The sequence below is a fragment of the Mesorhizobium sp. P2_C5_2 genome (genome assembly GCF_056404535.1).
In genome coordinates this window covers 111451-165939 of the sequence record NZ_JBFUDV010000010.1, presented here as the reverse complement: position 1 = coordinate 165939, position 54489 = coordinate 111451, and the positions used below count along the sequence as shown (strand labels likewise).

At 63.7% G+C, this 54489-nt stretch carries 56 protein-coding genes and 1 tRNA gene (2 of these 57 cut by a window edge); 29 read left to right on the top strand and 28 right to left on the bottom strand.

From position 1 onward, the window contains the following. The 6 genes in view from AC1D1B_RS29350 to AC1D1B_RS29325 are tightly spaced (at most 22 nt apart) and all read right to left on the bottom strand, a layout consistent with a single transcriptional unit that may run on beyond the window. Positions 1-181: the 5' portion of a hypothetical protein gene (locus AC1D1B_RS29350; protein ID WP_477336744.1), read on the bottom strand. 131 nt of this gene lie to the left of the window's left edge; the window shows 181 of its 312 coding nt (coding positions 1-181); its start codon is at positions 179-181; its stop codon lies off the left edge, out of view. Further along, entirely contained in the window at positions 181-546 is a 366-nt protein-coding gene (locus AC1D1B_RS29345; protein WP_477336742.1) for a hypothetical protein, read from the bottom strand. The genes AC1D1B_RS29350 and AC1D1B_RS29345 overlap by 1 nt, the downstream gene beginning before the upstream one ends. A gap of 14 nt (positions 547-560) precedes the next feature. Then, positions 561-986, bottom strand: a complete 426-nt coding sequence (locus tag AC1D1B_RS29340) for a DUF1178 family protein (RefSeq protein ID WP_477336740.1) — start codon at positions 984-986, stop codon at positions 561-563. Then, a complete protein-coding gene (locus AC1D1B_RS29335; protein WP_477336790.1) occupies positions 983-1849 on the bottom strand; it encodes a carbon-nitrogen hydrolase family protein in 867 nt (288 codons plus the stop codon). Before AC1D1B_RS29335 ends, AC1D1B_RS29340 begins: the two co-directional genes overlap by 4 nt. A gap of 2 nt (positions 1850-1851) precedes the next feature. Then, positions 1852-2130 (bottom strand): glutaredoxin 3, encoded by a 279-nt coding sequence (gene grxC, locus AC1D1B_RS29330; RefSeq protein WP_477336738.1) that lies wholly within the window; start codon positions 2128-2130, stop codon positions 1852-1854. Between the two features lie 22 nt (positions 2131-2152). Continuing rightward, entirely contained in the window at positions 2153-2938 is a 786-nt protein-coding gene (locus AC1D1B_RS29325; protein ID WP_477336788.1) for a ComF family protein, read from the bottom strand. A gap of 69 nt (positions 2939-3007) precedes the next feature. On the opposite strand from AC1D1B_RS29325, the gene AC1D1B_RS29320 reads away from it, so the two are divergent. Next, the gene (locus AC1D1B_RS29320; RefSeq protein WP_477336736.1) at positions 3008-3880 is read left to right on the top strand and encodes a class I SAM-dependent methyltransferase; all 873 of its coding nucleotides are present in this window, start codon (positions 3008-3010) and stop codon (positions 3878-3880) included. Positions 3881-3892: 12 nt separating this feature from the next. On the opposite strand, the gene AC1D1B_RS29315 is transcribed toward AC1D1B_RS29320, so the two are convergent. The 5 genes from AC1D1B_RS29315 to argJ all read right to left on the bottom strand — a co-directional run bounded on the left by AC1D1B_RS29315 (position 3893) and on the right by argJ (position 7051). Beyond that, complete coding sequence (locus tag AC1D1B_RS29315) at positions 3893-4075, bottom strand: Flp family type IVb pilin (protein WP_477336734.1); 183 nt, start codon at positions 4073-4075, stop codon at positions 3893-3895. A gap of 127 nt (positions 4076-4202) precedes the next feature. Further along, a complete protein-coding gene (locus AC1D1B_RS29310; protein WP_477336732.1) occupies positions 4203-4517 on the bottom strand; it encodes a hypothetical protein in 315 nt (104 codons plus the stop codon). A 97-nt stretch (positions 4518-4614) separates the two neighbouring features. Then, positions 4615-5034: an 8-oxo-dGTP diphosphatase MutT gene (mutT, locus tag AC1D1B_RS29305; RefSeq protein WP_477336730.1), complete on the bottom strand. Its 420-nt coding sequence runs from the start codon at positions 5032-5034 to the stop codon at positions 4615-4617. Continuing rightward, a complete protein-coding gene (locus AC1D1B_RS29300) occupies positions 5031-5780 on the bottom strand; it encodes a GNAT family N-acetyltransferase (protein ID WP_477336786.1) in 750 nt (249 codons plus the stop codon). The genes mutT and AC1D1B_RS29300 overlap by 4 nt, the downstream gene beginning before the upstream one ends. A gap of 29 nt (positions 5781-5809) precedes the next feature. Continuing rightward, positions 5810-7051 carry a bifunctional glutamate N-acetyltransferase/amino-acid acetyltransferase ArgJ gene (argJ, locus tag AC1D1B_RS29295; RefSeq protein ID WP_477336728.1) on the bottom strand — a complete coding sequence of 414 codons (1242 nt, stop codon included), beginning with the start codon at positions 7049-7051 and terminating at the stop codon, positions 5810-5812. Positions 7052-7218: 167 nt separating this feature from the next. Here argJ and AC1D1B_RS29290 point away from each other — a divergent pair, with 167 nt between their 5' ends. Both AC1D1B_RS29290 and AC1D1B_RS29285 read left to right on the top strand, forming a co-directional pair. Further along, positions 7219-8445: a caspase family protein gene (locus AC1D1B_RS29290; protein WP_477336726.1), complete on the top strand. Its 1227-nt coding sequence runs from the start codon at positions 7219-7221 to the stop codon at positions 8443-8445. 126 nt (positions 8446-8571) lie between these two features. Then, a complete protein-coding gene (locus tag AC1D1B_RS29285) occupies positions 8572-9159 on the top strand; it encodes a TetR/AcrR family transcriptional regulator (RefSeq protein WP_477336724.1) in 588 nt (195 codons plus the stop codon). A gap of 47 nt (positions 9160-9206) precedes the next feature. Here AC1D1B_RS29285 and AC1D1B_RS29280 read toward each other — a convergent pair whose 3' ends face one another. Next, on the bottom strand, positions 9207-10124 hold the full coding sequence (locus tag AC1D1B_RS29280) for a peptidylprolyl isomerase (protein ID WP_477336722.1): 918 nt from the start codon (positions 10122-10124) through the stop codon (positions 9207-9209). Positions 10125-10367: 243 nt separating this feature from the next. On the opposite strand from AC1D1B_RS29280, the gene secA reads away from it, so the two are divergent. Further along, positions 10368-13100, top strand: coding sequence for a preprotein translocase subunit SecA (gene secA, locus AC1D1B_RS29275; protein WP_477336720.1), 2733 nt, complete (start codon positions 10368-10370; stop codon positions 13098-13100). A gap of 227 nt (positions 13101-13327) precedes the next feature. On the opposite strand, the gene AC1D1B_RS29270 is transcribed toward secA, so the two are convergent. After that, positions 13328-15916 (bottom strand): ATP-binding protein, encoded by a 2589-nt coding sequence (locus tag AC1D1B_RS29270; RefSeq protein WP_477336718.1) that lies wholly within the window; start codon positions 15914-15916, stop codon positions 13328-13330. 243 nt (positions 15917-16159) lie between these two features. Between AC1D1B_RS29270 and AC1D1B_RS29265 the strand changes: the two genes are divergently transcribed. The 6 genes from AC1D1B_RS29265 to AC1D1B_RS29240 all read left to right on the top strand — a co-directional run bounded on the left by AC1D1B_RS29265 (position 16160) and on the right by AC1D1B_RS29240 (position 21728). Then, on the top strand, positions 16160-16432 hold the full coding sequence (locus AC1D1B_RS29265) for a DUF4242 domain-containing protein (protein WP_477336716.1): 273 nt from the start codon (positions 16160-16162) through the stop codon (positions 16430-16432). Then, a complete protein-coding gene (locus tag AC1D1B_RS29260; RefSeq protein ID WP_477336714.1) occupies positions 16410-16715 on the top strand; it encodes a hypothetical protein in 306 nt (101 codons plus the stop codon). The genes AC1D1B_RS29265 and AC1D1B_RS29260 overlap by 23 nt, the downstream gene beginning before the upstream one ends. A 167-nt stretch (positions 16716-16882) precedes the next feature. Further along, a complete protein-coding gene (locus AC1D1B_RS29255; RefSeq protein WP_477267917.1) occupies positions 16883-17386 on the top strand; it encodes a hypothetical protein in 504 nt (167 codons plus the stop codon). Between the two features lie 393 nt (positions 17387-17779). Next, positions 17780-19183, top strand: a complete 1404-nt coding sequence (locus AC1D1B_RS29250; protein ID WP_477336712.1) for a lipopolysaccharide biosynthesis protein — start codon at positions 17780-17782, stop codon at positions 19181-19183. Then, positions 19183-20463, top strand: coding sequence for a GNAT family N-acetyltransferase (locus tag AC1D1B_RS29245; RefSeq protein WP_477336710.1), 1281 nt, complete (start codon positions 19183-19185; stop codon positions 20461-20463). Before AC1D1B_RS29250 ends, AC1D1B_RS29245 begins: the two co-directional genes overlap by 1 nt. 107 nt (positions 20464-20570) lie before the next feature. After that, entirely contained in the window at positions 20571-21728 is a 1158-nt protein-coding gene (locus tag AC1D1B_RS29240) for a YncE family protein (RefSeq protein ID WP_477336708.1), read from the top strand. 70 nt (positions 21729-21798) lie between these two features. On the opposite strand, the gene AC1D1B_RS29235 is transcribed toward AC1D1B_RS29240, so the two are convergent. Both AC1D1B_RS29235 and AC1D1B_RS29230 read right to left on the bottom strand, forming a co-directional pair. Beyond that, complete coding sequence (locus AC1D1B_RS29235) at positions 21799-22635, bottom strand: hypothetical protein (RefSeq protein ID WP_477336706.1); 837 nt, start codon at positions 22633-22635, stop codon at positions 21799-21801. Positions 22636-22936: 301 nt separating this feature from the next. Continuing rightward, a tRNA-Leu gene (locus AC1D1B_RS29230) sits at positions 22937-23021 on the bottom strand. Positions 23022-23226: 205 nt separating this feature from the next. Here AC1D1B_RS29230 and AC1D1B_RS29225 point away from each other — a divergent pair. Both AC1D1B_RS29225 and AC1D1B_RS29220 read left to right on the top strand, forming a co-directional pair. Further along, positions 23227-23811, top strand: coding sequence for a YqaA family protein (locus AC1D1B_RS29225; protein WP_477336704.1), 585 nt, complete (start codon positions 23227-23229; stop codon positions 23809-23811). A gap of 31 nt (positions 23812-23842) precedes the next feature. Further along, a complete protein-coding gene (locus tag AC1D1B_RS29220) occupies positions 23843-24361 on the top strand; it encodes a disulfide bond formation protein B (protein ID WP_477336703.1) in 519 nt (172 codons plus the stop codon). 158 nt (positions 24362-24519) lie between these two features. Here AC1D1B_RS29220 and AC1D1B_RS29215 read toward each other — a convergent pair whose 3' ends face one another. Both AC1D1B_RS29215 and AC1D1B_RS29210 read right to left on the bottom strand, forming a co-directional pair. Beyond that, positions 24520-25077, bottom strand: a complete 558-nt coding sequence (locus AC1D1B_RS29215; RefSeq protein ID WP_008874122.1) for an HNH endonuclease — start codon at positions 25075-25077, stop codon at positions 24520-24522. Between the two features lie 128 nt (positions 25078-25205). Then, a complete protein-coding gene (locus AC1D1B_RS29210; RefSeq protein ID WP_477336702.1) occupies positions 25206-25847 on the bottom strand; it encodes a DNA-3-methyladenine glycosylase family protein in 642 nt (213 codons plus the stop codon). Between the two features lie 74 nt (positions 25848-25921). Here AC1D1B_RS29210 and gluQRS point away from each other — a divergent pair, with 74 nt between their 5' ends. Beyond that, positions 25922-26800: a tRNA glutamyl-Q(34) synthetase GluQRS gene (gene gluQRS / locus AC1D1B_RS29205; RefSeq protein WP_477336700.1), complete on the top strand. Its 879-nt coding sequence runs from the start codon at positions 25922-25924 to the stop codon at positions 26798-26800. A gap of 148 nt (positions 26801-26948) precedes the next feature. Here gluQRS and AC1D1B_RS29200 read toward each other — a convergent pair whose 3' ends face one another. After that, positions 26949-27236 carry a hypothetical protein gene (locus AC1D1B_RS29200; RefSeq protein ID WP_477336698.1) on the bottom strand — a complete coding sequence of 96 codons (288 nt, stop codon included), beginning with the start codon at positions 27234-27236 and terminating at the stop codon, positions 26949-26951. Between the two features lie 216 nt (positions 27237-27452). Between AC1D1B_RS29200 and AC1D1B_RS29195 the strand changes: the two genes are divergently transcribed. Next, positions 27453-28358 (top strand): DMT family transporter, encoded by a 906-nt coding sequence (locus AC1D1B_RS29195; protein ID WP_477336696.1) that lies wholly within the window; start codon positions 27453-27455, stop codon positions 28356-28358. A gap of 180 nt (positions 28359-28538) precedes the next feature. Here the strand turns inward: AC1D1B_RS29195 and AC1D1B_RS29190 are convergent, their stop codons facing one another. Beyond that, entirely contained in the window at positions 28539-29387 is an 849-nt protein-coding gene (locus tag AC1D1B_RS29190; protein ID WP_192258267.1) for a YihY/virulence factor BrkB family protein, read from the bottom strand. 60 nt (positions 29388-29447) lie between these two features. On the opposite strand from AC1D1B_RS29190, the gene AC1D1B_RS29185 reads away from it, so the two are divergent. The 7 genes from AC1D1B_RS29185 to AC1D1B_RS29155 all read left to right on the top strand — a co-directional run bounded on the left by AC1D1B_RS29185 (position 29448) and on the right by AC1D1B_RS29155 (position 34877). Continuing rightward, positions 29448-30314, top strand: a complete 867-nt coding sequence (locus AC1D1B_RS29185; RefSeq protein WP_477336694.1) for an SDR family oxidoreductase — start codon at positions 29448-29450, stop codon at positions 30312-30314. A gap of 23 nt (positions 30315-30337) precedes the next feature. Then, positions 30338-30529 carry a twin transmembrane helix small protein gene (locus AC1D1B_RS29180; protein WP_112562259.1) on the top strand — a complete coding sequence of 64 codons (192 nt, stop codon included), beginning with the start codon at positions 30338-30340 and terminating at the stop codon, positions 30527-30529. A 19-nt stretch (positions 30530-30548) separates the two neighbouring features. After that, the gene (locus AC1D1B_RS29175; RefSeq protein ID WP_477336692.1) at positions 30549-31130 is read left to right on the top strand and encodes a cob(I)yrinic acid a,c-diamide adenosyltransferase; all 582 of its coding nucleotides are present in this window, start codon (positions 30549-30551) and stop codon (positions 31128-31130) included. 31 nt (positions 31131-31161) lie between these two features. After that, on the top strand, positions 31162-31962 hold the full coding sequence (locus AC1D1B_RS29170) for a rhomboid family intramembrane serine protease (protein WP_477336690.1): 801 nt from the start codon (positions 31162-31164) through the stop codon (positions 31960-31962). Positions 31963-32178: 216 nt separating this feature from the next. Next, positions 32179-32928, top strand: coding sequence for an electron transfer flavoprotein subunit beta/FixA family protein (locus AC1D1B_RS29165; protein WP_023671670.1), 750 nt, complete (start codon positions 32179-32181; stop codon positions 32926-32928). Positions 32929-32948: 20 nt separating this feature from the next. Next, positions 32949-33878 (top strand): electron transfer flavoprotein subunit alpha/FixB family protein, encoded by a 930-nt coding sequence (locus tag AC1D1B_RS29160; RefSeq protein ID WP_477336688.1) that lies wholly within the window; start codon positions 32949-32951, stop codon positions 33876-33878. A 120-nt stretch (positions 33879-33998) separates the two neighbouring features. After that, on the top strand, positions 33999-34877 hold the full coding sequence (locus AC1D1B_RS29155) for a 3-hydroxybutyryl-CoA dehydrogenase (RefSeq protein WP_181061792.1): 879 nt from the start codon (positions 33999-34001) through the stop codon (positions 34875-34877). A 28-nt stretch (positions 34878-34905) separates the two neighbouring features. Here AC1D1B_RS29155 and AC1D1B_RS29150 read toward each other — a convergent pair whose 3' ends face one another. The 3 genes from AC1D1B_RS29150 to AC1D1B_RS29140 all read right to left on the bottom strand — a co-directional run bounded on the left by AC1D1B_RS29150 (position 34906) and on the right by AC1D1B_RS29140 (position 38217). Continuing rightward, positions 34906-36840: a PAS domain S-box protein gene (locus AC1D1B_RS29150; RefSeq protein ID WP_477336685.1), complete on the bottom strand. Its 1935-nt coding sequence runs from the start codon at positions 36838-36840 to the stop codon at positions 34906-34908. A gap of 200 nt (positions 36841-37040) precedes the next feature. Further along, the gene (locus AC1D1B_RS29145) at positions 37041-37679 is read right to left on the bottom strand and encodes an NrsF family protein (RefSeq protein ID WP_477336683.1); all 639 of its coding nucleotides are present in this window, start codon (positions 37677-37679) and stop codon (positions 37041-37043) included. A 1-nt stretch (position 37680) separates the two neighbouring features. Continuing rightward, positions 37681-38217, bottom strand: a complete 537-nt coding sequence (locus AC1D1B_RS29140) for a sigma-70 family RNA polymerase sigma factor (RefSeq protein WP_112562252.1) — start codon at positions 38215-38217, stop codon at positions 37681-37683. A gap of 201 nt (positions 38218-38418) precedes the next feature. Between AC1D1B_RS29140 and AC1D1B_RS29135 the strand changes: the two genes are divergently transcribed. The 3 genes from AC1D1B_RS29135 (at position 38419) to AC1D1B_RS29125 (ending at position 42234) form a co-directional block, all read left to right on the top strand. Then, on the top strand, positions 38419-39426 hold the full coding sequence (locus AC1D1B_RS29135; RefSeq protein ID WP_477336681.1) for an iron ABC transporter substrate-binding protein: 1008 nt from the start codon (positions 38419-38421) through the stop codon (positions 39424-39426). A 154-nt stretch (positions 39427-39580) separates the two neighbouring features. Next, a complete protein-coding gene (locus AC1D1B_RS29130; RefSeq protein WP_477336679.1) occupies positions 39581-41155 on the top strand; it encodes an ABC transporter permease in 1575 nt (524 codons plus the stop codon). Then, a complete protein-coding gene (locus tag AC1D1B_RS29125) occupies positions 41152-42234 on the top strand; it encodes an ABC transporter ATP-binding protein (RefSeq protein WP_477336677.1) in 1083 nt (360 codons plus the stop codon). Before AC1D1B_RS29130 ends, AC1D1B_RS29125 begins: the two co-directional genes overlap by 4 nt. A 10-nt stretch (positions 42235-42244) precedes the next feature. On the opposite strand, the gene AC1D1B_RS29120 is transcribed toward AC1D1B_RS29125, so the two are convergent. From AC1D1B_RS29120 to AC1D1B_RS29100, 5 genes are all read right to left on the bottom strand, one after another. Beyond that, positions 42245-43048, bottom strand: coding sequence for a phosphodiesterase (locus AC1D1B_RS29120; RefSeq protein WP_477336675.1), 804 nt, complete (start codon positions 43046-43048; stop codon positions 42245-42247). Positions 43049-43124: 76 nt separating this feature from the next. Beyond that, a complete protein-coding gene (gene ugpC, locus AC1D1B_RS29115) occupies positions 43125-44225 on the bottom strand; it encodes a sn-glycerol-3-phosphate ABC transporter ATP-binding protein UgpC (RefSeq protein WP_477336673.1) in 1101 nt (366 codons plus the stop codon). Positions 44226-44239: 14 nt separating this feature from the next. After that, positions 44240-45154, bottom strand: coding sequence for an ABC transporter permease subunit (locus AC1D1B_RS29110; protein ID WP_477336671.1), 915 nt, complete (start codon positions 45152-45154; stop codon positions 44240-44242). Between the two features lie 7 nt (positions 45155-45161). Beyond that, the gene (locus AC1D1B_RS29105; RefSeq protein WP_477336669.1) at positions 45162-46046 is read right to left on the bottom strand and encodes a carbohydrate ABC transporter permease; all 885 of its coding nucleotides are present in this window, start codon (positions 46044-46046) and stop codon (positions 45162-45164) included. Positions 46047-46169: 123 nt separating this feature from the next. Beyond that, complete coding sequence (locus AC1D1B_RS29100; RefSeq protein ID WP_477263191.1) at positions 46170-47522, bottom strand: extracellular solute-binding protein; 1353 nt, start codon at positions 47520-47522, stop codon at positions 46170-46172. Between the two features lie 259 nt (positions 47523-47781). Here AC1D1B_RS29100 and AC1D1B_RS29095 point away from each other — a divergent pair, with 259 nt between their 5' ends. Both AC1D1B_RS29095 and AC1D1B_RS29090 read left to right on the top strand, forming a co-directional pair. Next, positions 47782-48828 (top strand): endonuclease/exonuclease/phosphatase family protein, encoded by a 1047-nt coding sequence (locus AC1D1B_RS29095; protein ID WP_477336667.1) that lies wholly within the window; start codon positions 47782-47784, stop codon positions 48826-48828. 127 nt (positions 48829-48955) lie between these two features. Beyond that, a complete protein-coding gene (locus AC1D1B_RS29090) occupies positions 48956-51403 on the top strand; it encodes a bifunctional diguanylate cyclase/phosphodiesterase (RefSeq protein WP_477336665.1) in 2448 nt (815 codons plus the stop codon). Here the strand turns inward: AC1D1B_RS29090 and tlpA are convergent. Then, complete coding sequence (gene tlpA, locus AC1D1B_RS29085) at positions 51400-52095, bottom strand: thiol:disulfide interchange protein TlpA (protein WP_477336663.1); 696 nt, start codon at positions 52093-52095, stop codon at positions 51400-51402. The two genes, AC1D1B_RS29090 and tlpA, sit on opposite strands and share 4 nt — an antisense overlap. A 35-nt stretch (positions 52096-52130) precedes the next feature. Here tlpA and argH point away from each other — a divergent pair, with 35 nt between their 5' ends. The 3 genes from argH to lysA all read left to right on the top strand — a co-directional run. Continuing rightward, positions 52131-53531, top strand: coding sequence for an argininosuccinate lyase (argH, locus tag AC1D1B_RS29080; RefSeq protein ID WP_477336661.1), 1401 nt, complete (start codon positions 52131-52133; stop codon positions 53529-53531). 70 nt (positions 53532-53601) lie between these two features. Then, on the top strand, positions 53602-53808 hold the full coding sequence (locus AC1D1B_RS29075; RefSeq protein ID WP_477336659.1) for a hypothetical protein: 207 nt from the start codon (positions 53602-53604) through the stop codon (positions 53806-53808). A 64-nt stretch (positions 53809-53872) separates the two neighbouring features. Continuing rightward, positions 53873-54489 carry the 5' end (the start) of a diaminopimelate decarboxylase gene (gene lysA, locus AC1D1B_RS29070; RefSeq protein WP_477336657.1) on the top strand. 652 nt of this gene lie beyond the right edge of the window, so only the first 617 of its 1269 coding nucleotides appear in the window; its start codon is at positions 53873-53875; its stop codon lies beyond the right edge, outside the window.

The following is a 54489-nucleotide window of genomic DNA, read 5'->3' as shown; positions in this document are numbered from 1 at the left end:
TCATTGCCTTGTCTGAGAGATCAAGCATGGCGGCAAGTGTCGCCTCAACTTGTCCAAGCCGATCTGTTCCGGGCCGATCTGTTGCGAGCGACAATTTGGCCGCAAAGGCCATCTCCCGACGCAGGCAAACCCGCTCCACCCGATCTCGCAGCGTTTCTTCATAGCCGATGCTGCGTCGCATCAGCCGCGCATGCGTGGCTTCATGGACGAGCGACGATGCAACGTGTTCGGCTGTCGTCCCCTCATGGATAAGGTAGCGTTCGTCCAGTTCGCAGGCGTGTGAAGAAACTGCCCATTGGCGACCGAAGCTGGAAGGGTTGCGACGAGAACCTGCCTGACATCGCGGAGCAAGCGCTTGTAGCGGATGGGATCGAAATCCCGAATGAGGTGGAGCGCCTCGACGATTTTGTCGGCGCCCTTGTCGCCGATGATCAGTAATCCGTCGATTGTTCGGCTGCCGCTGAACTTGACAACGCCCCGGCGGGCCAACCGGTTGACAACGCCCTTGATTCCGCGTTGCGGCTCATCCGCTTCCAGGTCGCGCAAAGCTCCCTTGGAACTCAGTTGCGGTCCTCCGGAAAGCTCGGGATCGGCATGAACTCCACGCCGTCCTCGGCCAGGCTCTTGGCCTCGTCCAGCGTTGCTTCGCCATAGATGCCGCGCGCGTCGCTTTCACCGAAATGGATCTTGCGCGCTTCCTCGGCGAATTTGTCGCCGACATAATCGGCATTCTCGCGCACCTTCTCGGCCATCGCCTTCAGCTGCGCCAACGCCTGCTTCTGGGCTTCGCCCATGGCCAGCGCGATTGTTTCCTGCTTGCGCGCGGTGGAGACGGCCGGCGCCATCAGCGCCTTTTGCACCTTGTGCGAACCGCAGGTCGGGCAATCGACGAAGCCGCGCTTCTTCTGTGTGTCGAAATCGTCATTGCTGCGAAACCAGCCCTCGAACTCGTGCTCATGCTCGCAGATCAGGGCAAAGCGGATCACGAAGCCGCGCCCCTGAGCCGGGGCGCCTCGGCCGTGCCCGCATTGACGGCAAAATCGCGCGCGTTCTTGAGATTGGGGATTTTTTTGCGCGCGGCCGAAGACTGCGCCGTGTCGATCTCGGCGACGATTACGCCAGGCTCGGCATGCGCCGCCTCGGCGATGATGCGACCCCACGGATCGACGATCAGCGAATGGCCGTAAGTCTCGCGGCCGTCCTCATGCAGGCCGCCCTGGGCCGCGGCAACCACATAGGCGCCGTTCTCGATAGCGCGGGCCCGCAGCAGCACATGCCAGTGCGCCTCGCCGGTCTGGCGGGTGAAGGCGGCAGGCACCGACAAAAGGTCGGCGCCGGCCAACGCCTCGGCACGGAACAGCTGCGGAAAGCGCAGATCGTAGCAGACTGCAAAGCCCAGCCTGGTGCCATCGATCTCGGTGACGACGGCCTCGGTGCCTGGCTCATAGGCTGCGGATTCGCGCCAGCTCTCGCCATTGTCGAGATCGACATCGAACATGTGGATCTTGTCATAGGTCGCAAGCGTGGCGCCGTCGGGGCCAAACAGCAGCGCCCGGTTGGCGAGCTTGCCGTCGGCGCGCAGGATGGCGGTCGAGCCGATATGCAGGAACACGCCGAGTTCGCTGGCGAGCTTGCGCGCGGTCGCCACGACAATGTCCTTGTCTTCCGATGTGAAGGAGGCTGCCCTGGCTTCCTTGTCGCGGATCAGCGCGCCGGTCATTTCCGGGGTCTGGATATAGCTAGCACCCAGGCCTACCGCTTCGCGCACCAACCGTTCCAGATCGACCGCGTTGCGGTCGGGGCTCTCGCCTGAACGCATCTGGATCGCCGCCGCCTTGAAAACACCCATCGTCATGCCCTCTGTGTCGTCGAGCCGTCGGCAAGCAGCCTGTCCAGCTGCCCCCGCGCCTCCAGTTCGTGGAGTTCATCGGAACCGCCGACATGCGTTTCGCCGATGAAAATCTGCGGAAAGGTGGTTCGCCCGTGCGCCCGTGAAACCATCTCCTGGCGCAGTTCCGGCGAAAAGGAAGCGTCATGCTCGGTGTAGGCGACGCCCTTGCGGTCGAGCAGCCGCTTGGCCGCCGCGCAATAGCCGCACATCATACGGGTATAGATCGTCACATCGAGCATCTGTCAGTGCCTTTCCCTGACCTTATATAGTCGCGGACTCATCGGCCCGAAAGTCCCCCGGCAAGACACGCGCGAAGGTCAGCACGTCGACCGCTCCGGCGCCGCCCCTCTTCAGCGCCTTGGCGACCGAGCGCACGGTGGCGCCAGTGGTGTAGACATCGTCGACCAGAAGCACGCGGCGGCCGGCGATCTCGATTTCCGCTTCCGTGGGCACACGGAAGGCGGCGCGCACATTGTCCTCGCGCTCCTGCCGCTCCAGCCCGACCTGCTGGCGCGTGAGCTTGACGCGCCGGATCGCCGATGGCGAGAAAGGCAGCCCGCTGAGCTGCGCGACCGCCCTTGCCAGTTCCGCCGACTGGTTGAACTGCCGCCGAAAGAAGCGCCGCCAGTGCAGCGGCACCGGCACGACGACATCGGCATCCGCGATCAGCTCGGCGCCGGCGCGCAGCATCCAGCGCGCCATCCATGGCGCGAGATCGGTGCGATCCTGGTATTTCAGCCCTTGCACCATCTGGCGGGCGACGCCCGAATAGGCAACGGCCGCCCGCGCCCGCTCGAAAGGCGGCGGATCGGCGATCGCTTCGGCCGACAGGAACCCCTCGCCCATATCGTGGGTGAATGGCGTGCCCATCACCGCGCACCATGGCCGCTCCAAGAGCCTAAGCTTGGGCCAGCAGGCGCCGCATAAAACGCCGGGCTGAGAGACATGCCTGCGGCAGCCGGCGCAGACCGGCGGGAACAGCACCCGCGCCGGCCAGTCCAACATCGCCAGTTTCAACATGGTTTGAGCCAGGCTCTTGATCTCCATCACCGGATCGGCCACGTGCTTTGTCGTCCGCGCCACGATATCACAAGGCGGACAAACAGGGATGTTGCCTTGCAGCCCATTATCGATACAGAGCTCTGGCTGGCACACAAGCGCCGGGCATTGGGCCATCCCGTGGCCGGCGCCGATTTTCTGATGCGGCGGGCAGCGGAAGATCTCGCTGACCGGCTCGGCGCGGTCGAGCGCAAATTCGGCAAGGCCGCCGTGCTGTTTTGCCAGACGCCGGACGCAACGGACGCGGTTGCTGCAAGCGGCAAGGCTGCGGAGATCGTGCGCGTCGAGGCCGACGCGGCATTTCTGGACGGCCGGCCAGGGCTGGTAGCACCGCCGGAGACCGTGCCGTTTCCACCGGAAAGCCTGGACCTCGCCGTATCGCTGCTGTCGTTGCAGGCGATGAACGACATTCCCGGCATGATGGTGCAGATCCGCCGCGCTCTGCGGCCCGACGGGCTTTTCCTTGGCGCCTTTGCCGGCGCCGGCACGCTTTCCGAACTGCGCGAGAGCCTGCTCGCCGCCGAGACCGAGCTTTATGGCGGTGCCAGCCCACGCGTCATTCCGTTCACCGACGTTCGCGACGCCGGCGCGCTGCTGCAGCGCGCCGGCCTGGCGCTGCCGGTGGCCGACGTCGAAACGGTGACCGTGCGCTACGACACTCTCTTCGACCTCACCGCCGATCTCAGGGCGATGGGCGAAACCAGCGCGCTGACCGATCGCAGCCGGCGGCCAGGTGCACGAAAGCTGTTTGCCCGTGCCGCCGAAATCTATGCCGAACGCTTTTCGGACGCCGATGGCCGGATCAGGGCAAGTTTCTCTGTTGTCTGGATGTCTGGCTGGGCGCCGGATGCCTCGCAGCAAAAGCCCTTGAAGCCGGGTTCAGCGAAGGTCTCGCTGAAGACGATACTGGAAAATCCCGGCGGGCGTTGACGCCGCTCCGGATCAGGGCTCGGCGAACGCGTTCGCTAGCTTGCTGTTGGTGTCGCTGAACAGAAACTGGATCGCATTGCTGACCTTGCCGATGCCGCCGACGATGGCAAGCGACAGCACGGCGACGATCAGGCCATATTCAATGGCCGTGGCGCCTGTTTCGTCTTCCAAAAATCGCTGCAACAATGTTTTCATGATCGTCGATCCCTCTTGTCACGACCATACCGCCGACCTGTTAAGAAAGGTTAACGGCACAAGCTTAACAGGCGATGAAACGGGGCCTGCGTTAAGGAAATCAATAAGCTTTTGTTCACCTTCTTCGTCAGCAGTCGCCGCTGCGCCGGCCGTCGGCGCGGATGATGCAGACCGAACTGGGTGAGGGCTGCAGCACGCTTCTGCGCAGCGTATAGGTGGCGCGCGAGCCGACGGAGCCGGTGCTCATCGTGTCCAGGCCGCTTGCAAGAGCATCGCGGCTGGATGATCGCGTCTGTTTGTCGAGGATGGGGACCGCGATCAGGGCAAGCGCCACCGCGGCCGAGCCGAACAGCAGCGTGATGCGCAATACGCTCATACCGGCATTGGCGGCGCGAAAGCTGCGATCCGGCCGGATCGAGTCCCATTCCTTGTCCAGGCTCATGCAATCGCTCCCGGCGAATCCGCTTTGCCGCAATTTTTCACGATGAGATAAATCTTCCATTAACGCTGGCTAAACCAGGCCGGCGAAATGCTCCTACTCACAACAGATCGATGAGGAACTGGATCAGCGGTGCGTCGGCCGGTGGCATCGGGTAGTCGCGCATCTGCTTTGGCCGCACCCATTTCAGCGCCTGCCCCTCTTTCGGCTGCGCGATACCGCGAAAGCGGCGGCAGACGAAGAGCGGCATCAAGAGATGGAAATCATCATAGGAATGGCTGGCGAAGGTAAGCGGCGCCAGGCAGGGTATGTCGGTCTCGATGCCGATCTCTTCCTGCAGCTCGCGGATCAGGCATTGTTCCGGCGTCTCTCCGGGTTCGACCTTGCCGCCGGGAAATTCCCACAGGCCGGCAAGCTGCTTGCCCTCGGGCCGCTGCGCCAAAAGCACGCGGCCATCGGCATCGACCAGCGCGCAGGCGGCGACCAGGAGCAGGCGTTTGCCGGTGAGAACCTGGCTCATGCGCCCGGCGGCCGGCGATAGTGGTAGCGATAGACTTCCTCGAAGCCCAGCGAGCGATAGAGCGCCAGCGCCGGCGCGTTGCCGGCCTCGACCTGCAGCCAGGCTTCCCGCGCGCCGCGCAGCCTGGCCCATTTCAGCGCCGACAGAATCAGGTTGCGGCCATGGCCTTGGTTGCGCACCGACTTGTCGGTGGCGATCTCGAACAGGCCGGCAAGATCGCCGTCATGAACGCAGATCAGCACCGCCAGCGGGTCGGCCTCGTCCTCGAGCGCAAACAGCCCGACCTCCGGCTGAATGGCGCCGATGATTTCCGAAAGACCCGGCCGCAGCGATACATCCGAGCCGCTGACCTTGAGCGATGCGCCAAGAAAGCGGCTGATGTCCTTCAGCGGTATCTGGTCCATGGCCGGGGCCAGTTGTGCGTCCGCCAGCGGCAGCCGCATCACCAGCGATTCGTCGAATGTGCTCCAGCCCTCATTGTCGAGATGCTTAGCCAGGTCCGGACCCGACAGCGGCGAAATGCGGAAGGTCAGCGGCCTGCCATAGGCGTCGAAGCGCCGGCTGGCGCGGCCGATGCGCTCGGCAATGTGCTGGGTGTCGCCTGGATCGAGCGGGTTGACCGAGTTCAGCCGCTTGGCCGGATGACCGGCCGTCAGCCGCACCACCCAGGTGCCGTCATAGTGGACGGCCGCCGCCGGCCAGGCGCGAAAACCCGCCGCCTCGTAGCGGCGCACGATGGCGAGCATGCTTGCCGGATGCCTGGGAGCCAACTCCATCAGCTCCGGTAGTCGCCATTGATGGCGACATATTCCTTGGTGAGGTCGCAGGTCCACACCGTCGCCTTGCCGCGGCCGATGCCGATATCGGCGCGGATGCGGATGTCGTCGCGCTTCATATAGGCCGAGGTCGCTTCCTCGGAGTAGCCGGGATCGCGTTCGCCCTCATACGCCAGCCGGTTGTCGCCGAACCAGATCGACAGAAGGTCGCGGTCGGCCGGCTCGCCGGCCTTGCCGACAGCCATGACGACGCGGCCCCAATTGGCGTCCTCGCCGGCAACCGCCGTCTTGACCAGCGGCGAATTGGCGATCGACAGCGCGATGCGCTTGGCCGAACGCGCCGACTTCGCCCCGGTGACGGTGACTTCGACCTGCTTGCGGGCGCCCTCGCCGTCGCGCACCACTTGCAGCGCCAGCGATTTCAGCACCTTGCCAAGTGCGCGGCGGAAGGCGCCGAGACGCGCGTCCTTGGGATCGCTGATGACAGGCGCGCCGCGCTTGGCGGCGGCACCGGTGGCGAACAACAGCAGCGTGTCGCTGGTCGAGGTGTCGCTGTCGACGGTGACCGCATTGAAGGTCTTGGCCGTACCGCGCGATAACAAATCCTGCAGCACCGGGGCGGCGATCGGCGCGTCGGTGGCGACGAAGGACAGCATCGTCGCCATGTCGGGCGCGATCATGCCGGCGCCCTTGGAAATGCCGTTGATGGTGACGTCGGTGTCGCCGAGCTTGACCGTCGCGGTCGCGACTTTCGGATAGGTGTCCGTGGTCATGATGGCCTTGGCCGCCTCGGTCCACAAATCCGGCTTGCCGTCCTTGACCAGCCCGGCCAGCAAATGGCTGAATTTGGTGGTGTCGAGCGGCTCGCCGATGACGCCGGTGGAGGCGAGGAACACTTCGTCTGGCGTGCAGCCGGCGGCCCTGGCCGCAGCCTCGCCGGTCAATTGGGTGGAGGCGCGGCCCTTCTTGCCGGTGAAGGCGTTGGCGTTGCCGGAATTGACGACCAGCACCCGCGCCTTGCCGGCGCCAAGGTTCTGCCGGCAGAAATCGACCGGCGCCGAGGGGCATTTCGATTTCGTGAACACGCCGGCGACAGCGGTGCCGGCATCGAAGACCATGGCCAGCAGGTCGGTGCGGTTCTTGTACTTGATCCCGGCCTCGGCGGTGGCGATGCGTACGCCTTCAATGGCAGGCATTTTGGGATATTTCTTCGGCGCGAGCGGCGAAATCGTTGCGGACATTGGGGACCTCGGGCGACGGAAAAACGCTGGGGAAGGCCGGTTTGCCCGATACCACGGCCCGGCGCAAGGGCGTTTTCGTCGCTTCGGGCGCCGGTACCAACCCGTGATTAAGCTTGCATTTCAAATCCGTTGGCGTCGGCGCAGCCTCTGGCGTTATGATTAGTGCCATGGGCAGGCTGGTGATCTTGGCGGTGGCGTTTATGGGGCTTTTGCTCCTGAGCGCCGATGCGCAGCCGGAACGGCGCGTGGCGCTGGTCATCGGCAACGGCACCTATGCAGAAGCCGGCACGCTCGCCAATCCGGTCAACGATGCGCTCGACATTGCCGGCAAGCTGCGCTCGATCGGCTTCGACGTCATCGAGGGCAACGATCTCGGCAAACGTGAGCTCGAGCGCAAGATCGGCGAATTTTCCGATGCCCTGCAAGGTGCGGGCGTCGGGCTTTTCTATTACGCCGGCCACGGCCTGCAGGTCGAAGGGCGCAACTACATCGTGCCGGTCGACGCCCGGCTCGACATGCCGGTCAAGCTGCAGCTCGAAGCCGTGCCGATCGACGAAGTCCTCGACATCATGGAACAGCAGACCAAGGTCAGCCTGGTGTTCCTCGACGCCTGCCGCAACAATCCCTTTGCCCGCAGCCTGAGCCGCACTGCCACCACGCGCTCGGCGACGGCGCTTGCTGGCCTGGCGCAGTTCGATTCGACGCGCGGCTCCTTCATCGCTTTCTCGACGGCGCCGGGTGCTGTCGCCATGGACGGCACGGGGCGCAATTCGCCGTTTGCCGCCGCCCTGCTGCGGCACATGGCCGAACCCGGCCAGAGCATCAACGACATGATGATCGCGGTGCGCCGCGACGTGGTTTCCGAAACCCGCGAGGGCCAGCGCCCCTGGGAACAGGGCTCGCTGCTCGAACGGTTTGAGTTTGTGCCTGACGGCGTGGCTGCCGCGCCGCCGCCGGCCGTTGCGCCGGCGCCGTCCAGCCAGGTGGCAGCGCTCGAACGTTCCGTCGGCGACGACAAAACCTCGATCGAGAAATTCCTGCGCGACGACTATCTGGCGCCGGACACAAGGGACATTCGCGACGCGGTCAATCGGGTTTACGGGCCATCCGTCACCATCTTCGGCAAACCCTACGACACCGAGGCGCTGGTGAAGGCGAAAGTCGACTGGTTCGCGCAATGGGCGTCATGGTCGCTCGGCCTTGAACCCGGCAGCCTTCAGGTGAACCCGCATGGCGGGGGTGAAGCGGAAGTGGTCTTCAAAATGAGCTACGACTATGAGCCGAAGGCCAAGTCGACGGCGCATTATACTGGCAAGACACGCGTCACGCTCGAACTCTTCAAAGCAGACGGCGGCTGGCGCGTCGCCTCGGAGACGCTGGCAGCGATGCAATGAATATCAGGCTGTGACGACCGCGCCGCAACCGGCGCCGCTATCTGCTGCTCAACTTAACAAAACCAGCCGTTTCGTTTGATTGCCAGGCCACCTATATTGCCGGCGAAACAGTTGGCGAGGACAGGAATGGCCGAAGATCCGGCGCGCAGATCGATCGGGGCGCGGCGCAATCCCGACAGCGCCGAGGCCATTCTCGAGGCCGCGGAGGCAGTGCTGGTCGAGGCCGGCTATGCCGGCTTCTCCATCGAAGCCGTCGCGCGGCGCGCACGCGCCGGCAAACCCACGATCTATCGCTGGTGGCCGAGCAAGGCAGCCTTGCTGCTGGAGGTCTACAAGCGGCAAAAGCGCGTTGCCGTCCCAGATACCGGCAATCTCGAAGACGATCTCGTCGGTTTCCTTCAAAACCTCTTCTCGCACTGGCGCGACACATCCTCGGGCAGCGTGTTCCGGTCGTTGGTGGCCGAAGCGCAGTCGGATGAAGCGGCGGCCGTGGCCCTGACTGGCTATGCCGATGGACGCCGGTCCCACACCGCCCGGATCATCGAGCGCGCCAAGGCGCGAGGCGAGGTTGCGGCCGATATCAATGCAGCGCTGGTCGCCGACCTTGTGGCTTCCTATGCCTGGAAGCACCTTTTGACCAACCGTCTCGACGACGATGAGGTTACAATCCGTGCCACCGTCCGCTATGTGGTAAACGGCATCTCTCGCAATTGAAAAGGGCGCCAAACGGCGCCCTTTTGCATGCGTTTTCGATGCTGGCCTTACTTTCCGGCTTCCATCGTGTCGACGGCCTTCTTCAGATTGGCGTCGGGGATTTCGACCTTAGCGGCGCCACGCAGCTGCTTGACCAGCGCAAAGTACTTGTCGCGGATGACCGCCTGCTTGGCCTGGTCCTTGACGTCGTCAAACGCCGGCGGCTGCTTGACGCGCTTGTCCTCGAGCTTGATGACGTGCCAGCCGAACTGCGACTGCACCGGCTCCTTGGTGTATTTGCCGATTTCGAGCGCGAAGGCCGCCTTGTCGAACTCCGGCACCATCTGGCCGGGTCCGAACCAGCCGAGATCGCCGCCATTGGTCTTGCCCGAGGGATCGCTGGTGTGCTCGTTGGCGAGCTTCTGGAAATCGGCGCCGCCGTCGAGCTGCTTGATGATCGCCTCGGCTTCTTCCTTCGTCTTCACGAGGATGTGACGGGCATGAACCTCATTGACCGGCGGCGTGCTGGCGATTTCCTGGTCGTAGCGGGCATGCACCTCGGCGTCCGTGACCTTGTCGACGACGCCCTTCTCGACCATCTCGCCATGCAGCGCGCGCTGCTGCAGGAACGCCATGCGGCGCTGGAATTCGGGATCCTTGTCGAGCCCGGTGGCGACTGCCTGGGCGGCCATGACGCGGATCTCGATGGCCGCCGAAAGGGCGGCGGCGCGGCGCTGCTCGGGCGGCAACTGTGCGAACTGCTGCGACAACTCACCCTCGGCAAGCCCAAGGTCCGCCTCGGTCAGCGTCTCGCCGTTGACGGTGGCGACGACCGCGTTGGGATCGACGGGGGCGGCCGCCGGCGCTGCGGCATCGGCCGGGGCGGGAGCGGCTTCCTGGGCCATCAGCGGAGACAGCGACAGGGCCGACAGGCCGAAGGCCAGGCCAAGGCTGGCGAGCGACGCACGGCGAAACAGTAAGGACATCAAGATTAACTCCAAGGGGGATTGGTCGGGCTTGCAGATCAGCCGGATTGTGGCGGAATTTGGCGCTGCCCATAGGGCTAACGCGGCGTTGACATCAGTTGAGCCCCCTCTTATCTGTCCAACGACTTTGCGTCCAGAACCGTTTTCCGGGCGCTTTTTGCGTTTGTCCGCGTTTCACGCGGAATTGATGGGGCCGGCCGGCGCTCATCTCAAGATTGAGAATTCTATCGAAAGGACCATTGGATGGTCAGTCTCGGCGGTCTCGCCCGTAAGGTTTTCGGCTCCTCCAACGATCGTCGCGTCAAGTCGACCCGGCCTCGCGTCGAGGCGATCAACGCCATGGAAAACGAGATGCGGGCGCTGTCCGATGCCGAGCTTCAGGCTCGCACGGAGAAATTCCGCCAGGACATCGCCAACGGCGCTACGCTCGATGACCTGCTCGTGCCGGCCTTCGCCACCGCCCGCGAGGCGTCTCGCCGCGTGCTCGGCATGCGCCCGTTCGACGTGCAGCTGATCGGCGGCATGGTGCTGCACAATGGCGGCATCTCCGAGATGCGCACCGGCGAAGGCAAGACGCTGGTCGCCACCCTGCCCGTCTATCTCAACGCGCTCGCCGGCAAGGGTGTCCATGTCGTCACCGTCAACGACTACCTCGCCACGCGCGACTCCGAATGGATGGGCCGCGTCTACAAATTCCTCGGCCTCTCGGTCGGCGTCATCGTCCATGGCCTGTCCGACGAGGAGCGCCGCGTCGCCTACGCGTCCGACGTCACCTACGCCACCAACAACGAGCTCGGCTTCGACTATCTGCGCGACAACATGAAATATGAGCGCGCCCAGATGGTTCAGCGCGGCCACAATTACGCGATCGTCGACGAAGTCGATTCCATCCTGGTCGACGAGGCGCGCACGCCGCTGATCATTTCCGGTCCGCTCGAGGACCGTTCGGAAATGTACAACACCATCGACGCCTTCATGCTGCAGCTCAGCCCGGCCGACTACGAGATCGACGAGAAGCAGAAGACCTCGATCTTCACCGAGGAAGGCACCGAGAAGCTGGAAAACCTGCTGCGCGCGGCCGGCCTGCTGAAGGGCGAGTCGCTCTATGACGTCGAGAACGTCGCCATCGTTCACCACGTCAACAACGCGCTGAAGGCGCACCGGCTGTTCCAGAAGGACAAGGACTACATCGTCCGTAACGACGAGATCGTCATCATCGACGAGTTCACCGGCCGCATGATGCCGGGACGCCGCTATTCGGAAGGCCTGCACCAGGCGCTAGAAGCCAAGGAGCATGTGGCGATCCAGCCGGAAAACCAGACGCTGGCCTCCGTCACCTTCCAGAACTACTTCCGCCTCTACAAGAAGCTGTCCGGCATGACCGGCACGGCGCTGACCGAGGCCGAGGAGTTCGGCAACATTTACGGCCTCGAAGTCACCGAGATTCCGACCAATCTGCCTGTCGTCCGCCTGGACGAGGACGACGAGGTCTACCGGACGGTCGAGGAGAAGTACAAGGCGATCGTCAAGGAGATCAAGGAAGCGCGCGCCAAGGGTCAGCCGACGCTGGTCGGCACCACCTCGATTGAAAAATCGGAGCAGTTGGCCGAGCGCCTGCGCAAGGAAGGGTTCAAGGATTTCGAGGTGCTGAACGCCCGCCACCACGAGCGCGAGGCGGCCATCGTCGCCCAGGCCGGCAAGCCCGGCGCCATCACCATCGCCACCAACATGGCTGGCCGCGGCACCGACATCAAGCTCGGCGGCAACGCCGAGATGCGCATCGAGGACGAACTGGGCGACATGCCCGCAGGCCCCGAGCGCGAGGCGCGCGAAAAGGAAATCAATGCCGATGTCGAGCGTCTGAAGGACAAAGCGCTGGCCGCCGGCGGCCTCTACGTGCTTGCCACCGAGCGCCATGAATCGCGCCGCATCGACAACCAGCTCCGCGGCCGTTCCGGCCGTCAGGGCGACCCCGGCCGCTCGAAATTCTTCCTGTCGCTGCAGGACGATCTGATGCGCATCTTCGGGTCCGAGCGCATGGACGGCATGCTGCAGAAGCTCGGCCTCAAGGAAGACGAGGCGATCATCCATCCGTGGATCAACAAGGCGCTGGAAAAGGCGCAGAAGAAGGTCGAGGCGCGCAACTTCGACATCCGCAAGAACCTGTTGAAATACGACGACGTCTCGAACGACCAGCGCAAGGTGGTGTTCGAGCAGCGCATCGAATTGATGGATGGCGAAGGCCTGTCCGAGACGATCGCCGAGATGCGCGAAGGCGTCATCGAGGAGATCGTCACCAAGAACATCCCCGAAAACGCCTATGCCGAACAGTGGAACGTCGCCGGCCTCAAGGCCGAGGTCGCCGAATTCCTCAATCTCGATCTGCCGGTCGAGGACTGGGTCAGGGAAGAAGGCATTGCCGAGGACGATATCCGCGAGCGCCTGACCGAGGCCGCCGACGCCGCCGCCAAGGAGCGCGCCGAGCGTTTCGGCCCCGACGTGATGAGCTATGTCGAACGTTCGGTGGTGCTGCAGACGCTCGACCATCTGTGGCGCGAGCACATCGTCAACCTCGACCATCTGCGTTCGGTCGTCGGCTTCCGCGGCTACGCCCAGCGCGATCCGTTGCAGGAGTATAAGGGCGAGGCGTTCGAGCTGTTCCAGGCGCTGCTCGGCAATCTGCGGCAGGCAGTCACCGCGCAATTGATGCGCGTCGAACTGGTCCGCCAGGCCGCCGAAGCGCCGCCTCCGGAAGCGCCGGACATGTTCGGCAGCCACATTGACGGCACCACTGGCGAGGACGACTTCCAGGGTGGCGAAACGGCACTTCTGGTCCGCCAGGAGAGCAACGCCATCGTCGCTCCCGAAGACCGCGATCCGAACAACCAGGCGACCTGGGGCAAAGTCGGCCGCAACGAAGCCTGCCCCTGCGGCTCCGGCAAGAAATACAAGCACTGCCACGGCGCGTTCGCGTAAGCGGGCTTGATTCGAAAGGCCGGAGGGACAGCGCCCCCCTCTGTCCTGCCGGACATCTCCCCCTCAAGGGGGGAGATCAGCAGCTTCGGCGGCCTTGTCTTCTTTTCAATGTCGACAATTGCGAAAGCCGCAATGACAGCCAATCTCCCCCCTTGAGGGGGAGATGTCCGGCAGGACAGAGGGGGGCGCGAAGGATCGCGACCTCTCAGTCCAACCTCCGTCAACCCTCACAACAACCCCGAATCGCGCGCCGCCGCCGTCGCTTCGCCGCGCGACACCGCATCCAGTTTTCCCAGCACCGCCGAGACATGGTGATCGACCGTTTTGGGCGAAATCGTCAATTGCTCGGCGATCCGCTTGTTGGACAGGCCGCGTTCGATCAGTTGCAGCACCTGCATCTGGCGCAGGGTGAGGCCGGCCAAATTGGCGCGCGTCGAGCGGCGCGGGCCACGGGCGATGCCGCCAATGCCGTTCTTGCGCATGATGTCGCGCAGGCGCTGGGCAGCTGGCCTTGCCCCCAAGCCGTCAAAGATATCCAGCGCCAGCCGCTGCCCCTCTTCGTCGCCAAGGATGAGCGCCAGTCCGCGCTCGTATGGCGCATTCAATTCGGCCCAAAGTGTCGAAGCCGAACGCCAGTCGCCGGTCAAAAGCAGCCGATATGGTGTCGCCATGTCGGCAGTATCGCCGGCCGGCATATCGGGAGCGAGCAATGCTCGCCACAACGCCAGTTCACCGACATGGGCGCGCGAGCGCACCGGCGTTTCGGCGCGGGTGATCAGCGTTAGCGCCTCTTGCCTGTCGGCCAGCCCCAGCCACGCCTGTTCCGCCATCAGGGCTGCGTAGGAGCTCAGCATCTGCAGGTCTGCACCACTTCCGACGAACCGCGCGATTTCGGCAAACAAGGGCTCGGCCGAGGGATCGCCGCGCCTCAGGCGCAGTTTTGCCAAAGCCAGCAGCGCCGGAAACCGGCCCACGGTCGTTGTCCGCTCATTGTCGATGACCTCGGTCGCCGTCGCGGCGGCCTCGTCCCATTGGCCTTGGCGGAGCTGCACATCGGCCAGCATGCCTCTGAGATAGTCGCGCCAGGTGCCGAGGTCGTTTTCGGTGCAATAGTGGATGCCGCTCTCAAGCACCGGCCGCGCCGCGTCGTAGCTCATCTGGGTGATCTCGAAACAGGCGCGGTTGGTGAAAGCACGCGCGGCATGTTCCTGGAAATTGCCCTGCAGCGCGATTTCGAGGCTTTGGTCGAGGCGCTGGCGCCCGGCGGCCGGATTCAGCCATTGTTCGACGCAACCGACATTGTTGAGAGCATGCGAGGCGATGTCGGGACGGTTCATCCGCTCGGCCAGCGCCGCTGCCTTCTCGCCATAGAACAGCGTGTCCTCCACCCTCTCCGACAGCATCGCCAGGTGTGACAGGTTTGAATAGGCCATGGCGAGTTCCGGACCGGCAGGGGCGGCTTCCAGCATCGCCACCGCCTCGGCGCCGAAGGCGGCGGCCGCTTCGCGGTCATCGCCCATTTCGCTGAGCCGTGAGAGCCATCTCAGGCTGTCGCCTTCCTTCAGCCTGTTGCCGTCAGCCTGATGTAACCGGCGTGCCTGTCCCTGCGCCGCAAGCGCGTCGTCGATCTTGCCGATGAGATGGCACTCGAAGGCATAACTTTCGTAGAGCGCGGCGCGCTCAATCACCGGCAGGCGGTCGGTCTGCCGCAAGGCGATTTCATAGTAGCCGGCGGCATCGCGATGGGCGCCGACACGCGACGCTTCGCGCGCGGCGATCGGCGCAAGTTCGCGCACCGCCGCCAGATTGTGCGCCTCGACCGCGTGATGCACCAGGCGGCCGGTGGAGACGTCGCCATTTTCGAGCAGCGCAGCCAAAGCACGCTGGTTGAATTGCCGCCTGTGCGAGGTCGTCAGCATCATTTCGATGGCACGCCGCGCAATGTCGTGGCGAAAGGCGTAGCCGTCACCGAGATCGTCGAGCAGGCCATTGGCCACACACTCGGCCAGCTGACCGGCGCTGGCGACGCCACACAGGCCCTGCAGTGCCCAGGCGTCGGCGCGGCGCGGAAACACCGACACCGCATCAAGCATCGCCCGGGCGCCAACCGACAGCCGCTCGGCCCGAGCCAGCACAGCGTCACGCACGCTTGCCGGCAGCGCCATTTCGTTTTCGGCGCACAGCAATTCGGTGACAAAGAAGGCATTGCCTGCAGTCGCCCGGTAGATGGCGTCGCCATCGCGTCCGGCCGCGTCGGCAAGCGACAGCACGGCCGCCTCGCTGAGCAGCGGCACGTCGATACGCGCCACACTGCCTGCCGGAATTTCGCCCAGCGCGCGGCGCACGCGCATCTGTCCTTCGCTGCGGTCGGTGCGCGCCGTGAGCAACAGCAGAATCTGGGTGTTGACGATACGCCGGCCGAGGAAGCGCACGAAATCGAGTGTCGCATCGTCGGCCCAGTGCAGGTCTTCGATCACGAGCAGGCTCGGCCCCTTGGCCACGAAGGCGTCCAGCGCATCGGAGAACAGCGGCAGTCTCTGCCCGTGCCGGGCGTCGATCGCGCGCGGCAGCGCCCATTGCGCCTCGCGGGCCAGATCGTAAAGCGGGCCAAGCGGATCGGGGATCGACAGGTCCTCGCAGGCGCTGCGCAACGTCGCCGCGCTCTGTCCGACATGGGCCGCGAACGCCTCGACGAGCGCCGTCTTGCCGGCGCCCGCCTCTCCCGCCAGCACCGCAACGCGGCCATGGCCGCCGATTGCATCGTTAAGCAGGGTCTCCAACTGCTGCAGCTGCGTCTGCCGTTCCAGAAGCATCATTATCATCGTCTCATACGATCGGAGTTTTCCCACCATGGCGGGCCGCTCACGATAGCCCGTGAAGAAAGCGTCGCAATGTGACTTTGCACACATTGCCGTGCCTCTTTCCACAAAGAACGACGCCAACATAGGGAATCGTCCCGCCCAATATGGGGAATCGTTCCGATGCGCGGCCCGGGCCAGCGTGGTCAACGTCCAGCAGCGCTCCGATCGAGCGTGAACCAATGGAAAAGGAAGCCTTCCATGCCTCGCTACCTGATTGAACGCACATTTCCGGACGGCCTCAACATACCGATGACCGACATCGGCGCCACCGCGGTGGGCGGCGTCGTCATGCGCAATGCCGAAAAGGGTGTCACCTGGATCCAGTCCTTCGTCACGCCCGACAAGAAGCGCAGCTTCTGCATCTACGAAGCACCCTCGCCCGAAGCGATCCGCAGCACGGCCCAGAAAAACTCGCTGCCGGTCGACAAGATCACGGAGGTGCGGGTTCTTGACCCTTACTTTTACGTCTGATCACGCAAACGGCTGGAACGGCGATGAGCATCAAGCTGCCTCTCTCGACAATGGTAAACTGTTTGACGGGTTGCCGGGCGGTGAAGCCGCAACTGTCGTGGGAGAGGCCGGACGGCCAACCTCCGTGTTCGGCCGTCTACGGCGGTTCGCGTCGAAGCTGCCTGCGTATCTGTCTGAAAGGCGGCGCTTGCCCCCGGAAGGCGATTATCTGAGGCGCGACATCGGGCTGTCTGAGCGCGAGGTCCCGCAGGAATATTGGCAATTTTACTTTTGGGATCGTTGATTTTGCTCAGTTTTTAACGCGGCGGCAAAAAGCTCGCCAACTGGAACCGCATCGCATGAATCGGGACGGACAAGCCCGTTCCTCAATCCTTGAACCAACGCCGCTGGCGTTTCGGCAGGCCAGATCGGCCGCCGTCGCCCCGAGCGTCAACAAACGAACGGAAGACCATGACCATAACTCTTTGGACGACACGCTTCGCGGCCCTGGCCGCCATCTCGATCGCGGCCGGTGCCGCCGCCCAGGCGCACGACGCCAATCCGCTGGCCGAAAAGGTGCGCGCGGCCAACAGCCGCTTCGAGAATGTGGCAGCTGCCACGGCCGAAGGCTACGCCCCGATCCCTTGCGCCAGCGGCATCACCGGCGGCGCCATGGGCATCCACTATGTCAACGGCGCCTATCTCAAGGACGATGCCGTAGATCTCGCCAAGCCCGAGGCGGTGATGTACGAGCCGATGGCCGACGGCAGCCTGAAGCTGATAGCGGTCGAATACATCACCTCGAAGGGCCCGGCCTCGCTCGAAGGCCAGTTGTTCAACTTCAACAGCGCCCCCAACCGCTACGGCCTCGGCCCGTTCTACGAACTGCATGTCTGGGCCTGGAAACAGAATCCGACGGGCGCCTTCGCCGACATGAACCCGCACGTGTCGTGCGACGCGATGAAGGGGATGTGACCTTCCCCATGTGACACCTCTGGCACCGGACACATTCCGTGCCAGAGCCTGTTCCATCCAGATGGAACCGGGATGGGGCTCTATCTCCTTGTTTGAGCATGATCTCTGGACAAAACGGTTCCCGTTTTGTCCGAGAAAACCGGTTCCACTTTTCGGGATCATGCTCCAGCCTTCCCCCTTGGCGGGGGAGGGGCGAGCGTAACGTCGACCGGCTCCCCAGTCTTCCCCGGCGTTCGCTCGCCTTTTCGTTCTGCCACCGGCTTGACGACTGACGTACCTTGCCCGCGCGGCTGTCCTTGGCCGCTCCGCGCACCCGCACCCGCCCACCCTTTCTTAAGGTGTTTCGGATACACCAAAAGCTTGAAAAGAGGCGGGAAACGGAGAGACATCGGGGTGCGCTTTTCCGCGGCGACGACGGCCGGGCGGTTCTTGCCGCAGCGCTTGGCGCTGCGCATGGGGCCGCTGCTTGGCCGCATCGATGCGGTGCTGTTCACCGCCGACGAGCGCGGCGAAGCCGGGCGCATGTCGCTGATCGCCTTTGCCATCCGCATCGTCAGCGCCGTCATCGCTTTCATCAGCCAGGTGCTGATGGCGCGCTGGATGGGCTCGTTCGAATACGGCATTTTCGTCCTCGTATGGGTGACGATGGTCATCGTCGGCAACCTCGCCTGCCTCGGTTTCCACACCTCGGTCATCCGCTTCATCCCCGAATATCGCGAACGCAACATGCTGGCCGAACTGCGCGGCATCGTCGTCGCCAGCCGCCTGTTCGTTCTGATCGCCTCGACGGCGATCGCCGGACTTGGCGCACTGGGCGTCTGGGTGTGCGCGGACTGGATCGAGAGCTACTATGTGATCCCCTTCATCCTCGGCCTGTTCTGCCTGCCGATGATTGCCATGGGCGACCTGCTGCAAGGCCAGTCGCGGGCCAATTCCTGGGCGCTGTTTGCGCTGTCGCCGACCTATCTGGTGCGGCCGGTGCTGATCCTGGCGCTGATGGCGCTGATGCTGGCAATGGGCTACGCGCCCGACGCTCGGACCGCGATCTTCGCCTCGATCGCCGCCACCTACGCCACCACGCTCGCCCAGCTCATCGGCGTCACCTCGCGCCTGGGCAAGAAGATCCCGGCCGGGCCGATGAAGGTGCATTTCAGCGAATGGTTCATCGTCTCGCTGCCGATCTTCCTGGTCGAGAGCTTCTTCTTCCTGCTCACCAATGCCGACGTGCTGATGGTCGGCGCCTATCTCCAGCCTAACGACGTCGCCGTCTATTTTGCCACCGTCAAGACGCTGGCACTGGTGCATTTCGTCTATTTCTCCGTCAAGGCCGGCGTTGCCCAGCGCTATGCGCAGTTCACCCATGGCGAACCGGAAAAGCTCGCCGCCTTTGCCCGCGAGACCGTGTCGTGGACGTTCTGGCCGTCGCTGCTGATGGCGCTCTTGGTGCTGGCGCTGGGCGAGCCGATGCTGGTGCTGTTCGGCCCCGAATTCACCGCCGGCTATCCGCTGCTGTTTCTGCTGGTGTTCGGCGTCGTGGCGCGCGCCGCCGTCGGCCCTTGCGAAAGCCTTTTGACGATGAGCGGCAACCAGAACATCTGCGCCGCCGTCTACGCCATGACGCTGGCCTTCAACATCGGCCTCAACATAGTGCTCATCCCGCTCTTCGGCCTGTGGGGCGCTGCGATCGCCACCAGCCTTGCCATGGTCTTCGAGGCGAGCGCTCTGTCCTTCACCGTGTGGCGCAAGCTTGGTATCGTCATGCTGATCTTCGTTCCCGCAGCCAAGGGAGCCGCCTGATGGCAGCCATCCCACTGATCGAGGAAACCAGCGGCGGTCCGGCCGGCGCCATGGTGTCGGGCCTTGCCGGCCTGGCGCGCGATTCCGATCCGGCGCATCTCGAGGTCCTCGCCAACAACCGGCCGCTGCGCAAGCTGGCGATCTATCCGGCCTCGGCCGGCTTCGACCTGGTCGAGGAGCTCGACTATCTGTGCACCCGCACGATCGAGCCAAACGTCTTCTTCAACCCACGCTTCCTGGCGCCGGCCATGCCCCGGCTGGAGGATCGCGAGGTCAAGCTGGCGGTGATCCGCGATGGCGACGAATACCGCAACCGGCTGCGCCTGCTGGTGCCGTTCTCGGTCGAACGGCCGGCCGTGCCGCTCGGCGTTCCGGTGATGCGCACCTGGTCAAGCCCGTTCGGCCCGATGGGCACGCCGCTGGTTGACCACGACGACCCCATCGGCGTCGTCGAGGATTTTTTCGGCATGCTGTCGCGGCCGCACCTGAAACTGCCGAAAGTCTTCGTGTTGCCCGACATGAGGCTCGACGGCCCGGTGGCCAGCGTGCTTGCCACCGTTGCCGAGACGCGCGGCCTGACCATGGTCACCACCGGCAAGGCGGACCGGCCGGTGCTCGAAAGTACGCTCGACGGCGAGGCCTATCTGAAGGCATCGCTGCGCGCGCATCACTATCGCGAATTCCGTCGCCTGAAGCGGCGCCTGGGCGATCTCGGCAAACTGGAACACATCGTGGCGCGCGGCCCCGACGAAATCCGCTACGCCATCGAAAGTTTCCTGACGCTGGAAGCCGCCGGCTGGAAGGGCCGCGAGCGCACCGCCATGGCCATCGACCGCTACCGCGCCGCCTTTGCCCGCGAGGCCGTGCATCGACTGGCCGAACACGATATGTGCCGCATCCATTCGCTGACGCTGGACGGCCGCACCATCGCCTGCCTGGTCGTCTTCGTCGAGGCCGGCGTCGCCTATACCTGGAAGACCGCCTATGACGAGACGCTGGCGACCTATTCGCCGGGCACGCTGTTGATGATCGAGGTGACCAACCAGCATCTCGACGACCCGAACGTCATGATGACCGATTCCTGCGCCGTGCCCGACCATCCGGTAATGAGCCGGCTGTGGAGCGAGCGCAAACCGATGGGCTCGCTGGTGATCGGGCTGACGCCGGATGCCGATCGCCTCGCCCGCCAGGCCGCCTCGCAGTTGCATCTCTACCGCGAGACCCGCAACATGGCCCGCCTGCTGCGCAACCGCATGAAGAGTTTGTTGGGGCGACGCTGAGCCGTGCACCCCGCGGGAGCCTTGAGAAAAGCCACTGGAACAGCGGCAAAACCCAAGCTATGGGTCGCGGCGGCAATTTCGGCCGGCCTTCACGACAAGCCATATTGATGATCAGATCCTTTTTGCGTCACACCGGTACCCGTGCGGCCTTCCTGCTGCTTGCGCTGCTGCCTGTCCGGTCCTGGGCCGATAGCTGTCCCGAGGATTGCAGCGAGCCCGCGCCGCCCATCAACATCTACAGCCACACCGGCGCCGGCCATCTCAGCCCGGCTACGCTGGGTGCATTGCCGCGCGTCTATGTGCCAAACCGCTCCTCCAACAGCGTCACGGTGATCGACACCATGACCCTCAAGGAAGTCGACAGGTTCTCCGTCGGCAGCAAACCGCAGCACGTCGTACCGTCGTGGGACCTGAAGACGCTCTGGGTCGCCAACAATGGCACCGGCAAGAACGGCAGCCTGACGCCGGTCGACCCGATGACCGGCAAGCCCGGCCCACAGATCGCCGTGGAAGATCCCTACAATTTGTATTTCATGCCGGATGGCAGCGCGGCCATCGTCGTCGACGAAGCCCTGGAGCGGCTCGATTTCCGCGATCCTCAAACCATGGCGCTGAAGTCGAGCCTGCCGACGCCCAACTGCCCCGGCATCAACCACGCCGATTTCTCGGTCGACGGCGCCTATGTGATCTTCACCTGCGAATACGGCAACGGCGGAGTGACCAAGATCGACCTGAAGAACCAGAAGGTGCTTGGCCATCTCGACTTCTCGAAAATGGGCATGCCGCAGGACATCCGGCTCTCGCCCGACGGCAAGGTCTTCTACATCGCCGACATGATGAATGACGGTGTGTTCCTAGTCGATGGCGACAGTTTCAAGGAGATCGGCTTTATCCCGACCGGCATCGGCGCCCATGGCTTCGTCGTCAGCCGCGACGGCAAGCGGCTTTACGTCTCGAATCGCGGCTCGCACAAGATGGAGCAGGGCAAGGCAAAGGGACCTGGCAGCGTGACGGTGATCGACTTCGCCACCCGCGCGGTCGTCGCGCAATGGCCGATCCCCGGCGGCGGCAGCCCCGACATGGGCAATGTCAGCGCCGACGGCAAACAACTATGGCTGTCCGGCCGCTTCGACAGTGCCGCCTACATGATCGACACGACATCGGGCGCCGTCACCAAATTTCGGGTCGGAGCAGAGCCGCATGGTCTGACGGTGTGGCCGCAGCCGGGACGGTATTCGCAGGGCCATACCGGGAATATGCGGTAGCGTTGCGCCAAGAAATGCAGCGGAACAGTCCGATCAGCAAGCGTCGCCTGTCAACCCAAACGAAGAGCCACTAGGTATCATCACCAATTCCCAAGATCGTCTCGACAACGCTACGAAGTTCATCAACCCCCAGCGCATCAAGGTTGATGAGTGCGCTGGAAGACAATCCGGGCCGCTCGGCGCGAATGAACATCAGTAGCTCGTGAAGCAACACTATCGTCGGACGATCGACATCTCTAACACCTGTCGCTTCCGGATTAGTTGTCCATTTTCTAAAATTTCTAACAAGTTTAGTCGACATCTCTGCAATAGCGTCTTCACTTTCATCTGACCATCCACCATCCAGCGGCAGCAGGGGTACATCTCGTTCTCCGAATTGGAATCGAACGTGATTTACAATCTTCCGTCGCAATACCGTATGTGTTCGCTTAAGAAGCCGCGCGATCCGCTCTTCGGTGGCGTTTTGCCGTTGCTGGTCTAACTGCTCACCCTGTATCTCCGTTTGCCTCCCAACGAACTCAGCACTCACCCTCGCAGTTTCTGACTGCTGTTCGATTGCCCTCTGTGTAGCCTCCGCCACCCCTCGATTTGCAACAAACTCCTGACGAGTGAGCTTCAGCTCTGCTCGCTGCGCCTTAAGCTCCTGAGCTTGGATAAGGACAGTAACGACGAGCCAAAGGAAGGCGAGCGGAGCGAATGCACCAGCGAGAAAATTACCGATGCTATCGACTTCCCTACAGGCCAAATGACGATGAAAAAAGTCCCACCAAGGATCGACGCTTGCGCAAGGTTTTGCCTGAGTGATAAGCGCCAGCAACAAGACCATCCACGCCCCGGTCAACCATAGCGAAATCTTGATCGCGCGGGGCAACTGGTCGTCCTTGCCAGTGTCGGCATCGCTGGCCATTGAACTTACCCCTCTTGCAGACGACTTCATCACTTCGCACGGTAGGACAGTGATACTAACTCTCTTCAAGTCACAGTAGTGATCCGCCTTCGATCCGATCGATTTTATCCGGAGCGTTGTGCTGGCGCGATCGTCCAAGATATTCGACTAGAACACAGAAGACGTCGCATGACCGCATACTTGCTGGACTAAGACCATAGCGTAGGCAGTTGACGAAGGGCCATAGGTCTTCCGACAATCTTCTCCTTTGAGCACATCACCGAGAGAGCGCTGACAGCTCTTAGATATCTCGGGTGGAAAATGGTGCCCCTAGCCGGAATCGAACCAGCACTCCTTGCGGAACTCGATTTTGAGTCGAGCGCGTCTACCAATTCCGCCATAGGGGCTCAGGCCGGGAGGCCTGGATGGGCGCGGACTATACGGTCGGAGGCCTGTTCGTCAACTGGCCAAATGCGCGGCCGTGCCCTGCTTGCGGCAAAAGCCCGCCTTTCGGTTTCGTGAAGCTCCTGCCATTGTGCGGCGCGGAAAATCTTTCTAGACAGGCCCGTATCAAAGCGCGTTGCGTCTGGGCGACATGCATTAGGAGAGCCGATGCTTCGCGGACTTTACGACTGGACCCTGTCGCTTGCGGCCCGCAAATCCGCCGAATGGTGGCTGGCTTTCATCGCTTTCGTCGAGAGCTCGGTGTTTTTCATACCTGCCGACGTCTTGTACCTCCCCATGGCGCTGGCGCGGCCCGAGCGCGCCTATCGCTACGCGCTCACCGCCACCATCGCGTCCGTGCTGGGCGGCATTGCCGGCTGGCTTATCGGTTACTATGCCTACGACACGATAGCACGGCCGATGCTGGAGCATTTCGGCGGCCTCGACACGTTCGAGAAGTGGCAGTCGTCCGGCACCGGGCTGATGCTGGTGCTGCTCGTCACATCCGGCGCTGCTCATCTGCCGCCGATGAAGGTGGTCACCATTCTGGCCGGGGCGCTTCACGTCAATCTTGTTGTCTTCATCGTTTCAGCCATCCTGGCGCGTGGCGCCCGTTTCCTGCTTCTTGCCTGGCTGCTGCGGCGCTATGGCGAAGAGATCAAGGAATTCATCGAGAAGCGTTTGGGATTGATCGTCGGCGCCGGCGCCGCCGCCCTGATTTTGCTCTATATCGTCGTCAAATACGCGTTCTGAGCGGACGGGCAATTCAACGGATCACAACACCATGACAGCGACGATGAATGCCGATACCGGACGCCAGCGGACACGCGCTGCTTTGTTTCTCGCCGTCGCCATGTCCGCCACGGTCGGCTCCGCGCTCGCCTTCCAGCACATTGGCGGCTACATCCCCTGCCATCTCTGCCTGGAGCAGCGCACGCCTTACTACATCGGCGCGCCGCTGATGATTTTGGCGGTGATCGCCTCGATGATCAACGCGCCCGCCTGGCTGACGCGCGGCCTGCTTGCCATCGGCGGTCTGCTGATGCTCTACGGCCTCTATCTCGGTGTCTACCACTCGGGCGTCGAATGGGCCTGGTGGCAAGGCCCGGCTGACTGCACGGCCGGCGCCGGCCCGGTCGACACCGGCGGCAAGGGCGTGCTCGATGCGCTCGACAAATTCGTGCCGCCGTCCTGCGACAAGGCCGCACTTCGCATCCTTGGCCTGTCGCTGGCCGGCTGGAACGCTATCGCCAGCTTCATCCTCGCCGCCGTCGCCTTCCGCAGCGCGCTGGCCCGCGACTAAACTCTCAAAGCGCCGACGCGAGATCGTTCAAAGAATTCGGCAGGCTGAGTCGGATGAAGTAATTTTCGAGAACCGGAGCGGAGCGTACTCAAGTACGTGAGCACCGGAAGCGCAGAAAATCGCTTCAGGCGGCCAGCCTCCCGAATTCTCGAACGATCTCAGGGTTCCAGTTCGACATCCCAGTACAGATAATCCATCCAGCTTTCATGCAGATGGTTGGGCGGGAACAGCCGGCCATTGTTGTGCAGATCGTGCACGGTCGGCTGGTAGGGCTTTTGCAGCGGCCACATCTTGGCATGCGCCGGCATCATGCCGCCCTTCCTGAGATTGCACGGCGAACAGGCGGCGACGACATTTTCCCATGTCGTCGCCCCGCCGCGATGGCGCGGGATGACATGATCGAAGGTCAGATCCTCGGGCGTGCCGCAATACTGGCACTGGAAACGGTCGCGCAGGAACACGTTGAAGCGGGTGAACGCCGGATGCCTGGACGGCTTCACATAGGCCTTCAGGCTGACAACGCTGGGCAGCTTCATCGAGAAGGTCGGCGAAGACACCGCATGCTCGTATTCGGCGACGATGTTGACCCGGTCGAGGAACACCGCCTTGATGGCGTCCTGCCAGGACCAGAGCGACAAGGGGTAATAGCTGAGCGGACGGTAATCCGCATTCAGCACCAGCGCAGGAAGCCCATCCGGAGATACGGCAACCGTCACCTTGTTGACCTCCTCGTTCTAGAACCGATCGGCGCGGATACTGTAAGCCCGACATGACAGGGATGTGAAGCGGATTGTCGCTCGCCAAAAGCGGCAAAAATGCAGGATTTTCATGCTTTTTTGCGGTTTCAGGCCGGCGGCGCGGCGTCCCTGCCCCTGGTTTCGCGATAATAGGACCAGAAAAGCCGCGATGCGACACCTCGCCACGGGCTCCATGATTCGGCCAGAGCGATGAGTGTTTTCTCCGGTGGACGTGGCTCGATGCCCAGCGCATGACCGACCGCGCTCTGCAGCGCGACGTCGCGCGCGGGGAAAATATCGGGGTGGCCGGCGGCAAACAGAAGATAGACTTCCGCCGTCCACGGGCCGATGCCCGGCACCGCTGTCATCTTCGCGATCGCCTCCTCGGCGTCGAGCGAGCAGAGGTGATGCAGGTCGAGACCGTCGACCACGGCCTGGGCAACCGCGATCAGGCCGCGCTGCTTCGGCCGCGACAGGCCGGCCTCGCGAAACATGTCCTCGCCGGCGGCAAGGATCGCCTGCGGCGTCAGCGGATCGACCAGTTTCACCAGCCGGCCGAAAATGGCATCGGCGCTCGCGCGGGACACCTGTTGCGAGACGATGATCGAGGCGAGGCTCCTGAAGCCGGGCTCTGACAGCCGCAGCGGCACCTCGCCAGCCATGCCGCGCACCTTTTCCAGGCGCGGATCGATTACGCAAAGCGCGTCGAGCCCTTGCGCAATGTCGTCAAGCGTGGCGATGCGTTGCATGCTTTCTTGTTCCTGAACCGGCCGCACGGTAGCAATTGGCAAAACCGCTGCACAACCCGATTGCCGCCTGAGACATGACGCTCCTGACATTCCGCTTCGCGCCGAGCCCGAATGGCGAACTGCATCTCGGCCATGCCTATTCGGCGTTGCTCAACCAGCAGCTGGCGCGCGCCGCCGGCGGCCGCCTGCTGCTGCGCATCGAGGACATCGACACCACACGCTGCACGCCGGAATTCGAGGCCGGCATTTTTCGCGACCTCGAATGGCTAGGCCTCGATTGGGAACAACCGGTGCGCCGCCAGGCCGAGCATTTCGCCGACTATCAGGCCGTGCTCGACCGGCTGATCCGCGAAGAGCTCGTCTACCCCGCGTTCATGAGCCGTGGCGAGATCAGGGCCTTCATCGCCGACAGCGAAAAGCGCGGCCGCGACTGGCCGCGCGACCCGGACGGCGTGCCGCTCTATCCCGCCGCCGACAAAGCGCTGCCGATCAGCGAACGCAACCGCCGGATCGCCGACAACGCACCCTTCGCCTGGCGCCTGGATGTCGATGCGGCACGGGCACGCGTCGGCACGGATTTGTCCTGGCGCGAATTCATCGACGAGACACCGTCGGCGACGCGGCACGTCGAGGCGCGTCCGCAGGACTGGGGCGACGTCATCCTGGCGCGCCGCGACATCCCGACCAGCTATCACCTGGCGGTCGTCGTCGACGACGCCCTGCAAGGCGTCAGCCATGTCGTGCGCGGCCAGGACCTTTATTCCGCGACCGGCATCCAGCGCCTGCTGCAGGTACTGCTCGGCCTCGGCCAGCCGGACTATTTCCACCACGGTCTCGTGCTTGGACCGGATGGGCGCAAATTGTCGAAGAGCTTTGGCGATACCGGCCTTGCCGCACTCAGGCAGGCAGGCGCTTCACCGAACGATGTCAGGCGGCTCGTCGGACTTCTCTAGCTGTTCCGGTGTATTGAGATTGAGGTCAGGCCGTGTCGAGAACGACTGATACCGAGAGCCGGAGCGGAGCGTACTTTTTGTACGTGAGCACCGGAAGCGCAGGGATCGGCCGTTCGCAGGCCGGCATCACCTCAATATCAATGCACCGTTAGAGGCGTGCCAACCCCGCCTTAAGCAGCGCCAACCCGCCGATAAACGCGAAGGCGCCGCCCAGTCCCCAGGCAACCGCGAGCTTCAGATCTCTAAGGACGATGCCATGCTCGTTCGCGATCATGATCGCGACGAAGAAGCCGAGCGTAAACAGCAGCGTGTTGCCGGTCGACCCAAAACCGTCCTCCTCCATGATGGCGTCGAGCGCCGAGCCGAAGAAGAAGCCGAACACGGCCACGCTCGCAACCGTCATCAACAGCCAGCTTGTGTCGAGATGCAACAGCATGCGCGCTCCTTGTCGAAGCCGAAACGCCATGTCGCCAGATCGATCGACAGAAGTCGATTGTCCGACGCCGCTCTTTGAATTCGGCCACCCCTACATCAGAGCAAGCTTATGTATCAATTGTTTCGCTTTGCTTGCCGGATTGAACCGCATTAGAGCAATTGCCGTATTTGTCTCTTCACCCAATCGGACCTCCTCCGGAAACGGCTTCCCCCAAAAATGCACAGTCTCAAGCGGTTCATCCCCGCCTCGTTCGTCGTCCTGTGGGCGACAGGCTTCATCGGCGCGCGCTACGCAATGCCTTGGGCGGAGCCCTTCACCTTCCTGGCGGCCCGCTTTGTCATCGCCGCCTTGCTGCTCGCCGGCCTGATGCTCGTGCTTGGCTCGAAGCGCGCCACAAGGGCCGAAGCGCTTCACGCCACAGGGGCCGGCATCCTCATGCATGGCATCTATCTCGGTGCCGTGTTCTGGGCGATCCATAGGGGCATGCCGGCCGGGCTTTCTGCGTTGATCGTCGGCCTGCAGCCGCTGATCACGGCCGTGCTTGCCGGCCGGTTCCTCGGCGAGGCCATCCTGCCGCGTCACTGGGCCGGCCTCGCCGTTGGCCTGATAGGCGTCGTCATCGTGCTATGGCCGAAGCTCGGCGCGCTCGGCGGCGGCGTCACGCCGGAAACGCTTATCGCCTCTCTCGTCTCGGTGCTGGGCATGAGCGCCGGCACCATCTGGCAGAAGCGCTATGCCTCGGGCGGCGACTTGGTGGCGGCGACGATGTGGCAATATATCGGCGGCGGCGCGCTGATGATCCTGGCTTCGCTGGCCTTCGAGACGCACACGGTCATCATCAACGGCGAACTGATCTTTGCCATGGCCTGGCTGGTGCTGGTGCTGTCGATCGGCGCCATCTTCCTGTTGATGGTGATGATCCGCGACGGCGAGATGTCGAAGGTCGCCTCGCTGTTCTACCTGGTGCCGGCTGTCACCGCCGTTATCGCCTGGGCGCTGTTCGGTGAACAGCTCAGCCTTGTGCAGATCGTCGGCATGGCAATCGCGACATTGGGCGTTGGCCTGGCCACGGCCCGGCCCGCCAAGGGGAGAACTGAGGAACTGAGGAACTGGGGGAACTGAGGAGCTGAGGAACTGAGGAACTGAGGAGCTGAGGAGCTGAGGAGCTGAGGAGCTGAGGAAAAAAGCTGAGGAGCTGAGGAGCTGAGGAGCTGAGGAGCTGAGGAGCTGAGGAAATCTGGCGCTGCGTGCTTCTTCTCCAATTCTCCAGTTCCTCAATTCCTCAATCCGGCCGTTATCGACTCATCCGACCCGGGCGCGCGCTTCGAGATAGCGGCTGATCGCGGCGTTGAGTTCGCCGCCGAGAATGAAGATCGCCGAGAGCATGTAGAGGAAGACCACCGCGATCATGATCGAGGCGAGACCGGCATAGGTCGTTACATAGGACGAGAAGTGATCGAGATAGGTGGCAAAGACGGTTGAACCGACAAGCCATGCGGCAAGCGTGAACAGGATGCCCGGTACGATCGAGACGAGGCGGCGCTTGCCCGCCGGCAGCCAGAAATGCACGGCAAACAGCCCGCCGACAATGACGGTCGAGGCGATGATGAAACGCCACAGCGTGATCGTGCCCATATAGGGCTTGATCCATTCGATATGGGCTTCGGCGAGCCGTGCGAGAAGCGGTGCGAACACCAGAAGCACGCTGATCGCCAGGAAGCCGGCCGTAGCAATCAGCACGAAGATGATGCTCTGCACCCGGCGATAGATGATGCCGCGCGTCTCAGCGACGCGGTAGGCGCGGTTGAGCGAGGTGCGCAGCGCCTCGATGCCGTTGGAGGCGAAATAGGCGGCCAGCAGCACGCCATAGGTCAAAAGGTCAGTGCGCCGCACCGTCAGCACGTTGAGCACCTCGCGTGCGATCGGCTTGGCGATCTGTTCGGGCCAGGTGTCGAAGACGAGATGCACGGCGGTATCGGCGAAGGCCTGCGCGCCCAGGAAGCTCGCCAGCGTGGTGGCAAAGATCAGGAACGGGAACAGCGCCATCAGCGAGGTGATCGCCAGATGGCTGGCCATCGCCCAACCGTCGTCGGTGTTGAAATGGCCAAGCGCGTCATAGAGCACGCGGCGCAGCACGACGATATTCCGCATCAAGAGCCGCGTTCCCTTCGATTGTCTCGACGCCGCGAATATGGGAAGGGATTGTGGCAAATGGCAACCCTTGCTCAAACCACGATCCCGCCGGCGAAAGAATTGCGCACCATCATCGTCACCGGTGCCTCTTCCGGAATAGGCGCCTATTGCGCCCGGGCGCTGAAGGCGGATGGCTGGCGGGTGTTTGCAACGGCGCGCAAACCGGAAGACATCGCCGCACTCGAGGCCGACGGCATCGAGGCCTTTTACCTCGACTACCGTGAGCCCGACTCCATCGCCGCGCTTGCGGCATCGGTGCTGGAGCGGACAGGCGGGCGCCTCGACGCCCTGTTCAACAACGGCGCCCATGCACAGCCCGGTGCGGTCGAAGACCTGCCCGTTGCGGCATTGCGCGAGCAGTTCGAGGCCAATTTCTTCGGCTGGCATGACCTGACCCAGCGCATCGTGCCGGCGATGCGCCGTCAGGGACACGGCCGTCTGATCCACTGTTCCTCGATCCTTGGCCTGACGCCGGTGCCTTTTCGCGGCGCCTACTCAGCCTCCAAGCACGCTCTCGAGGGGCTGATGCTGTGCATGCAGCAGGAACTCAGCGGCAGCGGCGTCCATGTCTCGCTGATCGAACCGGGGCCGGTGACGTCGAAAATCGCCAGCAACGGGCTGTTCTGGTTCCTGAAAAACATCGACCACGAGAATTCCGTCCACCACGTCGCTTATGCCGCGCAGCTGGCGCGGCTCAGGGCCGGCGGCAGCTCATCGCGGCTGAAAAAAGGGCCGGAGGTGGTCTATGCGGCCTTGCGCCATGCACTTCTGTCACGGCGCCCACGCCCACACTATGTGGTAACAGTGCCGGCTAAGATCGGCGTCATGCTCAAGCGCATCCTGCCGGCGTCCCTGCTCTATCGCGTGCTTGCCAGGCGCGCCTGAGCGAAACGAACTGGAGCCGCCAGATGGTCACAGTCTTCAAAATCCTCGCCGTTGTGGCCATGGCCGCGGTTTTGATCGTGCTGGTCCGCGGCCTCATCAACATGATGCGCGGCGGCGACGGCGTCACCTCCAACAAGCTGATGCAGGCCCGTGTGCTATTGCAGGCCGTGGCCTTGGCGCTGATCCTGCTGGTGGTGTATTTCACCCGCAAGTGACGGCCGTTCGGGAGGCGACGTGGTCAAGCTCAACAAGATCTACACCCGCACCGGCGACGACGGCACCACCGGCCTCGGCACCGGTGAGCGCAGGCTGAAGTCCGACCTGCGTGTCGATGCCTATGGTACCGTCGATGAAGCCAATGCCTGCATCGGCATCGCCCGCCTGCACACCGCGGCAACCCATCCCGCAATCGATGCCATGCTGTCCCGCATCCAGAACGACCTGTTCGATCTCGGCGCCGATCTGGCCGTGCCCGACGATGGCAAGCCGCTCGGCTACGAGCCGCTGCGCATCATCGCCTCGCAGACCGACCGCGTCGAAAAGGACATCGACCTTCTGAACAAGGACTTGCAGCCGCTCAAATCCTTCGTGCTCAATGGCGGCACGCCGGCGGCAGCCGCGCTCCATCTTGCCCGCACCGTGGCCCGGCGGGCCGAGCGGATCATGGTGGCGCTGGCGCAGGACCCGGCCGAGCACGTCAACCGCGAGGGGTTGAAATACATCAACCGCGTCTCGGACTTTCTGTTCGTCGCCGCCCGTGCGGTCAATGACAACGGAAATGCCGACGTGTTATGGGTGCCCGGCAAGAACCGCTGAGTTTTTTAAGAAGCGGACGAGGGCCTGGGGAATGTTCATCCCGCTTTACGACACCAACAGGTTGCGCCACATCCGGCTGCAATATGTGACGATCGGCCTGATCGCGGCCAATGCGCTGGTCTTTCTCGTCACCACGATCGGTGGCGAAAATTTCAACAACGCAGCCGTGCTCGGCCTCGGCTTCATTCCTTCAGTTGTCCACAACACAGCAGAGCTCTCGCCTGAATTCGTCGTCATTCCGGAGAGCCTGAGCTACCTCACCTATGCCTTCCTGCATGCCGATATCTTCCATCTCGGCGGCAACATGCTGTTCCTGTGGGTGTTCGGCGACAATGTCGAGGACGCGCTCGGCCACATCCGCTACCTCATCTTCTACCTGCTGTGCGCCATCGCCGGAGCCGCTTTCCAGGGGCTCGTCGCCTGGGATTCGCAAGTGCCGCTGATCGGCGCCTCCGGCGCCATCGCCGGGGTCGTCGCCGCCTATCTGGTCCTCTATCCCCGCGTGAAGGTGTGGGTGCTGATCTTTGCCCGCATTCCGCTGCGCATCCCGGCCTTCATCCCGCTGATCCTGTGGATCGGCTTCCAGGTGGTGATGTTTGCCGCCGGCGGCGAAAACCAGATATCCTGGGCCTGCCATATTGGCGGCATCATTGCCGGCGGCGTTCTGGTGCTCATTATGCGCAGCCGCGGCGTGCCGCTGCTTGCCGGCGACGACGGCGAGCCCGAACCCGCCGATCAGCCGGCCGCTTCTACCGGGCCGGCGCCAGCCGATCCCGCGCCCACGCAACCTGAGACGCGCTGGGGCCGGGGTGGCGCTTCCGGTCAGAACTGAACCGATTTGAGTGGTTTGGCCGCTGCCGTGGCATATTGACGTGCTGCGTTGCCACAACTACGGAGGACGCCACCGTTAGGCGGCAGAAGACAAGAATTCCGTCTGGCCAGAATTCCGTTTGGCCGGAATTCAGTCAGGAATGTCGGCTTTCGACAACTCTGCAGTGGCGCACGCTGCTATAGCGCGCCCGAATATCTCAGGAGAGGTGACAGGCAAATGAAGATCCTTGTGCCCGTGAAGCGGGTTGTGGATGCGAACGTCAAGGTTCGCGTGAAGGCTGATGGTTCGGCGGTTGAGCTCGCCAACGTGAAGATGGCGATGAACCCGTTCGACGAGATCGCGGTGGAAGAGGCGCTCCGGCTGAAGGAAGCCGGCAAGGCCGAAGAGATCATCGTCGTTTCGATCGGCCCGCAGCAGGCGCAGGAAACCCTGCGCACCGCGCTCGCCATGGGCGCCGACCGCGCCATTCTGGTCAAGACCGACGAGCAGACCGAGCCGCTCGGCGTCGCCAAGGTGCTGAAGGGCGTCGTCGACGCAGAACAGCCCGGCCTCGTTATCCTCGGCAAGCAGGCGATCGACGACGATTCCAACCAGACCGGCCAGATGCTGGCCGCATTGCTCGGCTGGGCGCAGGGCACTTTCGCCTCCAAAGTCGTGCTCGACGGTGACAAGGCCAAGGTGACGCGCGAAGTCGACGGCGGCCTGCAGACGGTCGAGCTGAAGATGCCGGCGATCATCACCGCCGACCTTCGCCTCAACCAGCCGCGCTACGCCTCGCTGCCCAACATCATGAAGGCCAAGAAGAAGCCGCTCGACGAAAAGAGCCCAGCCGATTACGGCGCCGACGTCAAGCCGCGCCTGAAGGTGCTCAAGACCGAGGAGCCGAGCGGCCGCAAGGCGGGCGTCAAGGTCAAGAGCGTCGCCGAACTGGTCGACAAGCTCAAGAACGAAGCCGGCGTGTTGTAAGGCTGGGAAGGGATAAAAACATGACCATTCTCCTCATCGCAGAACACGACAACGCAAGCCTTTCCGACCAGACCGCCAAGGCGCTCTCGGCCGCCCTGCAGATCGGTTCGGACGTACATGTGCTGGTTGCCGGCAAAGGCGCCAAGGGCGCGGCCGATGCCGCCGCCAAGCTGAAGGGCGTGAGCAAGGTGTTGCTGGCGGAAGCCGACGAGCTGGCCGAGCGCCTCGCCGAACCAACGGCAGCCTTGGTTGTTTCGCTGGCCGGCGCCTACGACACCATCATTGCGCCGGCGACGTCGTCGGGCAAAAACGTCGCGCCGCGGGTCGCAGCGCTGCTCGATGTCGCGCAGGTGTCGGAAATCATCGAGGTGGTTTCGCCTGATACCTTCAAGCGGCCGATCTATGCCGGCAACGCCATCCAGACGGTGCAGTCGAGCGACGCCAAGAAGGTGATCACCGTGCGCACCGCTTCCTTCCAGGCGGCGCCCGAAGGCGGTTCGGCCGCAGTCGAGACCGTCAAGGCAGCGGCCAACCCAGGCCTGTCCACCTTCGTCGAGAACAAGCTGTCGGATACCGACCGTCCGGAGTTGACCTCGGCCAAGATCATCATCTCGGGCGGCCGCGCGCTCGGTTCGGCGGAGAAGTTCCAGGAAGTCATCCTGCCGGTCGCCGACAAGCTCGGTGCCGCCGTCGGCGCTTCCCGGGCCGCCGTCGATGCCGGCTACGCGCCGAACGACTGGCAGGTCGGCCAGACCGGCAAGGTCGTGGCTCCCGATCTCTACATCGCCGTCGGCATTTCCGGCGCCATCCAGCACCTTGCCGGCATGAAGGATTCGAAGGTCATCGTCGCCATCAACAAGGACGAGGAGGCGCCGATTTTCCAGGTTGCCGATTACGGCCTGGTCGGCGACCTGTTCGTCATCCTGCCGGAGCTGCAAAAGGCGCTTTGACGCTTTCTGCCAAAGCGTATTAAATTGTGAGAGGGTGGGGTAGACGAAGCTGCCCCACCCTTTTAGTTTGCACTGCACAAAAAGCAGGCCGCAAAGGCCTTTTCGACGGGATCGCTGCAAATGGCCAAGATCGAGACGATCGGCATTATTGGCGCCGGCCAGATGGGCGGCGGCATCGCGCATGTGTCGGCGCTTTCGGGCTACAAGGTGCTGATCTACGATGTCTCGCCCGACCGGATCGAAAAGGGCATTGCCACCGTCAGCGGCAACATGGCCCGCCAGGTCGGCTCCGGAAAGCTTGACGAAAAGCTGCGCAACGATGCGATGGCACGCATTTCGGCGGCTCCCGCCATGGCCGATCTCGCCGGTGCGGATCTGGTGATCGAAGCAGCGACCGAGGACGAGACGGTCAAGCGCAAGATTTACGCCCAGCTCTGTCCGCAACTCAATCCGGAGGCGATCCTGGCGACCAACACGTCGTCGATCTCGATCACCCGGTTGGCCGCGCAGACCGACCGGCCCGAGCGTTTCATCGGCATACATTTCATGAACCCGGTGCCGCTGATGAAGCTGGTCGAACTGGTGCGCGGCATCGCCACCGAGGACCAGACTTTCGAGGCGGCCAAGGCCTATGTGAAGCAGCTCGACAAGACGATTACCGTCTCGGAGGATTTCCCGGCCTTCATCGTCAACCGCATCCTGCTGCCGATGATCAACGAGGCGATCTACACGCTCTATGAGGGCGTCGGCTCGGTCGACGCCATCGACACCGCCATGAAGCTCGGCGCCAACCATCCGATGGGACCGCTACAGCTGGCCGATTTCATCGGCCTCGACACCTGTCTGTCGATCATGCAGGTGCTGCATGACGGCCTGTCGGACTCGAAGTATCGCCCCTGCCCGTTGCTGGTGAAATATGTCGAGGCCGGCTGGCTCGGCCGCAAAACCGGGCGTGGCTTCTACGACTATCGCGGCGAGCATCCGGTCCCGACGCGCTAACCATCAGAACGCTAAGTCCCTTCCGCCGTCAGGACGCCGCCGCAAGCGGCGGCTTGGCCTGACCGCTTGACCCGGCATCATCAGGCGCCACCGAGACGCAGCCGCGGCCGGCGGCCTTGGCCGCATAGCAGGCGGCATCGGCCCGGGCGATGATCTCGTCGACCTCGCCGCTTCCGGCGTGGATCGGCGCCAGCCCGATGCTGGCATCGATCGCATGCGGTCGGCCCTCCCAGCTGAACTGCAGGCTGCGGACGGCGTCGATGATCGAGCGTGCGGCAATCCTGGCGCCGGCGCTCGAGCCGGATTTCAGGATGACCGCGAATTCATCGCCGCCGAGGCGAGCGACAATATCCTCCGGCCCAAGCGCACCGCGAATAGCCTCGGCAACTCGCTTCAGCAGGGCATCGCCCGCGGCATGGCCGCCAGTGTCGTTGACCAGCTTGAAATGGTCGAGATCGATGAACATGAAATGATGCTCGCCCGACCGCCTTTTCGCGCCGGCCTTGCGGCTCTGCTCGACCAGTTCCTCCATGGTGCGGATGAAGCTTGAGCGGTTGGCAAGGCCTGTGAGCGCATCATGCGCGGCGGCATAGGCGAGCTGGCGCTGCAAGGCGCGCGCATCGGTGAAATCCTGGAACACGATGACCAGGCCGCAGAACTCCTGGCGGTCGTTCATGATCGGCGACACCACCTGGCGGATGCTGCAGCGCGTGTCGTCGCGGCGAATGAGGACGGCGCGGCTGTTCTGGTCGGCGGGGCTGGCGCCGCCGAGCGCTGGCCGCGTCATACCGATCCGTTGCCCGGTTTCCTCATCAACCGCCCAGTAGACATGACCAAGCGTCTTGCCGAGCGCCTCGGCACCTGCAATGCCCGTCAGCTTTTCGGCGACCGGGTTCATGAAGGTGATGCGGTTGGCGGCATCGGTGCAGATGACCGCGTCGCCGATCGACTGCAGCGTCACCCTAAGCCGTTCCTTCTCGTCCGCCAGCGCCGCGGCCGACACAATCAGGCTTTCCTCGGTCTGCTTGCGCTGGGTGATGTCGGTAAGGCTGCCGATGGCCCGGATCAGGCGGCCCTCGCTGTCGCGTTCCAGTGTCTTGCCGCGATCGAGGATCCAGACCCAGTGGCCATCCTTGTGACGCATCCTGAACTCGGCTTCGAAAAACGGTGTCTTGCCCTCCAGATGGGCGCGATCGGCTTCGGCCACGTTTTCGCGGTCGTCGGGGTGGATCATAGTCAGCCAGCGGTCGGGGTCGCCGTCCAGCTCGCCATCGGCATAGCCCAGCATCTTGACCCAGGTGGCGGAATAGGTGGTGCCGCCCTTGCGCATGTCGAGGTCCCAGACGCCTTGACCGGCGCTGGCCAGGGCAAAATTCCAGCGCGTTTCGGCTTCGGCTATGCGCGCCTCGGATTGCTTGCGCGCGTCGATATTCTCGATCTGCGAGACGAGGTAGAGCGGCCGGCCGCTCTTCTCGTCGCGAATGACGGAACCGGCAAGATGGGACCAGACGGGTGTGCCGTCCTTCTTGAGGTAACGCTTTTCGAACTGGAAGGCGTTGACGGTGCCCGCCCGCATGCCGTCCATCGTCTCGCGGCCGATCTGCACATCGTCGGGATGGGTGATCTGGAAGAAGGTCAGCGCCTCGATCTCTTCCTTGCTGTAGCCGAGCATGGCGGCAAAGGCCGGATTGGTTTCTTGGATGCGGCCGTCGAGGCCAACAATTGCGATGCCGATCGCCGAATCCTCCATGGCGCGGCGGAAGCGCTGCTCGCTCTCGGCAATCTGCCGGCGGTCGTCCAGTATCCGGTAAATGAACAAAGCGGCGAGTATCAGCGCCACGGCGGCGACCGGCACCGATATCAGCAGGCAGAGCTTGAGCACTTCGGCGCTGACGTCGATCCGCGACAGCAGCATCGCCACCATGGCGGCGCAAAATCCTCCGGCCGCGAGCACCAAAGCCACGTGACTGTCAGCCCGCAGGCTTTTTCGTTTCCATCGCGTCACTGTGCATGCCACCCCGTGCGCAACACATTTCTGGGGAAAACCTTGGATGATCGATTTTAAGGAAAGGTTGCGCCGGAGCCATCGGCAGCACGGTTAACCCGCAAACAATTGCCGGCATGATTAAGGATCGGTGATCATTGCCGGCGATTGCAGGCCTGCTACCAGCGGACGAAGAACCGTCCCCCGAGCGCGCCGAGCCCGGCAAGGACGGCGATCGCAAGCGTATACCAGGTGGCGACGAAAAGCGGCGAATCGTCGAAGCAGTGCGCGGCGTAGAAGGTCGCCGCCAGGCCGCCGGCGAGCAGGCCCGCGACCGCGCCGGCCAGCACCGGCCGCGTCGGCGCGCCATAGCGCAGCATCCACAGGAAGATGGCGAGCGGTCCGATCCCGATCAGCGGTATGAAGCCCATGCAGATCATCATGTTGGAGCCGACCATGCGCGTGCTCCACATCGGCTCCGGCACCATGAACAGTTCGAGAGCCACGGCCACGGCCACCAGCAGCGGCGCAGCGGCCATCCAGGCGGCGGCTCTCGCTGTCGAAGCGCCCGGTGTCGACAGTGCCCGGATCAGTGCGAAGGCGGTGGCGGCAAGCACGAGGGTGAAGACGAATTTCGCCAGGAAACGCATCGTGTGCATGGCGATCATGATGTCGGGGCGCGGGCCGATGGTGACAAAGAAGACCACCGCAGCGATCACCGCCGCCGCAGCCGCGGCCATCCACCAAGCCGAGCGCAAAGGCATCGCCTTGCTGCGTGTGTCGGCGTCGAGTGCCTTGATCAGATCTTCGGTTCTCATGTCACTGCCGCCCGAACCGTTTGGCGATCGCGGCAAGCCCGCGATGCAGCGATACTCGCACCGCCGTCTCGCTTACGCCGAGCTTAGCCGCCGTCTCGCCGATCGAGCGGCCATCGACCGATATGGCCGAGACCACGGAGCGCTGCGCCGGCGGCAGACCGTCCAGCGCTCGGTTGATGTCGCGTTCGCTGACCGTCTCGGTTTCCGGCTCGGCAAAGGTCTCGGCGATCTCGTCGATCTCGATCTCGATGCGCCGCCCGCGCCGCCGGAAGGCATCGATGAGCTTGAAGCGGGCAATCGCATAGATCCACGGCAACACCGGTGCATCCTGGCGCCAGGTATGGCGTTTCACATGAATGGCCAGCAAGGTTTCCTGCACGACATCCTCGGGATCGACCCCGCCCTGTACGATCTTGCGCCTGACAAAGCCGCGAACCAGCGCGGCGATCCGGTGCAGAAAGTCGGCGTAAGCCCTTTCATCTCCCGCGATTGCGGCCCGCATCAGCCGGGAAAGCTCGGCCTCATCCTTGCCGCTCACAAGAGTTCACTCCCCGATCTTCGCGCTTCGGCGCTGATTTGTTACGTGGCCAACGAAATAATGTCCAAGCCAAAGTGCCGCAAAATCACGAAAGTTTGCAGCCGGGCGACCGATTGAAGCAGCCCGCCAATGTTGACTATGGTAATCAGGTATTGGTAGGAGCAGCCGTACCCAGAAAAACCAGATCGAGGACGACGCCCCATGAGATATGCCCTCTCCACTTTGATCGGCGCTGCCGCGCTAGCGGTGAGCCTGATTGGGGGCCCGGCAATGGCCGCGGACGCCGGCATTATCGTCTACAATGCCCAGCATGAAAGCCTCGCCAAGGAATGGGTCAAAGGCTTCACCAAGGAAACCGGCATCAAGGTCACGCTGCGCAATGGCGGCGACAGCGATTTCTCCAACCAGATCGTCGCCGAGGGCGCTTCTTCGCCGGCCGACGTGTTCCTGACCGAGAACTCCCCGGCCATGACCCTGGTCGAAGCCGCGGGCCTGTTTGCGCCCGTCGACGCTGATACGCTTGCCCAAGTCCCGGCTGATTACCGGCCAAGCAGCGGCAAATGGGTGGGTGTCGCGGCGCGCAGCACCGTCTTTGCCTACAACAAGACCAAGCTCACCGCCGACCAGCTGCCCAAATCGATGCTCGATCTCGCCGATCCGAGCTGGAAAGGCCGCTGGGCCGCTTCGCCCTCTGGCGCCGATTTCCAGGCCATCGTCAGCGCGCTGCTCGAGCTCAACGGCGAAGCCGCAACCGCCGACTGGCTGAAGGCGATGAAGGAGAACTTCACAGCCTATAAAGGCAACGGCACAGTGATGAAGGCGGTCAATGCCGGCGAGATCGAAGGCGGCGTGATCTATCACTATTACTATTTCGGCGATCAGGCCAAGACCGGCGAAAACAGCAAGAACGTCGAACTGCATTATTTCAAGAACCAGGATCCCGGCGCCTTCGTCTCGATCTCCGGCGGCGGCGTTCTGGCCTCGAGCAAGCACCAGAAGGAAGCTCAGGCGTTCCTGAAATGGGTGACCGGCAAGGGCGGCCAGGACGTGCTGAAGACCGGCACGTCCTTCGAATACGCAGTCGGCAAGGACGCGCAGTCCAATCCCAAGCTGGTGCCGCTGGCCGACCTGCAGGCGCCGAAGGTCGACCCGGCGACCCTGAACTCCAAGAAGGTGACCGATCTGATGACGGCAGCCGGCTTGCTTTAGTCTGGGTTCGTCCTAAAAGGGCAACGATTGCGCTCCTGCGGGGCTTTCCGCAGGAGCGCTCTGTTTTCGAGATGGCTTCGTCCATGACGACACATTGCGTTTCCGGCCGCACCTGCGGCGCCCCCGCCCCGGCGGCAGTGGCGCGGTCGAGCTGATGCAATCTGCGATCGATCTCGCACGTTCAGGCCCTGCAGCCGGGCGGTCGCGCCACCGACAACCCATGTCCTGGATCGCGCTTGCCGCCATCATCGTCTCGCTGCTGTCGCTGCTGCCGCTCGCCTTCATCATCTGGATTGCGGTGCAGACCGGCTGGGACACCGTCTCGGCGCTGGTCTTCCGGCCGCGCGTCGGCGAACTCCTGGTCAACACCGTGCTGCTGGTAGCGCTCACCGTGCCGATCGCCATCATGTTGTCGATAGCGCTGGCCTGGCTGACCGAGCGCAGCGACTTGCCCGGCGCCAGGCTGTGGGCCTGGCTCGCGGTGGCGCCGCTCGCCATCCCCGCCTTCGTGCATTCCTACGCCTGGATTACCCTGGTGCCGGGACTGCACGGCCTATGGGCCGGCGTGCTCGTCTCCGTGATCGCCTATTTCCCGTTCCTCTATCTGCCGATCGCGGCAGCCCTGCGCCGGCTCGACCCTGCTTTGGAGGACGCTGCCGCGGCGTTGGGCCTCGGACCGTGGCGCGTGTTCAGGCGTGTTGTGCTGCCGCAACTCAGGCTCGCCATTTGCGGCGGTGCGCTGCTGGTCGGCCTGCATCTGTTGGCCGAATACGGCCTCTACGTCTTCATCCGCTTCGACACTTTCACCACCGCGATTGTCGACCAGTTCCAGTCGACCTTCAACGGCCCCGCCGCCAACATGTTGGCCGGCGTTCTGGTGACCTGCTGCTTCGTGCTGCTCGCTCTCGAGGTGCTGGTGCGCGGCGAAGAACGCTATGCCCGCGTCGGCTCGGGCGCGGCGCGCCATCGGCAGCGCACGAGGCTCGGACGCGCCACGCTGCCCTGCCTGGCTCTGCCCGCCGTCACCACGCTGCTCGCCATCGGCGTGCCCTTCGTCACCATCGGCCGCTGGCTGGTCGCCGGCGGCGCCGATGTCTGGCGGTTCGACGAGATCGGCCTGGCGCTTGGCCAGACGCTGTTCCTGGCGCTCGCCGGTGCCGTGCTTGCGACCATCGCCGCCATGCCGATGGCATGGATCTCGATCCGCGCGCCGGGCCCGCTGCAGCGACTGCTCGAGGGCTGCAACTACATTGTCGGAGCGCTGCCCGGTGTCGTCATCGCGCTGGCGCTGGTCACCATCACCGTGCGCGTCGCCATGCCTCTCTACCAGACGCTGTTCACCATCCTGGTCGCTTATGCCCTGATGTTCCTGCCCCGCGCGCTGATCAGCCTCCGGGCATCGATCGCACAGGCGCCGATCGAGCTTGAACGTGCCGCCGCCAGCCTTGGCCGGCCGCCGCTGAAAGCGCTGTGGTCAACAACAATCCGTCTGTCGGCTCCAGGCGCCGCCGCCGGCATGGCGCTAGTCGCGCTCGGCATCATGAATGAGTTGACCGCCACCCAGATGCTGGCGCCCAACGGTACGCGCACGCTGGCGATGGCGTTCTGGTCCTATAGCGGCGAGATCGACTATGCCTCGGCAGCGCCTTACGCCTTCATCATGGTGGCGATGTCGCTGCCGCTGACCTGGCTACTCTATGTCCAGTCGAAACGGATGGCCGGACGATGAGCTTCCTCGAAATCAGCGGCCTCACCAAGCATTACGGCCCGGTCGCCGCCCTTGCCGGCATCGACCTCAGCGTCGCCAGCGGCAGCCGCACCGCGATCGTCGGCCCCTCCGGCTGCGGCAAGACGACGTTGCTGCGGCTGATCGCCGGCTTCGAGGCGCCGGACCAAGGGCGCGTCGTGCTCGACGGCGAAGTGCTGGCCAATGGCGGCCATGCGGTGCCGGCGCACCGCCGCGGCATCGGCCTGGTGGCGCAGGACGGCGCCCTGTTCCCGCATCTCAGCATCGGCGACAATATCGGCTTTGGCATGGCCCGCGGCGAGGACCAGCGCGCCGAGCGCATCGCCGATCTCGCCTATACGGTCGGGCTCGACAAGGCGATCCTCAAACGCCGTCCGCACCAGCTCTCCGGCGGCCAGCAGCAGCGCGTGGCGCTGGCCCGCGCCATGGCGATGAAGCCCAGGCTGATGTTGCTCGACGAGCCGTTTTCGGCGCTCGACACAGGGCTGCGCGCCTCGATGCGCAAGGCAGTCGCCGAACTGCTCGAAGCCGCGGGCATCACCACCATCCTGGTCACCCACGACCAGGCCGAGGCGCTGTCCTTCGCCAGCCAGGTCGCGGTGATGCGAGACGGAAAATTCTCGCAGATCGGCACGCCGCGTGAACTCTATATGCAGCCGAAGGACCGCATGGTCGCCGAGTTCCTTGGCGACGCCATCATCCTGCCGGCAAAGATTTCAGGCGGCTTTGCCACCTCCTCGCTCGGCCGCATTGCCGTCGACTCGAAGGAGCGTCGCGACATCGCCCGCATCATGCTGCGGCCGGAGCAGGTGCAGGTGAACCGCACGTCGCGCGAAGGCATGTCGGGCCCGCCGGGCACGATCTTCGCCGAGGTGACGGACTCGGAGTTCGCCGGCTCGATGTGCACGATTGCGGTGCGGTTGTTGAACAACCCCGATCCGCCCGATGCCGCGGCAATAGGCAACACGCCGCTGATGCTGCGCAAGCCGGGCATCGATGCGCCGGCGGTCGGCGAGATCGTGCGGCTGACCGTCTCCGGCAAGGCGCACGTTTTCACCTGACTGAACTGGTCTAGAGAACCCTCTGGCCCGTCGCCGGTGACCAGAGCGGCCAAGTCTCGAGAAAATCGTTGTTGTGCACGACCAGCCGTCGGGCGGCGGCATCGATAAGAATGATACCGTAGGTCGGCGGCGCCTGCTCCACGACCTCCTCGCCGACGAGGTCAAGCATGAAACGGGCATGCAGGCCGCGCTGCGCGGTGAACGGGATGCCGGCGACCGAGCCAGCAATGTCGCGATGAACATGGCCGAAGAAGATATGGCCGACATTGCCGTGGCGCGTCAAAAGCTGGAGGAAGCGCCGCGGCTGTTCCAGCCCGAGCGGGTCGAGCAGCGGCAGGCCGAGCTCGACCGGCGGATGATGCAGGAAGATGTAGGCCGGCCTCCCAGCTGCCTCAGTGAGCCGCGCGTCGAGCCAGGCAAGCCGCTTGTCGCAGAATTCGCCGGTGACGCGGCCTTCCGCCAGGCTATCGAGGAACAGCAGCGACGCGTCCGGAGTGTCGAAGACCGACTGCACGAAGCCATTGTCGTCGGTCGGGTTTTCGGGAAATGCCGCGACGAGATTGGCGCGCCTGTCGTGGTTTCCCGGCAGCAGCCGGTACGGCAGCGAAAGCCGGCTCAAGGCCGATTTGAGATCGGCATAGCTCTCGGGCGCTCCGGTTTCGGTCAGGTCGCCGCTGAACACGCAAAAGGCGGCATCGCCATGGCGGGCATTGATGTGGTCGATGCAGCGGTCGAGCCGTTCATGCAGGTCGACGCCGTAGCGGATCTCGCCGCGCCGTCCCAAATGGACATCGGTGACCTGGATGATCTTCATGTGACTTTTCCTTGGGAGACTGCTTTGCCGTTCATCCTGAGCGGACGGGAAGGCACTTGCCGATGGCCTGTAAGAATCAGAGTGCCGGTTCCGGCACCGACGCCTTGAACACGTCGAGCCGGGCTCCGGTCTCGGACGAGAAGAAGTGCAGGTCGGCTTCGGCAAACTGCAGGCCGACTGCGCTGCCCGGCACCGGATGGACTGTCTCCGATGTCACCACCGAAAACGGTGCGCCGTCGAGATCGACATAGACCACACGGCCGGCGCCGAGTTCTTCGACGAGATCGACGGTCGCTTCCAGAGCGCCTGGCGTGCCCGCCGCAACCAGGCGTACGGACTCCGGCCGGATGCCAACCGCAACCTTGGAGCCTACGGGAAGGCCCGTGCGCGAAACGTTGAGCTTGCGGCTGTCGCCAAGCAGCGACAGGCCGTCGAGCGTCACCGTGCCTTCAAGCATGTTCATTGCCGGCGCGCCGACGAAGGTGGCGACGAAGCGGCTCGCCGGCCGGCTGTAGACTTCGGCCGGCGTGCCAACCTGCTCGACACGACCGCCATTCATCACCACCAGCTTGTCGGCCAGCGTCATCGCCTCGACCTGGTCGTGGGTGACGAACACCGAGGTGGCGGCGAGCCGGCGATGCAGCTTGCGGATTTCCGAGCGCATCTGGACGCGCAGCTTGGCGTCGAGATTGGACAGCGGTTCATCGAACAAGAACACCTTCGGCTCGCGGATCATGGCGCGGCCCATGGCGACGCGCTGACGCTGGCCGCCGGACAGCGCCATCGGCTTGCGGTCAAGCAGATGCTCAAGCTCCAGCGTGCGGGCAACCGCCTGGATGCGCTGGGTCCGTTCAGCGGCGGGTACACCGGCGACCTTCAGCGAATAGCCGATGTTCTGCGCCACGCTCATATGCGGATAGAGGGCGTAGTTCTGGAACACCATGGCACAGCCGCGCTCGCGCGGCTCGAGCTTGTTGACGACGGTGCCGTCGATGGCGATCGTGCCGCCGGAAATATCCTCCAGCCCGGCGATCATGCGCAGCAGCGTGGACTTGCCGCAGCCCGACGGGCCGAGGATGACGACAAAATCGCCCGTGGCAATGTCGAGATCGACGCCATGCACGACCTGCATCTTGGCGTAGCTCTTTGTGACGTCGCGAATGGTGATGGAGGCCATTGGCCGTCTCCTTGTTATTTTTCGGTAGCGATCAGGCCGCGCACGAACCAGCGCTGCATGGCGACAACGACGATCAGCGGCGGCAGCATGACGATAAGCGTGCCGGCCATGGCGATGTTCCATTCCGGTATGCCGCCGACGTTCGGAATGAGCTGCTTCAGTTCGGTCACCGCTGTCGCATGCGACTGGTCGGTCGTGATCAGCAGCGGCCACAGATACTGGTTCCACGCCCACAGGAACATGATGGTGCCGAGCGCGGCCATGTTGTTGCGCGACAGCGGCAAAAGGATATCGATGAAGAAGCGCAGCGGGCCGGCGCCGTCCATGCGTGCCGCCTCTGTCAGCTCATCGGGAACCGTCAGGAAGAACTGCCGGTAGAGGAAAGTGCCGGTGGCGGTGGCGATCAGCGGCAGGATCAGTCCGGTGTAGGAATTGAGCAGCCCAAGGCTGAGCGAAACCTGGACGCCCGACACCTTCTCGATCAGCCAGGTCAGGCCGGTGATATCGAGGATGGTCTGGTAGGGCGACAGCACATTGGCGACGACCGCATAGGTCGGCACGATGCGCACTTCCAGCGGCAGCATCAGCGTCACGAAGATCAGCCAGAAGATGAAGGTGCGGCCGGGATAGCGGAAATAGACGATTGAGAAGGCGGTCAGCGCCGAGATGATCACTTTGCCGGCGGCGACGCCGGCAGCCATGATGAAGCTGTTCAAAAGCTTGGGGCCGAGGTCGGCCGTCGTCCACGCCGTCTTGATGTTGACCCAGAAGTCGTTGCCCGGCAGCAGCGACATCGGCACGTCATTGACGTCCTTGAGGTTGTGCGACGCAGCGATGATCACGACCACGAACGGCGCGATGCAAAACACGAAGCCGACGAACAGGATCACATGGGTGAAAAAATTGAGGAACGGGGTTCGCTCTACCATATCCGCCTCACCTGTAGTGCACGCGCCGCTCGATGAAGCGGAACTGGAAAATGGTCAGCACGACGATGAGCAGCATCAGGATGATGCTCTGTGCGGCGGCGCCCGAATAATCGAGCCCTTTGAAGCCGTCGGAATAGATCTTGTAGACCATCAGATTGGTGGCGTTGGCCGGACCGCCCGAGGTCATGATGTCGACAATGCCGAAGGAATCCTGGAAGCTTTCGGTGATGTTGATGACCAAAAGGAAGAAGATCGTCGGCGTGATCAAAGGGAACTGGATGTCCCAGAACCGCCTGATGACGCCGGAGCCGTCCATCGCCGCCGCCTCGATCAGCGACCGCGGAATGGCCTGGAACGCGGCGAGGAAGAAGATGAAGTTATAGCCGACATATTTCCACGAAAAGGCGACGATGATCGAGGCCATGGCGTCGGTGCCGTCGAGGCCGGGGTCCCAGAAGCCGGGCCACATCTGGTTGACGACGGCCATGAAGCCGGCTTCAGGCGCCAGGATGAACCGAAACGCCATCGCCAGTGCCGGTGCGGCGATGCCGTAGGGCCAGATCAGCACCACGCGGTAGAGGCGCGATCCGGCAAGCTGGCGGTCGGTAAGTGCGGCGAGCACAAGCGCGATGAACATCGCCAGCCCGGTGCTGATGCCGGCAAAGATGAGGCTGGCGCTGATCGAGTTCCAGTAGTCGGCGTTGGACAGGATCGAGCGGAAATTGTCGAGCCCGACCCAGATGTTGCCGCCGCCCCAGGGCTGCTGCAGCGTCAGCGACCAGTACACGGCTTGGCCGGCCGGCCAGTAGAAGAAGGTGAAGATCAGCAACAACTGCGGCACCGCGAAAAGGATGCCGATAGTCCACCTGCTGAAGGTAACGCGTTTTTCCATCGGTCCGCCGACGCCCGCCTGACAGCTGGCTTAGTGCAAGGTGAGGTTAATAACGAAATGGCCGCCCGTCGACCCTGGCACGATGCTCGGAAAGTGACGGGCGGCCCTGAAGTCCTCAGGCGATCAGGGCAGGGTCTTGCCCGGATAGGTCTGCTGGAAGCGATCGAGGATGGCGTCGCCATTCTTGACCAGTGTGTCGAGGCCTTCCTGGACACTGACCTTGTTGGCGAAAATGGCCTGCATCTGGGTGCCGAACTCGGCGCGGATCTGGGTGAAGTTGCCCAGGCGGATGCCGCGGGTGATTTCGGTCGGCTCGGACGCGGTCAGGCTGGCGATCGCGGTTTCACGGCCCTTGTAGGGCGCCTTGTCGTAGAAGCCCTGGCCCTTCATGTAGTCGAAGCCCGACTTGGTCACCGGGATATAGCCGGTGTTGGTCGACCAGAACAAAGCCGTCTTGGGGTCGTGGATGAAGTTCAGGAACGCGGCAGCGCCCTTGTATTCGGCATCCGACTTGCCGGAGAGCACCCACAGCGACGCGCCGCCGACGAGCGAGTTCTTGCGCTCGGTACCGGCATAGACCGGCAGTTCGGCGACATCCCAGTTCATGCCTTCCTTCTGCGTCTTGCCGACGGTGCCGTGGTCGCCGACAGAGGTCATGATGACCTGGCAGGTGCCGGAGGCGAAGGCCTGGACCATATCCTGGCCGAGATCCTTGGACTTGATCTTGATCAGGCCGGCGTCATACCACTTCTTCAGATCGGTGACGTACTGGACGAACTTGGTCTTGTTGACTTCCAGACGCGCATCGAGGCCGTCATAGCCGTTGTTCTTGGTCGCGATCGGCTGGTTGTGGATGGCCGAGAACTGCTCCATCAACTGCCAGCTTTCATTGGCCGAGATGTTGATTGCCATTGGGCATTCATAGCCAGCGTCCTTCATGGCCTGCAGGTCGGCGCCGACATCTTCCCAGGTCTTCGGCGCCTCGGTCTTGCCGATCTTGGCGAAGGCGTCCTTGTTCCAGTACATCAGCGCCGTCGAGGAATTGAACGGGAACGACAGCATCTCGCCCTTCGACGTCGCGTAGTAGCGGGCGATGCCGGGGAAATAGTCGGCGTAGTCGATCTTGTAGCCGTTTTCTTCCATCAGCTTGTCGGCGGGCTTGTAGGCGCCCGACAGCATCATGGTGGCGGTGCCGACGTCATAGACCTGCACGACGGCGGGCTGCTTGCCGGCGCGGAAAGCGGCAATGGTGTTCTGCAGCGTGGCGTCGTAATTGCCCTGGCTGGTACAGACGACTTCATAGTCGGCTTGCGATGCGTTGAAGTTCTTGCACAGCGTATCGACAACGCGGGCGAGGTCGCCCGAAAGGCCGAACCAGAAATCGAATTTGACCGGTTCCGCGGCGGCCGGCTGCGCCAGCGCGATGCTGAAGGCGCCGGCGGCAAGGGCAGCTAGGCCCTGCTTGAAGATCGACATGGATTTTATCCCTCTTGAGTGGCTGATGACATCAGGCTTGCGCAAGTCCCTTGCCGCTCTCATAGAGAAGGTATGTGACAGTTCTGTTGTGCCTTTTTCGGGCCTGTGGACAGCCGGTCTCTCCTCCTCGACGGCATGAAACCGTCACATCGGCGCTCTAGGTAGCTAGGGCAGCTCGGAATGGCGTAAAGACCCCGCCGCAAGAATGATTACCCGGCTAAGATGTCCGATCTGGTGACGGGCTTAAGTGGAGACACGAATGCTGGTCCAGCAATTGACGCATGTGCCCGCCGCCGACCGCCAGGCGATGCTTGAGGGCCCCCGTGACAGCGCCACCCATCTGCGCCATGCGGCCGCCATACCGGCGCTCGGTCAGGTCGAGATCGGCGGCACGGCGTCGCGCGAGAAGGCCGGCGACACCCTGAAAGTGGTGGCTTGGAATGTCGAGCGGCTGCGCCATGGCGATGCCATCGCCGCAACGCTTGCCGCCCAGGCTCCCGACGTGGTGCTTTTGTCTGAGGTCGACAACGGCATGGTGCGCTCCGGCAATGGCCATCCATTGCGGACGCTGGCTGACCGGCTCGGCCACACCTATGCTTATGGCGTCGAGTTCGTCGAGCTCGGCGGCGGTAACGAGGCCGAGCGCGCAACAACTGGCGAAGCCGCCGTGAACAGCGAAGGCTTCCACGGCAACGCCGTGACCAGCGCGGTGCCTTTGCAGCGGCCCTTTCTGGTGCGTCTCGACGCCGCCGGCGGCTGGTTCCGGCCGGAGCGTGGCCAGCCGCGCATCGGCGGCCGCATGGCGATCGGCGGCCAGGTGCAGCTCGGCGACCGTCGAATTACGGTCGTCTCGGTGCGTCTCGAAAACCGCACCGATCCTGCCGGCAGGGCTGACCAGACCCGCCACCTCCTCGATGCCATCGACAGATACGATCCCGAGGCGCCGGTGCTGATCGGCGGCGACTTCAACACGCTGACCGCCACCCATGAGGAACGCAATGACGATCCTGCCGCATGGCGAGCGCGCATCGCGGCCGAGCCCGGCCGGCTGATCGATGACGTCGAACGCCACGAACCACTGTTCGAAGTCCTTGCAGGGCGCGGCTATGGCTGGCAGGCAGCCAACAATCTCGATGTGCCGACACAGCGGCGCGAGGCCGGCAATCCGGCGCCGATCGGCCGCATCGACTGGTTCTTCACCCGTGGCCTTGCGGCAAGCGCCCCGGCGGTTCTGCCCGCGGTGTTGCCGGATGGCCGCCCGAGCTCCGATCACGAAGCGCTGCTCGTGACCGTCCGCCTGGAATGAAAAAAGATCGCCGCAAGGTACAACCCGAAAAACCCGCTGTAGTTGCAGTGCGCATAACCGATTCTTCAAGCGCCCCGTACTAATCAGGTCGATGGCTTGATTGCTGCGGGAGAGCAGGTGGGGCGAGATGCTGACGGTCTATAATTGCATCGTGCACGAGCACGATCTGAGACTGGTCGTACTGGCAGCCCTTATTTGCGGTATTTCTTCCTTCTCGGCGGTCAATCTGCTTCGCCATGTTGACCGCTCAAGCGAGCGCAACCGCTATACCTGGCTGATGATATCAGCCACTTCCACCGGCTTCGGTATCTGGGCGACGCATTTCATCGCCATGCTTGCCTTTTCTCCGGGAATCCCCAACGCGTACAATGCCGAACTGTCGGCGCTTTCGCTTGCCGCTTCCGTCGCCCTGACAGCCGCCGGCATGTGGATCGCCACCTTGCGCCGGCGCATCGACTACGCCCTGGTCGGCGGCGCGATCCTCGGTGCCGGCATCGCCGCCATGCACTATATCGGCATGGCCGCTTTCGAGGTCGAAGGACGCATCGTCTGGAACCCGCTTCTGGTCGCCGTCTCACTGCTTGCAGGCGTCACCCTCGCCGCGCTGGCGCTGCTGGTCGTGCTGCGACGCCCGTCCATGCAGGCGACCATTGGCGCCGCCGTCCTGTTGACGCTGGCGATCTGCACCCTGCACTTCATCGCCATGGCCGCAGTGTCGATCTTTCCGGACTCCTCCATCGAAATATCTGAGTTCACGGTCGAACCGGTGTCGCAGGCCTTCGCCGCCGCGGCCGTTAGCCTGGTCATTCTTGTGCTTTCGGCGGCAGCATTGTGGATCGACTTGCGCTTCCGTCGCCACAAGCTCGAGGCCGCGCGCATGCACGGCTTGGCCAACGCCGCCGTCGAGGGTCTGATCGTCTGCGACGGCGTCCGCATCGTCAGCGCCAATGACAGCATCGCCGCGCTAACCGGCATGGCGCCGGAAGCACTGAACGTGATGCTGCTCGGCGACCTGTTCGGCGAACGCACCGCGACCAGCATGTCCGACTGCAGCGGACAGGCACAGGAAGCCGAGTTGAGAAGCCATGACGGTACCGCCATCCCTGTCGAATTGATCGCCAGGAGCATCGACTATTGCGGCAAGCCGCACAGCGTCGTCGCCGTGCGCGACATCCGCGAACGCAAGAAGGCCGAGCAGGAGATCCTGCGCCTCGCCCACTTCGACCCGCTGACCGGGCTCCCCAACCGCCGCAGTTTCTCCGGCCGGCTCGAGGCCGAAATTGCCGCAATGGACCGCGGCGGCAAGGGCGGGCATCTTGCGCTGCTGCTGCTCGACCTCGACCGCTTCAAGGAAGTGAACGACCTGTTCGGGCACGGCGCCGGCGATGCCATGCTGCAGAAGGTGGCGCTATGCGCCTCCGCCGTGCTCCGCCACGGGCAGATGCTGGCGCGTCTCGGCGGCGACGAGTTCGCCATCATCGCCCCGAACCTTTCTGATCCGCAGGCAGCCGGCCGCATCGCCGAGGCGGTGCTGGCGTCGATGCGTGAGGAAAACCGGCTGTCGGTCGGTGGCGGGCTGGTGTCGGCCAGCATCGGCATTGCACTTTATCCACTCGACGCCGACGAGCCGACAGCCCTGGTCAGCCACGCCGACACCGCGCTCTACCGCGCCAAGGCCGAGGGCAAGGACACCTATCGCTATTTCGAGGCCTCGATGGGCGCCGAGGCGCGCGACCGGCGGGTGATGGAGCACGAACTGCGCCAGGCCATAGCGCGCAATGAGTTTCGCCTCGTCTACCAGCCGCAGAAGGAGATCAGCAGCGGGCGGATGGTCGGGTTCGAGGCACTGATCCGCTGGCGCCATCCGCAGCGCGGCGACGTGTCGCCGGCGACCTTCATCCCGGTGGCCGAAGACAGCGGCGTCATCATCCAGATCGGCGAATGGGTGCTGGTGACGGCCTGCGCCGAGGCAGCGCGCTGGAAGAACCCTCTCACCGTCGCGGTCAATGTCTCGGCGGTGCAACTCCACAATCCGAATTTCAGCCGCAAGGTGCATGAAGTCCTGCTCGGCTCCGGCCTGACGCCCGGCAGGCTCGAACTCGAGATCACCGAAACGGCGCTGGTCAAGGACATGCCGCGCGCTCTGGCCACCTTGCGGCAGGTCAAGGCGCTGGGCGTGCGTGTGGCGATGGACGATTTCGGTACCGGCTACTCCTCGCTGTCCAACCTTCGCGCCTTCCCCTTCGACAAGATCAAGATCGACGGCTCGTTCATCAAATCGGTCGACAGCAACGGCCAGGTGGCGGCCATCGTGCGCGCCGTGCTGGGGCTTGGCCGCGGTCTTGGCCTGCCGGTTCTGGCCGAGGGCGTCGAGACGCTGGGCGAACTGAAATTCCTCGACGCCGAGGCCTGCGAGATCGGCCAGGGCTATTATCTTGGCCGGCCGAGCCCGATCGAGAACTTCAGCGAACTGACCGGCGTCACCGCGCCGGCGACTGAGGACTACGCCCCGATCAAACAGCGCGGCGGCAGCATCCTGATGCTCGAACCGGCGGCGGCCCTTCGCTCAGCCTAGGGGGCTAGCGCGGCCTCGACCAGCCGCTTGGCATCCGGTCCCGACCATTCGGCCGGCCCGTTCATATGCGCAACCAGGCAGCCTTCGCCGTCGATCAGCATGGTGACAGGGAGGCCGAGCGCCAACCCGCGCGTCTTGACGTCATTGAACAGCGCCAAGCTCGAATCCCGATAGTAACCGAGCTTCTCGATACCGATGTCGGCGAGGAACTTCTTCGGCTTCACATCGTCGCCGGCATCGACATTGACCGCGATCACCTCGAAGACGTCGCTGCCCTTTTCCTTCTGCAGCGCATCGAGCGCCGGCATTTCGGCCCGGCAGGGCGCGCACCATGTCGCCCACAGGTTGAGCAGCACCGTCTTGCCGGCATGGTCGGCGATGGTCATCGGCTTGCCGTCGGGACCGTTGAAGGCGAGGTTTTTCAGCGATTGCGGCGGATCGGCCGGCAACAATGCCGCGACCTGGCCTGTGGCTGCGGCGGCCACTTTCTTGGCGCGGTCGCTCTTGGCGGCGCAGGCGACATCGTCCTTGCTGCCGCCGGCGGCAGCTTGCGCTGGCGCGCTGCCGGAGGCTGCGTTGTTGCCAGAACCGCTCTCGCTGACATATACCGCGACCGCACCGGCCAGCACGCCCGCCAACAGGGCCGCAAGGATCAGGCGCGGGGCCGGGAAGTATCTATTGCCGTTTGCCATTATTCTAAAACTGCTCCGGAGCACGGGTTATAGCGATGAGCGACAAGAAGGCCAGCAACCAGATGTGGGGCGGACGTTTTGCCTCGGGTCCGGCCGCAATCATGGAAGCGATCAACGCGTCGATCTCGTTCGACCGCAAACTTTATGCACAGGACATAAGGGGTTCGATCGCGCACAGCGAAATGTTGGCTGAAACGGGCATTATTTCGACGGCCGATCAAGAAAAAATCGCTCACGGCCTGAACACGATCCTGAAAGAGATCGAAGCCGGCACGTTCGAATTCTCGACCCGGCTGGAAGACATCCACATGAATATCGAGGCGCGCCTCGCCGATCTGATCGGTCCGGCCGCCGGCCGCCTGCACACCGCCCGCTCGCGCAACGACCAGGTCGCGGTCGATCTCAGGCTCTGGGTCAAGGACGAGTGTTTCCGGGTTGCCGAAGCACTGAAAGGACTGATCGTCGCTTTCCTCGAGCGGGCTGAGGAGCATGCAGCAACCGTCATGCCGGGCTTCACCCACATGCAGACGGCGCAGCCGGTGACCTTCGGCCACCACTGCATGGCCTATGTCGAGATGTTTTCGCGCGACCTGTCGCGCGTCCGCGACGCCATCGAGCGGATGGATGAAAGCCCGTTGGGCGCGGCAGCCCTTGCCGGAACCAGTTTCCCGATCGATCGCCACAGAACCGCCAAGGCGCTCGGCTTCCGCGAACCGATGCGCAATTCGCTGGACAGCGTCTCCGACCGCGATTTCGCGCTGGAGTTTTTGAGCCTGGCAGCGATCTGCGCCACGCATCTGTCGCGGCTCGCCGAAGAGATCATCATCTGGTCGACGCCGCAATTCGGCTTTGTCAGGCTGTCGGATTCTTTCTCCACCGGCTCCTCGATCATGCCGCAGAAGAAGAACCCGGACGCCGCCGAGCTGGTGCGCGGCAAGACCGGCCGCGTCACCGGCCATCTGGTCGGGCTGCTGACGGTGATGAAGGGCATGCCTTTGACCTACGGCAAGGACATGCAGGAAGACAAGGAATCGGTCTTCGACGCCGCCGAGACGCTGGACCTGATGCTGGCGGCGATGACCGGCATGGTGCGCGACATGACGGTGAATGCCGCCGCCATGAAAAAGGCCGCCGGCTCGGGCCACGCGACCGCGACCGACCTCGCCGACTGGCTGGTCCGCACGCTGGGCCTGCCCTTCCGCGAGGCGCATCATGTCACCGGCCGCGCGGTGGCACTGGCCGAAGAGAAGAAGGTCAGCCTGGAGAAGCTTTCGCTGGAGGACCTGCAGTCGATCAACCCCGGTATTACCCAGGACATCTTCTCGGTGCTGGCGGTGCAGAATTCGGTGAAGAGCCGCAGCAGCTTCGGCGGCACCGCGCCGTCGGAAGTCAGGAAGCAGATCCGCACCTGGAAAAAGCGCATCGCCAAGGCATGATGCCGGGGTGCAATGCGCCGAAAACTCGGTTAAAAGCGGCAGCACATAAAAGTTTCGGACGGATGGATCGATGACCGCAAGCAGGATTTTGGTGACGCTGACACTGCTGACGGCGATGGCTGCCGTGACCGCCTGCGGCCGCAAGGCCGGTCTCGACACGCCCTATGAAGCGGCCGTCCAGGCGCGCAAGGACGCCGAGCGCGCCAAGCAGCCCGTGCCGCCGGAGCCGGAAAAACCGGTCGTGGACAAGAAGTTCATCCTCGACCCGCTGCTCTAGAGCCGATGAGACCGGCTTAGCGTTTCTAACCAGGTCTCGTGCTCCAACTTCCGGAACCACTCTCGTGAACCATTTCGATTACCGCGACGGCGTACTCCATGCCGAGGACGTGGCGATACCAGACATCGCCGCAAGCGTCGGCACGCCGTTCTATTGTTATTCGACGGCAACCCTGACTAGGCATTTCCGCGTCTTTGCCGGGGCCTTCGCCGGGCTCGACACGCTGGTCTGCTACGCTTTGAAGGCGAATTCCAACCAGGCGGTGCTGCGCACGCTGGCAAGGCTCGGCGCCGGCGCCGACACCGTCTCGGAAGGCGAAATGCGCCGCGCGCTCGCCGCCGGCATTCCGGCCAACAAGATCGTGTTTTCGGGCGTCGGCAAGACCGCGCGCGAAATGGATTTCGCGCTCGAGGCTGGCATTCTCTGCTTCAACGTCGAATCCGAGCCGGAGCTGGAATTGCTGTCGGCCCGCGCCACAGCACTCGGCAAGGTGGCGCCGGTCTCGCTGCGCATCAACCCGGATGTCGACGCCAAGACCCACAGGAAGATCTCCACCGGCAAGGCCGAGAACAAGTTCGGCATACCCTGGCAAAAGGCGCGCCAGGTCTATGCCCGCGCCGCCGGTCTGCCGGGCATTAAGCCCATCGGCATCGACACCCATATCGGCAGCCAGATCACCGA

What these genes read in the sequence shown, in the direction of transcription:
- AC1D1B_RS29335 (WP_477336790.1), bottom strand. Translation starts at nt 1,849, where the DNA reads ATGGGTGTTTTCAAGGCGGCGGCGATCCAGATGCGTTCAGGCGAGAGC.
- grxC (WP_477336738.1), bottom strand. Translation starts at nt 2,130, where the DNA reads ATGCTCGATGTGACGATCTATACCCGTATGATGTGCGGCTATTGCGCG.
- AC1D1B_RS29325 (WP_477336788.1), bottom strand. Translation starts at nt 2,938, where the DNA reads ATGGAGATCAAGAGCCTGGCTCAAACCATGTTGAAACTGGCGATGTTG.
- AC1D1B_RS29315 (WP_477336734.1), bottom strand. Translation starts at nt 4,075, where the DNA reads ATGAAAACATTGTTGCAGCGATTTTTGGAAGACGAAACAGGCGCCACG.
- AC1D1B_RS29310 (WP_477336732.1), bottom strand. Translation starts at nt 4,517, where the DNA reads ATGAGCCTGGACAAGGAATGGGACTCGATCCGGCCGGATCGCAGCTTT.
- mutT (WP_477336730.1), bottom strand. Translation starts at nt 5,034, where the DNA reads ATGAGCCAGGTTCTCACCGGCAAACGCCTGCTCCTGGTCGCCGCCTGC.
- AC1D1B_RS29300 (WP_477336786.1), bottom strand. Translation starts at nt 5,780, where the DNA reads ATGCTCGCCATCGTGCGCCGCTACGAGGCGGCGGGTTTTCGCGCCTGG.
- argJ (WP_477336728.1), bottom strand. Translation starts at nt 7,051, where the DNA reads ATGTCCGCAACGATTTCGCCGCTCGCGCCGAAGAAATATCCCAAAATG.
- AC1D1B_RS29290 (WP_477336726.1), top strand. Translation starts at nt 7,219, where the DNA reads ATGGGCAGGCTGGTGATCTTGGCGGTGGCGTTTATGGGGCTTTTGCTC.
- AC1D1B_RS29285 (WP_477336724.1), top strand. Translation starts at nt 8,572, where the DNA reads ATGGCCGAAGATCCGGCGCGCAGATCGATCGGGGCGCGGCGCAATCCC.
- AC1D1B_RS29280 (WP_477336722.1), bottom strand. Translation starts at nt 10,124, where the DNA reads ATGTCCTTACTGTTTCGCCGTGCGTCGCTCGCCAGCCTTGGCCTGGCC.
- secA (WP_477336720.1), top strand. Translation starts at nt 10,368, where the DNA reads ATGGTCAGTCTCGGCGGTCTCGCCCGTAAGGTTTTCGGCTCCTCCAAC.
- AC1D1B_RS29270 (WP_477336718.1), bottom strand. Translation starts at nt 15,916, where the DNA reads ATGATGCTTCTGGAACGGCAGACGCAGCTGCAGCAGTTGGAGACCCTG.
- AC1D1B_RS29265 (WP_477336716.1), top strand. Translation starts at nt 16,160, where the DNA reads ATGCCTCGCTACCTGATTGAACGCACATTTCCGGACGGCCTCAACATA.
- AC1D1B_RS29255 (WP_477267917.1), top strand. Translation starts at nt 16,883, where the DNA reads ATGACCATAACTCTTTGGACGACACGCTTCGCGGCCCTGGCCGCCATC.
- AC1D1B_RS29245 (WP_477336710.1), top strand. Translation starts at nt 19,183, where the DNA reads ATGGCAGCCATCCCACTGATCGAGGAAACCAGCGGCGGTCCGGCCGGC.
- AC1D1B_RS29240 (WP_477336708.1), top strand. Translation starts at nt 20,571, where the DNA reads ATGATCAGATCCTTTTTGCGTCACACCGGTACCCGTGCGGCCTTCCTG.
- AC1D1B_RS29235 (WP_477336706.1), bottom strand. Translation starts at nt 22,635, where the DNA reads ATGGCCAGCGATGCCGACACTGGCAAGGACGACCAGTTGCCCCGCGCG.
- AC1D1B_RS29225 (WP_477336704.1), top strand. Translation starts at nt 23,227, where the DNA reads ATGCTTCGCGGACTTTACGACTGGACCCTGTCGCTTGCGGCCCGCAAA.
- AC1D1B_RS29220 (WP_477336703.1), top strand. Translation starts at nt 23,843, where the DNA reads ATGACAGCGACGATGAATGCCGATACCGGACGCCAGCGGACACGCGCT.
- AC1D1B_RS29210 (WP_477336702.1), bottom strand. Translation starts at nt 25,847, where the DNA reads ATGCAACGCATCGCCACGCTTGACGACATTGCGCAAGGGCTCGACGCG.
- gluQRS (WP_477336700.1), top strand. Translation starts at nt 25,922, where the DNA reads ATGACGCTCCTGACATTCCGCTTCGCGCCGAGCCCGAATGGCGAACTG.
- AC1D1B_RS29200 (WP_477336698.1), bottom strand. Translation starts at nt 27,236, where the DNA reads ATGCTGTTGCATCTCGACACAAGCTGGCTGTTGATGACGGTTGCGAGC.
- AC1D1B_RS29195 (WP_477336696.1), top strand. Translation starts at nt 27,453, where the DNA reads ATGCACAGTCTCAAGCGGTTCATCCCCGCCTCGTTCGTCGTCCTGTGG.
- AC1D1B_RS29190 (WP_192258267.1), bottom strand. Translation starts at nt 29,387, where the DNA reads ATGCGGAATATCGTCGTGCTGCGCCGCGTGCTCTATGACGCGCTTGGC.
- AC1D1B_RS29185 (WP_477336694.1), top strand. Translation starts at nt 29,448, where the DNA reads ATGGCAACCCTTGCTCAAACCACGATCCCGCCGGCGAAAGAATTGCGC.
- AC1D1B_RS29180 (WP_112562259.1), top strand. Translation starts at nt 30,338, where the DNA reads ATGGTCACAGTCTTCAAAATCCTCGCCGTTGTGGCCATGGCCGCGGTT.
- AC1D1B_RS29170 (WP_477336690.1), top strand. Translation starts at nt 31,162, where the DNA reads ATGTTCATCCCGCTTTACGACACCAACAGGTTGCGCCACATCCGGCTG.
- AC1D1B_RS29165 (WP_023671670.1), top strand. Translation starts at nt 32,179, where the DNA reads ATGAAGATCCTTGTGCCCGTGAAGCGGGTTGTGGATGCGAACGTCAAG.
- AC1D1B_RS29160 (WP_477336688.1), top strand. Translation starts at nt 32,949, where the DNA reads ATGACCATTCTCCTCATCGCAGAACACGACAACGCAAGCCTTTCCGAC.
- AC1D1B_RS29155 (WP_181061792.1), top strand. Translation starts at nt 33,999, where the DNA reads ATGGCCAAGATCGAGACGATCGGCATTATTGGCGCCGGCCAGATGGGC.
- AC1D1B_RS29145 (WP_477336683.1), bottom strand. Translation starts at nt 37,679, where the DNA reads ATGAGAACCGAAGATCTGATCAAGGCACTCGACGCCGACACACGCAGC.
- AC1D1B_RS29135 (WP_477336681.1), top strand. Translation starts at nt 38,419, where the DNA reads ATGAGATATGCCCTCTCCACTTTGATCGGCGCTGCCGCGCTAGCGGTG.
- AC1D1B_RS29130 (WP_477336679.1), top strand. Translation starts at nt 39,581, where the DNA reads ATGCAATCTGCGATCGATCTCGCACGTTCAGGCCCTGCAGCCGGGCGG.
- AC1D1B_RS29125 (WP_477336677.1), top strand. Translation starts at nt 41,152, where the DNA reads ATGAGCTTCCTCGAAATCAGCGGCCTCACCAAGCATTACGGCCCGGTC.
- AC1D1B_RS29120 (WP_477336675.1), bottom strand. Translation starts at nt 43,048, where the DNA reads ATGAAGATCATCCAGGTCACCGATGTCCATTTGGGACGGCGCGGCGAG.
- ugpC (WP_477336673.1), bottom strand. Translation starts at nt 44,225, where the DNA reads ATGGCCTCCATCACCATTCGCGACGTCACAAAGAGCTACGCCAAGATG.
- AC1D1B_RS29110 (WP_477336671.1), bottom strand. Translation starts at nt 45,154, where the DNA reads ATGGTAGAGCGAACCCCGTTCCTCAATTTTTTCACCCATGTGATCCTG.
- AC1D1B_RS29105 (WP_477336669.1), bottom strand. Translation starts at nt 46,046, where the DNA reads ATGGAAAAACGCGTTACCTTCAGCAGGTGGACTATCGGCATCCTTTTC.
- AC1D1B_RS29100 (WP_477263191.1), bottom strand. Translation starts at nt 47,522, where the DNA reads ATGTCGATCTTCAAGCAGGGCCTAGCTGCCCTTGCCGCCGGCGCCTTC.
- AC1D1B_RS29095 (WP_477336667.1), top strand. Translation starts at nt 47,782, where the DNA reads ATGCTGGTCCAGCAATTGACGCATGTGCCCGCCGCCGACCGCCAGGCG.
- AC1D1B_RS29090 (WP_477336665.1), top strand. Translation starts at nt 48,956, where the DNA reads ATGCTGACGGTCTATAATTGCATCGTGCACGAGCACGATCTGAGACTG.
- tlpA (WP_477336663.1), bottom strand. Translation starts at nt 52,095, where the DNA reads ATGGCAAACGGCAATAGATACTTCCCGGCCCCGCGCCTGATCCTTGCG.
- argH (WP_477336661.1), top strand. Translation starts at nt 52,131, where the DNA reads ATGAGCGACAAGAAGGCCAGCAACCAGATGTGGGGCGGACGTTTTGCC.
- AC1D1B_RS29075 (WP_477336659.1), top strand. Translation starts at nt 53,602, where the DNA reads ATGACCGCAAGCAGGATTTTGGTGACGCTGACACTGCTGACGGCGATG.